Raw genomic sequence first — 57,671 nt, 5'->3', positions numbered from 1 at the left:
TATCTAATAAATAGCATTGATTTGAGAAATGGTTGGACACTGTGAAAAATGTAATAAGTAGAAAAAGTGAGGGATAATTGGTAATATTGTTCTTATAAAATAATATTTTTATCTATAACAAAATTCAGGAAATATATATAGCGTTAATTAAACATGAAAATAAATAGTAACGAAGTTGAACAACAGTATGAGTTAGAACTTTAATGGAGGAATGTATATGATTTATGCAAGTATATTAGCGGGTGGCATTGGTTCAAGAATGGGCAATGTACCACTACCAAAACAATTTTTAGATTTAGATGGAAAACCTATCTTAGTACATACGGTTGAGAAGTTTTTATTAACAAGTGAATTCGATAAGATATTTATCGCGACACCTCAAAAATGGATTTCTCACACAAAGGATACATTACGTAAGCATCACATTACAGATGACAGAATTGAAGTTGTTCAAGGTGGTTCTGATCGTAATGAAACAATTATGAATATTATTAGTGCAGCAGAAAAAGAAAATGGTATTTCTGATGATGATGTTATTATAACGCATGATGCGGTACGACCATTTTTAACACGCAGAATAATTAAAGAAAATATTGAAAGTGTTCTGAAATATGGCGCAGTAGACACTGTTATTACAGCAACTGATACGATTATCACATCGGCAGATGGTGATTCAATTCAATCGATACCGGTGAGAAGTGAGATGTATCAAGGACAAACGCCGCAATCTTTCAATGTAAATCTATTGAGAAATAGCTACAATGATTTATCTGATGAAGATAAACAAATCATGACAGATGCATGTAAGATTTTAGTTGTAGCAGGTAAACAAGTGAAATTGGTAATGGGAGAATTATATAACATTAAAATAACGACACCTTATGATCTTAAAGTGGCAAACTCAATCATAAAAGGTGGGATGTTGAGTGATTAATCAAGTTTATCAACTCGTTGCGCCAAGACAATTTGAAGTAACCTATAATAATGAAGATATTAAAAGTAACAAAGTGATTGTCAGACCGTTGTATTTGTCTATCTGTGCTGCTGATCAAAGATATTATACAGGTAGTAGAAATGAAAAAGTTTTGAAAAAGAAATTACCTATGTCATTAATTCATGAAGGTGTTGGCGAAGTCGTCTATGACAGTAAAGGTGAATATGAAATTGGTACAAGGGTCATTATGGTTCCTAATACACCAGTTGAAAAAGATGATGTTATAGCAGAAAACTATTTACCTAGTAGTAAATTTAGATCTAGTGGCTTCGATGGATTTATGCAAGATTACGTTTTTATGGATCACGATCGCGTCGTTGAAATAGACGACAGTATTGAAGATTTAAGTACGATTGCTTATTCAGAGTTAGTGAGTGTAAGTTGGCACGCATTACAAAGATTTGAACGTAAATCAATTTCCAATAAAAATAGTTTTGGTGTATGGGGAGATGGGAATTTAGGTTATATTACAGCTATTTTGTTAAGTAAATTGTATCCTCAAGCTAAAATTTATGTGTTTGGTAAAACAGATTATAAATTAAGTCATTTTTCGTTTGTGGAGCACATCTATCATATTGACGAAGTACCTGCAGATGTCACGTTTGATCATGCTTTTGAGTGCGTGGGTGGCAAAGGTAGCCAATCCGCAGTTAACCAGATTATTGACTTAGTATCACCTGAAGGAACGATTAGTTTACTTGGTGTCAGTGAATATCCAATTGAAGTCAATACACGTTTAGTACTTGAAAAAGGTTTGACGATGTTTGGTAGTAGTAGAAGTGGCGCACAAGACTTTAGAGAAATTGCTGAATTTTATAAAAATAATCCAGATGTTGTAGAAAAATTAGCGCTCCTTAAAGGTAATGAGTTTGATGTCAAAACAATCAACGATGCGGTCAATGCATTTGAAACAGATTTATCCACTTCATGGGGTAAAACGGTTATCAAATGGACAATGTAAATTTGTAAGGCATTTTCGCTTTTTTAATTAGTAATAAAAACCTATCAACTTGAATGAAGAGAGGATTTTTTAAAATTGAGTAAATCTAAAATAATAATTGATAATATATATTGGGAAAGAATTCAATTATTTATTGAAGGTCATGTTGAAGATATAAAGCTTAATAAGAAAAACTTTGTATTGAGAAATTTGACTGAAACCAAAGAACTAAAAGCAAACGATGTGAAAGTAGAAGGCAACCAATTTAAGGCACGTTTTAATGTTGCCATATTAGATGACGGTAATTATCTACCATCAGGTGAGTACTTAATTGTTTATAAAGGCGATTTTGATTATATTGCCAATATAAATGAAACATTGTTAGATCCCAATAATTATGAATTAGAAGAAACAGCACTCGAACAGTATAGCGATGAAATGACTCAAAATGGCAAAAATAATTTATTATTAGACCACTTTACATTTACCTTTAAAAAGGGAGGTAAATCATCTAAAACAGAATATACTGTAAAGCCTATGATTTCGAGTGAAGTGAACGAATTTGTATTGAATATTATATTTAAAGCACCTATGCCTAAAATGAATCCAGTTAAGAAAAGGATTACAGACCTTAAACTAAAATATAATAAATATTCATTTAATGTCCGTAACTTCATCTTTCAGTCTATTTTCAAGATTACTAAATTTTTCCATCTGAAAAAGGGGAATACAGTACTTTTCACTTCTGATTCTAGAGCGGAAATGTCAGGTAATTTTGAGTATGTTTACAATGAAATGTTACGTCAAAATTTAGATGAAAAATATAAAATACATGCATTGTTTAAATCTAATATATCTGTACGACGTAATTTTATTGATAAATTTAAATTTCCGTATTTATTAGGTAAAGCAGACTACATATTTGTAGATGATTTCCATCCATTACTTTATACTGTGAAATTTAGAAAGAGTCAGGAAATTATTCAAGTATGGCATGCAGTAGGCGCATTTAAAACAGTAGGCTATAGCCGTACTGGTAAAAAAGGCGGACCATTTTTTAACTCAGTAAACCATAGGAATTACACCAAAGCATTTGTATCATCAGAAACGGATATTCCATTTTATGGTGAGGCGTTTGGTATAAAAGAACAAAATATTATTCCAACTGGCGTACCAAGAACGGATATATTATTTGATCAAGACTATGAAAAAGCCATTGTTGCAGATATGGAAGAAGCACTTCCAATTGTTAAAGGAAAGCAAGTGATATTATTTGCACCGACATTTAGAGGGAGTGGCCATCATACTGCGCATTATCCGTTTTTCAAAATTGATTTTGCAAGATTTGCACGTTATTGCCGTGAGAATAATGCAATTGTGCTATTCAAGATGCATCCGTTTGTTAAAAATAAATTGAATATTCCTAGAGAATATCAAGAATACTTTGTAGATGTATCTGATTTTAGAGAAGTGAATGATATTTTGTTTATTACGGATATCTTAATTAGTGATTATTCATCACTTGTATATGAATTTGCTGTATTTAAACGACCAATGTTATTTTATGCATTTGATTTAGAAGATTACATCACATCACGTGATTTTTATGAACCATATGAAACATTTGTACCTGGTAAAATCGTTGAATCGTTTAACGATTTAATTGTAGCATTGGATCAAAAAGATTTTGACGTTGAAAAAGTTGAGCCATTTTTAGATAAACATTTTAAATATCAAGATGGACGTTCAAGTGAACGTTTAGTAAGAAATGTTTTTGGCAGCTAAATTAAGTGAATAGAAATACCAATTAAAACATAATGAGTTAACTACAAAAATATATATTCAGCGTTAGATATAGAACGGGATCCTGTAATTGAGATTGCCGAACGGCTGATATTGATTTGTACTTAACTCATTTTTACAAGGTGGAGTATAATGAAATTTTCAATTATAGTACCAAGTTACAATTCAGAAAAATATATAGCAGAACTTTTAAACAGTTTACAAAATCAAAGTTATGATAAAAAAGATTTTGAAGTTATTTTGGTAGATGATTGTTCATCAGATAATACTTTAAATGTGGTAGAAGCTTATAAAAATAAATTAAATTTGATAATAAAACAACTTGATACAAATTCAGGCGGACCAGGTAAACCTAGAAATACGGCTTTACAATTAGCGCAAGGTGAATATGTATTTTTCGTAGATTCAGATGATTACATTAATAAAGATACATTAAAAGATGTGTCGAAATTTGTTGATCAAAATCATGCAGATGTGGTCTTGGTGAAAATGGAAGGCGTGAATGGTCGTGGTGTACCGAAATCCATGTTTAAAGAAACGAGTGATGCAGTCACATTAGCCAATTCTAGAATTATTTATACACTTAGCCCAACTAAGTTCTATAGAACCTCATTATTACGTGATCACGCAATCGAATTTCCAGAGGACTTAAGAAGTGCAGAAGATCAATTATTTACAATGAAGGCATATGTCAATGCGAAACGAATCGCTGTACTTGCAGATAAGCCTTACTATTATGCAACTAAACGTGAGGGAGAACATATGAGTTCTGCGTATGTCTCACCCGAAGATTTTTATAAAGTGATGTCATTAATTACTGAAGAAATATTAAACAGCCCATTAGAAAATAAAAATGAAGTGCTAGGATATTTTATAGATAGACATTTCTCATTCTCTAGAACAAATAACTTTTCTCTTAAAATTGCAGATGATAAAAAAGAAGCGTGGATGGATGCGTTAGGAGATTTTATTCAAAAAGTACCAACAGCTGTAGATGAATTAGTGAATGATTCATTCAAACCGTTATTACATTACGCTCGTCTAAAAGACATGAAGCATTACCAAATGGTAGAAGAAAGTTATAAAAATGGGAAGTTTCATAGCTACAGTGCTCAAGAAGGAACGTTAAAAATACAATTTGATGAAGGTGAACCGTATTTTGTCTTCAAAAAATTAGTGAAGCCTGATGTTAGAATGTCACATTTCGAATTTAACGATCAAGGTTTTGAACTGGAGTTAGAATTTATTAGTTCTATTATTAATCCCAACCATGTTGCTTCAATGATTCAACTCAAATTATTATCACGTAATAAAAAAGAATTTATTTATATACCTTTAACTATGAATGATCAGACTAGATTTAAGTTTAAGGCAGATTTAAATGATTTGATGCCTTATCTCATAAAAGAAAAAGTCTGGGATGCACATCTAGAGATGCGTGTGGATAATATGACCATTGAGAAACGTATTGGCAATAAACGTGTTAAGTACCCGTATAGTAAGGAAACGAGCACAATTACCCAATACAACAATCAGTATTATCGATTTACACCATATTTTACGAAAGACTTCGATAATTTATCATTTTATATAACGAGCAACAAATTAAATGAAATGTTAGCTGTTGAAATTAAGGACAAACAGACAATACAACTACGCAGCTTAGAATTTAACTATATTCTATCTGAAGGGATGACAGCTGTCATCTTACCTCATATGTTTACGTATGGTTATTTAACGTCTGTGACTACAAAAGACACACTTACTTATCATCTGTCTGTTGGAGAAAAAGTGAAAGATAAAGATCTGAAAAAGAACTTCAAAATTGAAACGCCCCATTTAGTTTTAAAATACTAGTTGGTATATAATAGTAAGTGAGTTAAAGAAATATTAGCTGACTTACTATTTTTTTAATCGAATGTTATTGATAATGATTTTCAATTATAGTATGTTTGAAATGAATGATTTTTATATCTTAATTTAATAATAATTAATTTATATATAGATTGTCTTTTAGATTCATGTGAAGAGGGAGTTATCGATGACAAAAAGTAAAATAGATGTTAAAGATTTAATTAATATAGGACTCTTTACGGCAGTATACTTCATTTTTATAGCACCACCGGGTATTTTAGGTATTATACCTATCTTTATGTTGTTACTTCCTGCAATGATAGGGCTAGTAGGTGGCATACCTGTGATGTTACTTATTACCAAAACGCAGAAATTTGGTGCATTAACGATTTGTGGTGTTGTCGTAAGTTTATTATTAGCAATCATGGGGCATCCTTGGATGGCTTTGATTTTAAGCGTGCCAGTGATTGTGATTGCAGATATGGTTATGGCGATGGGCCAATATAAAAGTTGGAAATTAAATAGTATAGGTTATATTATTTTTTCATTTTGGCCAATAGGTAATTTACTACCGTTTTATTTTATGAGAAATTCATATTTAGCTTTTATTCAAGACAAATATGGTACAGATTATGAAGCGACAGTAGAAGGATTGTTTTCTATTGGTATGATTCCCATTATTCTTATCACTACAATTATTGGTGCTTGGATAGGTGCATACATTGCTAAAGGCATTTTGAAAAAGCATTTTAAGCGGGCAGGTATTATATAAAATGTATAATCAAGTATTAAGTCAAAATCATATATTTAACTTTGATCCAAGGATAAAAATTGGACTCATGCTAATTATTTCACTCATTTCACTAACAGGTGGCGTAACGGGTCAGGGCATATTTATCAGATTGATTATAATGGTGATTCCCGTCTTATTATTGATTGTGATAGGGAAATATAAGATTGGCATTGCCTGTATTGTGCTAACCGTAGCTGCTTGGTATGGTGAAGCATTTGTGTCTATTGAACAAAGCCAAGTTGCAACATTACTCGTGTTTGTACCTTCTGGAATTATTACAAGATTTTTGCCTTCTTTAGCCATGGGTTACTATATATTTAAGACAACACAAGTAGAAGTGCTTATTTTAGGTTTAGAACGCATGAAGTTATCTAGAAAAATAACTATCCCAATTGCTGTTATGTTTAGATTTATACCCACAATAAGAATGGAATCAGCATCTATTAAGGATGCAATGAAAATGAGAGGGATTTCTTTACGGTTTGCGTCTAAAAAACCAATGCAATATATCGAGTATCGTATTGTACCTTTATTAAATAGTGTGATTAAAATAGGGAATGAATTGACTATCGCATCCATTACTCGTGGATTGAATTTGACACATAAAAGAAGTTCTATTGTGACGTTGAAAATACGTTGGCTTGATTGGTTATTCATAGTTGGCACACTGCTTTTATGTATAACTTACTATATAGTGTGAGGTTAAAATATGATTCAATTTGAAAATGTATCATTTAATTATGACAATAGCGAAAAAATCTTAAACGATATAAACCTTACTATTAATGATGGTGAGGTTATTTGTTTAACTGGTGCATCAGGTTGCGGTAAAACCACCATAACACGATTATTGAATGGGACGATACCACACTTCTTTCATGGAGAGATAGATGGTCGTATCATTGTGAATGGTAAAGACATTACTAAACAATCTATTTATGAGGTTTCACAAGTAAGTGGCTCAGTCTTTCAAAATCCACGCTCACAATTTTTCTGCTTAAATACAACAAGTGAACTTGCTTTTGAGCCTGAGAATTTTGGTGTGGAGCCAAACGAAATTAATACACAAATTGCTAACAGCGCCTATGAATTTAATATTGAACATTTATTGGATAGAGGTATATTTAATCTTTCTGGTGGAGAAAAACAGTTAATAGCATGTACGACGATTCAAGTTAGTGGTCACGATATCATTATTTTAGATGAACCTTCATCAAATTTAGATTTCAAAACAATCAGCAAACTGCGAAAAATGTTAAATATATGGAAGCAAGAAGGTAAAACCATTATTATAGCTGAACACCGTTTACATTATTTAATGGATGTTGTTGATCGCTTTATCATATTGGCACAAGGTACAATGCGTAAACAATATGACAAGGATACATTTAATAAACTGAGTCATGAAACATTGGCAGAGTTAGGATTGAGAACAACACATTTAGATAAAATGAAACCTAAAGTTCATCACAATGTCGCATGTGGTACGTTAACGTTGAAAGATTTTAATTTTAAATATAAACCTAGATTACCTTTATCAATTAATATACCTAAAGTTGAACTAAATAAAGGTAAAGTGACAGCAGTTATAGGGCAAAACGGTTCGGGAAAATCTACATTTGCACGATGCTTAACAGGTGTGGAACGTAAATTCAAAGGGAAAGTTGATAATGATGAAGTTACTTTGAAGCGGGGACATAGATTAAACAATGTCTATTTGGTGTTTCAAGATGTAAATAATCAACTTTTTGCAGAAAGTGTTGGTGAAGAATTACGTTTAAGTCATGCTGATTTAGATGACGAAACAATTCAAAAACAGTTACAATATTATGGTATTTCTCAGCACATTGAACGGCATCCTTTATCATTATCAGGAGGAGAAAAACAACGTTTGGCTATTGCAAGTGCAGTAGAAACAAGCCGTGATATACTTATTTTTGATGAATCATCAAGTGGTTTAGATGGTCAGCGTATGCGAGAAATTAGTGGAATCATCGACGATTTAGCAACTAATGGGCATACCATTATAGTGATTACTCATGACTATGAACTATTACTATCATGTGCCGATGAAATCTTACATTTAGAAAATGGGCACGTTAAAGATCAATATACAATGAATGATGCAAATTTAGGGAAATTACAATCATTTTTTGAAATATAAAGTTATTGAGTGTATGGATAAAGTAGCGCATATGAACGACTAGGATATAAAGTGAATATTAGGGCTAGTGCGCATGCAAAAGAACCTGAGGCATAAATGGATGTCTCAGGTTCTTTTTTGAGTTAATTGATAGAAATCATAATGTTAAGTAAAGCAGATTTTGTTAGCTTGAAAATCAAAGGATCTTTAAAATAATGCATTGTTAATTTTAAACGTGGATAATTCGTTCTGTTTATTTGTTTTAATAGTGATTTATCTATATAGGTTTGGTTTATATTTTGAGGTATTAAATTGTTAATCAGACCATATTCACTATTGATTAAACTAGAAAATATTGGAAATGACTTAATGAAATGATGATTGATATTAACTGAAATCGTTGATTCGCTAAGATTATTAAAAAGTAATATATGATAGTGTGTTTTGGTTTTTGTGACGATAGCATAAGGCAGTGTTGTAATTGGTTGCTTATAATAAGGTGATAACAAACCGTAAATATGAACCACTGGCATAGCACTTTGATATTGATTGAACAACATGATGCGATCATAATCATCAGAATAGTAAGGATAACCAAATCCTCCAATAAGTTGATTAAATTCAATAAGAAATTGAGTTATTGCGACATGTGTTTCTTGTTTAGAGTAGTGATAGCAACTTTTTATTGCACTATGGGTAAGGTGATTGAATATCAATTTTTTAGCATGCTTAGAACCTAAACTGTGAATAAACAATACGATACGTGCTTTTAAATCAAGGTCCTGTTGTATAGGTGAGATTTTTTGTGTGATTAACTCTGCTAAAGATATTAAATCTAAGTTAATAAAATATAAATCAGTTTCTAACAATGACATAAAGCGACGAATTTGTAGTATATTAGCACTGTTTTCAATAATCTTATCAATTATCACACCAATTTTTATTTGTGGGTAAGACTGTTTGATATTGTTAATCGTTTCAGTCATCGACTTAGCTTCATTAAAAGTTAAATCTAACTGTAATGTAATATGATTTAAGTTATTTTTTAATTCAAGCAATAATTTACGCAAAAAAGTACTAGATTGATTTGTTAAAAATTTAGACGTAATTTTAAGCGTAATGTGATAATTTCTATCAATGAGTTGGTGTATAGATGTTAATACTTGTTGTAATTTAAAGGCATTTAAATGAATGATTTGCGTATCTAATATAGATATATTTACTTTTGGAAATACAAGGATATCATTTTGTTCTGAAATCATAGCATCAAAGTGTACTAAGTCATCAAGTCTTTCTAATTGTATGAATGTATGAGGTTCATTAAAAGTATCGCTAAAAGATAATGTTGATAAGTTGAGTGTCTTTGCAATGTGGTCTACACGTTTAGCTGACTTTTGAATTTGTGCAAAATAGTGAATCGTTTTAGCTTGATCTATATCAATTTGTTTGGGCTCGTTATAGTATTCTTGCCTAAAATTATAAATATATTTTTTGGGTGGCATCTGAATGTAATGTTTGAAATGTTTTGAATACGTACTTACATTTGTAAATTGATATTTGATAGCCACATCATAAATACTTTGATCATTTTGTATTAAATCAAATAATGATAAAGCAATTCTTAATGAAGTAGTGTAATGCTTAAAGTTCATATTTAGAATACTGGAAAATAATATTGAGATATATGATTGTGAAATATAAAATGCTTTAGATACATTCTTCGTACTTATTTTATGATAGATATTGTGATGTATATATTCAGTTATTTGCTGCAATAGCGGATGTTTGGTATTAAGTGGTGGAATATAGACTGTATTTAAGGTTACTTTAGCTTCTTTAATTAAAAAGTCAATGATATTTGAAATATAAAGACTTGCAGTGTTTTCATCTTGTAAGGGTAAGTGCAAATTCTCTAGTATTAAATTTCTAAACTGTTCTACAAGTTTGATGTGATTGAAATCAAAGTAAGAGGTTGAAAGACAGGTATCTTTTTCAAAAAATAATGGTAAAGGCAAACTTAGTTCTACTAAATCTTGTACATCGAACATTTGAAATAGATCAGCGTTGTTAATGATGATCCCGTCTTCAATGGTAATCGTTGATCCATTTAAATTGATTTTACAAGGTTTATTTAAGGGGAGTAGTATAATAACTTTGTTTATACATCTTTTTAATTCAGTTGTGTAATGATTTCTAATTGATAAGGAACTAATCACAAATATCACCTTTGCCTAGATAAATAACGATTGATTTAGATAATAATATTATTATTGTACAACTTCATTGTTTGAAAATGTTGAATATCTAAATTTATTAATATAAAGACTATTTGAAATAATTAATGAGGGGTGAATTTATTTATATTTTAGATTTTGTACAGATGGTATTAAAAAGTTGGGGTGTTGGATTAATAAAAAGATGTCTAAGAAAACTTGAAGCGAGGAAATTCAAAATTTGTTTGGTAGCGTTTGCAAAAACAAAGATTAGTTCTTATAATGTATATATTGACTTGTAAAAGTCTACAGTATAACTTAAACGTTTAAGGTGAGAGAGATGAAAAATAATAAACCTACTTTGCATGACGTAGCTCGTGTGGCCGGTGTATCCATTGCCACAGTATCAAACGTGTTGAACAATAAAAGTTCTGAATTAAGTGATAAAACCAAAGATAAGGTGCTAAATGCCATAGAAACATTGAACTATGAACCTAATCAATTTGCTAGGGGATTAAAGACAGGACGTTCCAATATTATTGCATTTATTGTCCCAGACCAAAATCCATTTTTTACAGAAGTGTTAACTGAGATAAGCCACGAGTGTCAAAAACATCATCTACATGTTGCCGTTGCATCTTCAGAAGAAAATGAAGACAAACAACAAGATTTAATAGAAACATTTGTATCACAAAATGTAAGCGCTATTATAATTGTGCCAGTGAAATCAAAATTTCATATGAAGCGTGAGTGGTTGAAAATACCGATAATGACGTTGGATAGAGAGCTTGAATCTACAAGCCTACCGTCTATAACCGTTGATAATGAAGAAGCGGGTTATATTGCAACAAAACGTGTTTTAGAAAGTACATGTAAAGAAGTGGGCTTACTACTTGCGAATCCTAATATTAGCACTACAATTGGCAGGAAAAATGGCTATAATAAGGCTATTTCCGAGTTTGATTTAAATGTTAATCCGTCATTAATTCATTATAGTGATCAACAATTAGGGACAAATGCTCAAATCTATAGTGGTTACGAAGCTACGAAGACTTTGCTAAGTAAAGGGATTAAAGGAATTGTTGCTACGAATCATTTATTACTGTTAGGCGCGTTACAAGCCATAAAAGAAAGTGAAAAAGAAATTAAAAAAGATGTTATTATCGTGGGTTTTGATGATAGTTATTGGAATGAAATTTATACACCTAAACTTACAGTAATATCTCAACCAGTTAAAGACATGGGTCAGGTTGCAGCAAAAATGATTTATAAATTGATTAAAGGTAAGGATGTAACGTCAATCAAACTATCGACAAAATTGATTATCCGTGAATCGTGTTCATTTAATAAAACTTAAAAAATCCATGACTATATGGGTTTTTATTGAATTTAACTTAAACGTTTAAGTTAAAAGATGGTTAATCATAAAGGGGGGAATTAATTTGGATACTTCAAGTAATAGCGTGAGAGAAAAGACTTGGATGGGAGTACCGAGAATCATATTTGCAGCGCTCATTGCAATATTCATTTTCATGACAGGTGATGGCATCGAACAAGCATTTTTATCAAAAAACATTGTTGATTTAGGTTTTTCAAGCGGACAAGCATCACTTGTATTCACGTTATATGGTGTCATGGTAGTCGTCGGTTCATGGTTAGCGGCAGTTTTATCAGATGTCTATGGTCCGAGAAAAGTGATGGTTCTAGGAACAGTTATTTGGTTAGTATTTCACATATTATTTTTAGTTTTTGGGCTTGGTTTAGAAAATTACAGTATGATGTTGCTCATGTACGGTATTAGAGGATTAGGTTATCCTTTATTCTTATATGGATTTTTAGTGTGGGTAACATATATTACGAATAAAGCGCGGTTGGCAACTGCTATAGGTTGGTTCTGGGCAATGTTCTCAGTAGGTATGGGTGTGATTGGTACATATTTACCAAGCTTTACTATCCCTCATATAGGATTTATGGGCACACTTTGGATGTCTGTCATCTGGATTGGGGTAGGTGGATTAATTGCATTCTATGTCGTTGGCAAGAGAAATATTAAACCTAATGTGGATAAGCCTATTAAAGAAAGATATGTAAAAGTACTTAAAGAAGTGGGGATTGTCTATAAAAATCCAGATATTATTAAAGTGTTTGTAGTTAGGATTATTAATCAGCTTTCTCTATTTGGATTAGTCGTTATTTTCCCTGTTTTATTTACAGATACGATTGGTTTTACAATGCAACAATGGCTATGGACATGGGGAACGATGCATATTACTTGTATTGTAGGAGATGTCGTATGGGGTATTGTAGCGGATAAGATTGGATGGAAACGCCAAGTCATGTTATTTGGTTGTATAGGATGTGGCATTACAACGTTACTTTTCTATTATTTACCAATATTGAGTGGAGATATATTTGCTATTGCTATTTTATGTGCAGTGTTATTTGGTATTACGCAGTCAGCATTTGTTCCAATTTTTGCAATTTTTACTGCATTAGAACCTGAACATATTGGTGCAACGTTATCATCACATAATTTAGCTGCAGGTTTGAGTAATTTTGCTGCACCAGCCATTGCAACACTGTTCTTACCAATATTTAATGAAGTTGGTGTCGTATGGGCATTTGCAATTTGTTATTTCGTGGGTGCAGTGATTACTTACTTTATAAAAGTACATCAACCGGGTATAGATGATCGTAAAGTAACTGAAATGAATAAACAAACACGAACTAATTAGTAAAGGAATGATTTTAGTGGAAGAGGTCGTTCTAGGTATCGATTTAGGTACAAGTGCAGTTAAAACAATCGCAGTTAATAGAGATGGGCAAGTAGTTGGTCAAATGAGTGAACCATTGACATTAATTCAAACTGAACCTGGTTATAATGAACAAAATCCAGATTCGTGGGTTGAAGCGGTTATGAAAAGCATTAAAGAACTGCTTAAGTTAGATGAGTTGAAAAATAAAAAAATATCTGGCGCATCGTTCTCCGGACAGATGCATGGATTAGTAGCACTGAATCACCAAGGAGAACCAATTAGAAATGCAATCTTATGGAATGACACAAGAACGACACAACAATGCCAATCAATCAAAAATCAGTTTGGAGAAACATTGCTGAAAAATCCAATACTAGAAGGATTTACTTTACCTAAATTATTGTGGCTACAAGAGAATGAACCAACACATTGGCAAGCATTAGATGTGTTTTTACTACCTAAAGATTATGTTAGATACAAAATGACTGGTGATATTTCAATGGAATATAGTGATGCTGCAGGTACGTTATTATTGAATACAGATACAAAGCAATGGGATACACGAGTAGGTGAACAATTAGCAATAGGTGATATATATCCTAAGTTAATTAATTCGCATGATTTTGTTGGTAATTTAACAGAAGATGTAAAAGCAGCATTAGGGCTTGATAATGATGTCGCTGTATTTGCTGGCGGAGCTGATAACGCTTGTGGCGCCTTAGGAGCAGGGGTTATAAATGAAGCACAGGCTTTATGCAGTATAGGAACGTCTGGTGTTGTATTAACTTGCTCACAAGAAAATGAAAAATCATTAGGAAACAATATACATTATTTTAATCATGCATTGCCTCAAATGACATATACAATGGGGGTGACTTTGAGTGCAGGAGATAGCTTGAATTGGTTAAAACGTACAATGTTTGATGATGAATCCTTTGATGATATTGTGCAACAGGCTGCCGAATCTCAAATTGGTGCCAATGGTTTACTATTTGCCCCATATTTACAAGGTGAACGTACACCTCATGGTGATGCATATATAAGAGGCAGCTTTATTGGTTTAAGTATTAATACAGTTAAGGCTGATTTTGCACGAGCAACAATTGAAGGGATCACATACTCGCTTTATGAATCGTATCGATACATGATGCAAGCGAACAGTAACAGTAATCGTGTTATTTCGATTGGTGGAGGATCTAAAAGTAATTTTTGGTTACAGCTTCAAGCTGACGTCTTTAACGCAGAGGTCACACCTTTGAAATATGAAGAGGGACCAGGTATGGGTGCAGCAATGCTGGCAGCTTATGGATTGGGTTGGTTTAAATCTATGGAAGACTGTGTAGATGCTTTTATTGAATATGATAAAACGTATTATCCAAACTTGGAAAACCATAAAAAATATGAACAGTATTATAACGTTTATAGACAAATTTATGAACAAACACAGACATTAACGCAACAATTATTAACTATTAAATAATATAGGAGGAGTACAATTATGGAAAAAAATATACCAGAAACAATGAATATCTCATTATTAAATAAGCCATTTGATATGGAAATGAAAGAAGTTAAAGTGCCGAAGATAGGCGCAACAGATGTCTTGGTAAAAGTTATGGCTGTAGGGGTATGTGGCTCAGACGTACATTATTATGAGCACGGACGTGTAGGTGAATTTGTAGTTGAAAAACCTCTCATTCTAGGGCATGAGTGTTCAGGTGTAGTGACCGATGTAGGTAGTAATGTAACAAGATTTAAAGTCGGGGATAGAGTAGCGATTGAACCTGGTGTGCCTTGTGGTGAATGCGAGTATTGTAAATCAGGGAAATACAATCTATGTCCGGATGTAGAATTTCTTGCAACACCGCCAGTTGACGGTGCATTTAGTCAATATATCAGCCATCCTGAGGGCTTTTTATTCCATATACCAGAAGCATTATCATACGAAGAGGCAACCCTTAATGAACCATTTTCTGTAGGTGTGCAAGCTTGTAAAAGAGCCAATGTTCAACCAGGCTCAACAGTGGTTATTATGGGAATGGGACCAGTAGGGCTCATGGCAGTTGTGGCAGCCAAGGCATTTGGTGCTACAAAAATTATTGTATCTGATCTTGAAAAAATACGTCTAGACGAAGCATTAAAATTAGGTGCAACACATGCAATTAATATTAAAGAAGAAGATGTGGCTACACGAATTAATGAAATTACAAAAGGTAAAGGTGTTAATTATGCATTTGAGACAGCGGGTAACCCAATTGCTCTACAAAATGCTTTAGCTGCTTTAAACAATGGTGGTACATTAGCTATTGTTGGTTTACCTCAACAAGAAAATATTGAGTTAAACATTCCTTTTATAGCAAATCATGAAATCAATATTGTAGGTATTTTTAGATACGCAAATACGTATGATATGGGTCTAGAAATGTTGGCGTCCACATCAGCAGATTTAAACACGATGTTCACGGATGCTTATGATTTAAATGAGGCAAAAGAAGCGATGGAACAGGCGAGAACGAATAAGAGTGGATCATTAAAAGTAATGGTTTATCCTAATGGTAAACCTGAATAAATTGATTATAAATAGAAGAACTAAAGTCACAGCCTGAATGTGACTTTAGTTCTCTTTTTAATGCACACACAATTAAGCGCACATTTTAAGAATGTAGTTTTATATCATAGATTAAAATGGGTGCATAAAGTTTAATTCTGGGAATGGAATATAACTATGATAATTAACGGCACATCACAAGCCTCGATATAAACACACACATTCTATATGGATATTATATAACTTATAATGTATCTTTACAATATTAAATCAAAAACATTTTAAAGATAAAACGATTTTAATTGCGATAAATACTAATTACTGCTATAAAGTCATTCATGATGACGTCGCATTATCATTAAGTGCACGTTTATTTGCTTTATATATATAAATCGATTGATTTATATATGAAGATTAGAGAAGAAATGATTAAAAATAAAGTGAATAATCCATTGAATACTGAATTACTAAAAATATTAACAAAAGTAATCTGACTCAGGGCGATTAGAAAAACAGAACCGGTTGTTTTAATTTCAAGTAAGTCGAATGAAAATAGTAGGATTGCAATGATTATTAAATAACCCAGTGCTATGAAGAACAAGTTTAATAAATCTACCAGAAAAAGTTTTTTCATATCAACCAGCCTCCTTTTTACTATGCTATAACCGTTTTAAGATTATATAATCTACATAAGTGTAATTTTACAAATTATTAATATTTAGCATGATAACTATAATTAAAGTGTTTATATGAATCGAATGATTGAAGACATTAAAAAATTTAATTAATTAGGTTTAGTAAGCTATATATAGAATTTGAGTAAAAACGGTTTTGATTGATTAAATTGGTGATAAATAGTAAGTGAGTTTGATTTTTGGATGAAGGGGAGGTTAATGATGTATAAAGCGATTATTTTTGATGTGTATGGCACTATTTTTGATATATCTTCACTTGAAAAGCATATGGACCAATTTGATGAAGCGCAAGCATCTTCTATCTCACAATTATGGAGAAAAACACAATTACAACATATGTTTTTAAAACAAATTATGCAACGTTATATCACTTTTGATGATTTAACTAAAGATGCTTTGCGATATACGTTAGATGAACACAAAGTACAATATAATAGAGAAGATATTAATCAATTGTTTGATGCTTTTTTAGATCTAGACTATTTTAAAGAAATACCAAGAGTATTTTCGGATTTAAAAGCTAAAAATATAGATATAGGTGTGCTATCGAATGGTAATGATAGCATGTTAATGCCTTTAGTTGATAATTCGAAAATCAGTGAATATATTGACACTGTCATGAGTGTGGACGAAATTAAACAGTATAAACCAAGTCCTGCGAGCTATGCTTTAATATTAAATTATTATCATTTGACTAGAGAAGAGATTTTATTTGTTTCCTCAAATTCATGGGATATTACAGGTGCTGCAAACTTTGGCTTTGATACCGTTTGGATAAATCGTGACAAAGTACAATTCGATTATAATGGCCAATCTCCTACGATGACTGTGAGCAATCTTAATAAGTTAGTTAAATGGTTAGAAATGAATAAATAATAAAATAACATTTTGAAGTTTAGTGAAAATTTTGGATTACTTTATGTTGATAGTTGTTATAAGTGAATTTAATATTGACTGAAGAAGAAATAAACTCTATACCCATTGCCAAATAGAAAAAGAGCTTGAGCCACTTATTTGTGTCCCAAGCTCTTTTAGTACATCTTGTATTAAAAACAATATATTAGATTATTTAAAGTCATTCAAATATTGTGGAAGCATTTGTGTGTAAAGATCAATGAATGTTAAGTACGTATCTTTATATACATATTCGTCAACTTGATGCGCTTGTCCTGTTTCACCTGGACCATACATAACAAATGAGAAATCTTCACCTTTATCTTTCATTAAATAAGACGCATCAGTAGTTGCTGTAGAAGACGTAACATCTAAATCTCTGTTGAAATATTCATCGCCTAAAGATTTTGCTAATTTTAAGAATTCATTGTCACCAGTCGTATATACTGGATCACGATTAACATAAGGATTAACAGTAATATCGGCGTTATCTTCTTTTTCTACTTTTTCTTTTATACTGTTGAATAAGCTTTCGAATTTTTTATTATCATATGCAGGAATGGTACGCATATTAAATAATGATTCTGCGTATTCAGGAATGGAATTCACTTGATCGCCACCATTGATAATCGTTGAATTCATTGTAGGTGTACCTAAAAGTTTACTACGAACATCTACTTTATTATATTCAACATTTAAATAGTGAATAAAATCAACGAGTGGATTAATAGCATTAAATCCAAGTTCTGGCATTGAACTATGTGCGGATTTCCCTTTTGAAATCACTTGGATATCCATCGTACCTTTGTGAGTATAAACAATACCATCTTGCGAAGGCTCAGCAATTAATAATGCTTCAACGTCATCCATATAACCTTTTTCATGCAATAAAGCAGCTTCATTACTCGTTACTTCTTCACCAGCAGTTGCCATAAAGCGAATGGTACCTTGATTTAATGTACCTGCTTTTTTAATTTCTACTAAACTAATAGCGAGTGCTGCCAACCCTGATTTCATATCAGCAGAACCACGCCCGTGTAATCTACCCTGATCATCTTCTGTTAATTTAAATGGATCATAGTTCCATTGCTCTGTATCACCTGTTTTAACGACATCCATATGTCCTGAAACTCCAACCACAGGTTTGCCACTTCCAATTTCAGCCACCAAGTTTGCACGTGAAGATTCATCTTCTAATTCTAATATTTCGGAATTAATATCATATTGTTTAAATAGTTTTTGTAAATAATGTGCAACATCTAACTCTTTTTCATTTACGGATTGAATTTCAATGATATCTGATAATATTTTCACGCGTTCTTCATTAGATAATACTGACATTACAGTACTATACACCACTAACATGCATTTTTAAAACGCATAGGAGAAGTGAGTTGATGTCGTAATGACGTGTTTTATTTGCTTAAGTCAAGTTGATAAAATGCAAGATCTAACCATTTATCGAACTTATAACCAACATTTTGTATCGTACCTGAGTGTTGGAAATCGAATTTTTTATGCAAATAAATACTATTATCGTTTGTAGCATCAATACCTGCAACGAGTGTCTTATAACCTTCAACCTGAGCATGATTTATAAGTTGTTTGAGTAGTTGTGAAGCGATGCCTTTACCTCTATGATGTTCATTTACGTATATAGAATGTTCAATTGAGTATTGGTATGCAGGCCAATCACGGAAAGACCCATAAGTAGCAAATGCAACAGCTTCACCTTGTTCTTCGAAAACAAAAATGGGTTCATTATTTTGAGATTTATTTTCAAACCAAATTTCACGTGATGCTAAGGTCTGTGGCTTATACGAGTATACTGCAGTTGTATTTAAAATTGCATCATTATATATATCTAAAATATTTGTCAAATCACTTTTAGTAGCATGTCTTATCATTATATGACCATCCTTTGTTTTTACTATGTTTCAAATTAAATAATAAAATCATTAAACACCTCAGCGCAAAATTTAGCAAATGTATGTTATAAAAGTTAACATTTAGTAGCATTATACTTCTTTTGGTATAGTTAGATTAAGGTACATCATACATTATAAGTTGTGCTATACTTATTTATAATATTTGAAGAAAAGATGATTTGGAAAAGGAGTTACACGTGTATGAAAAAATGGGGGAATCGACTCATTACCTTAATTGGTGTGCTATTCATATTAGCAGCGATTTATTTATTCGCTAAACCGCATATTGACCAGTATTTATATGAAAAAGAAAGCGAAGAAAAAATAGAAACGTATGATAAAGATGCTGCAAATAAAAAAGAAAACAAACAGGAAATTCCAAAAGATAAATCTGAGATGGTGGGATACTTAACAGTCCCAGATGCAGAAATAAAGACGCCTGTTTATCCAGGACCGGCAACGCCTGAGCTGTTAGATAGAGGTGTTAGCTTTGCAGAAGCGGATGAGTCGCTAGATGATCAGAATATTGCCATTGCTGGTCATACTAATATCGGATCGTCTGATTATCAATTTTCTAATTTAAAAGAAGCGAAAAAAGGCAGTGAAGTGCGCTTTAAAGTAGGCAATAAGAACAATGTCTATAAAATCACAAAAATATTTGATGTCAAACCTGAAGATGTGCAAGTTTTAGATGAACACAAGTCTAGTAAAAAACAATTAACGTTAATTACTTGTGACAACTATAATGAACAAACAAATACTTGGGAAGATCGTAAAATATTTATAGCTGAAGCGGTATAAGTTTAAATAAAAGACCTTATCATAGAAATGATGACACGATACAGATCATTCTTAAGATAAGGTCTTTTTTATTGTATTATTTATCAAAAGCATTGATAAAACGTTTTGTGATTTCTTTCGGTCTTGTTATCGCGCCACCTACAACAGTATAATGAACACCTAAATCTGTTACATCTTTAAACATTTTAGGTGTAATTACATTACCCTCAGCAATGACTTTAGCATTTACATGAGCCAAGACATCTTTTAAAAACTGATAGTTGTTTTCATATAAAATATGACCTTTTGTATATGACGTATACCCACGTAACGTAGTGCCGACATAGTCGAAACCAAGTTCATCTGAATTTTTAGCTTCTTCAAGTGTAGAAATATCCGCCATAATTTCAACGTTTGGTGCTTTATTTCTTATATAGGATACAAGCTCTGATAATGATTCTTTAGGACGAGTTTGTTTGTTTGCATCTAATGCGATGACTTCGCAGTTACTTTCAATTAATTCATCGATCTCTTTACTTGTAGCCGTGATGAAAACGTCAGAATGCGCATAATCACGTTTTACTATTCCAATTACTGGTAAGTCGACTTCTTTTTTGATTTCAATAATGTCTGCTTTAGAATTCGCTCTGATACCAACGGCTCCACCTTCATATGCTGCTAAGGCCATTTTAGACATAATAAAAGATGAATGTAATGGTTCATCTGGTAATGCTTGGCACGATACGATTAATCCCTGTGGTAACATAATTGCACTCTCCATAACTTTAGTAGATTTAATTGAATATTTATATTGTATTAGATTTGTATTTTCAATATAACACTAAGAAAATATTAATCAATACATTTCGTTGTTATGAAAAATGTTTTCATTTATAATATAATGAAATCAAAATTTGGAAGCAGGGGATTATATGAAATTTGAGAATCGCATTCAACGCTATCATCATTTATTTACAAAGACAGACAAACAAATTGTTGAATATATTCAAAGTAATCATTTTGATGATTCATTTTCAACAATCAATTCATTGGCGCATGCGATTGGAACATCGCCAGCAACGATTACGCGCTTTAGTAATAAATTAGACTATGATAATTTCCAAGATTTAAAATTTAATTTACAGCAAGAAATGACGGATAAAGTGATAGAAAATAGTCCGTTGATTCAGCGTATTCATAAATATCATCAAGATATTATCCAACAAACTGGTGAATTTATATCTGATGAAAAAATTCAAAGTTTTGTAAATCAAATCATGAGAAGTAGACAAATTATTTATGCGGGTTTAGGTAGTTCTGGTTTATCTGCGACAGAGTTTTATTACAGAATGATGCGCATGGGATTAAAAGGTAGTGTATCGACAGATGCGCATCAAATGAAAATATTTGGATCATTATTAACAACTTCTGATACATTTGTTGCCATTTCAAATAGTGGGGAAACTGCTGAGTTAATTGCAGCAGCTGAAGTGGCACACGCGCGTGGGGCCTATGTGGTTGCTATAACAAATTACGAAGGTAGTACATTGACGGAATGTGCAGACTTGGTATTAATTACTACGGATCAATCAAGAATCAATGATTCAAGATTTATCAATACACAAATAGCGACACTTTTTTTAATAGATATTGTAAGTTATTTACTGTTAGATGACGATTATATGCATAATGTCTATCAACATACGAAAAAGACAGTGCTGAATGAATAGTATTTTATATGTAGGATGTTGTTACTTAAAAGCGCACTTTATCAAACCATATTTGGTTTTGATAAAGTGCGTTTTTTTAAATTATTAAAATTGTGAAACTGCACCAAATAGTGAAGCATGATTCTTAGTGTGTGTCGTTTTAATTTCGGCATGACCATATTCAGGTGGAAGGAAATTCTGAATTTTAGGAACGATATATTTAAGTAAAGTTTGATCTTGAGCAGAAATCCCTCCACCAATCAGAATTAAACCAGGATCATATATGATTTGTATTTGTGCTAGGCCTTCTGCAACATTAAAGCTCCATTCATTTAGAATATCTAAGGCGAGTTCATTGTCTTGATCCGCCAATTTAAATAGCATTGGCACATCATCGCTATAAGGAAATGATTTGGATTTCATTAAAGATTTAAGTGCTGTTGTAGAAGCGCGTTGTTCAAATGTTAATTGATCTTCAGAGCGATATAATAGGTAGCCAATCTCATTCGCACGATGACGTGTGCCATTGTATAAACCTAAAGTTTGATTATAAAAAGCACCACCAATACCAGTTCCCAAAGTAAGACAAAAAATGTTATCTACATCATATTGATGAAAATAAAGTTCTCCTAATAAAGCCGCATTAACATCATTGTAAATTTTGACATCCGCATTGAGTGATGCTAACAGTTTGGGGAAATTTGTGCCCCTAAAATTCGGAATGGTAGGGCCAGTATAATCAACCACGCCATTGGTTTCATCTATTACACCTGCGCTGGAAATGCCTACATGCAGTGGTGAAAGTTTATAGGTCATTTGAAAATGTTTAACAATGTCATAAACTTTGTCAACGATGTATTCATTTATATTATTCGGTGTGGGTATTTTTTGATAATCTACAAAATTTAAGCCGTTATCTAAAACAGCAGCTTTGATATCAGTGCCTCCGATATCAATTGCGACTTTATAATCCGTCATTTATATTGCCTCCTGTAAGGTATTCAAATATATATGTATCATTTTTAAATTTAAAAGTGTAGCTATAATAACTTTGAAAAATATTTTCATTGAAATTTAGTATAAATGATGAATTTTTTCAAAATACTATTGATACACTCTATGGTAGCGTTTACAATTCGAACTGTAAATAGTATTAAACAAACATTTTTCAACTTGGATAAAGGAACACAGGGTTTTTAACAGAAGAATACTCATAAAAGCAAACGGAGGTTTATTTCATGGAAGATAAATTTAAAGGATTATATGCAGCATTATTAGTACCATTTGATGAAAATGGATAAGTGAAAGAAGAAGGGTTAGCACAAATTGCCAAAAATGCGATTGAGACAGAAAAATTAGATGGCTTATATGTTAATGGTAGTTTAGGTGAGAATTTCTTGCTCAGTAAAGAACAAAAGAAACAAGTCTTCAAAGTCGCAAAAGAAGCGGTCAATGACGATGTGAAAATGATTGCGCAAGTTGGCTCATTAGACTTAAATGAAGCGATTGAACTTGGTAAGTATGCTACAGAACTTGGGTATGATGCGATATCTGCAGTCACACCATTCTATTATCCATTTTCATTTGAAGAAATTAAAGACTATTATTTTGAACTTATTGAAGCTACACAAAATAACTTAATTATTTATGCAATTCCAGATTTAACGGGTGTAAATATTTCGATTGAACAATTTGGTGAACTTTTCAACCATGAAAAAATCATTGGTGTGAAATATACAGCGCCAAACTTCTTCTTATTAGAAAGAATTCGTAAAGCTTTTCCAGATAAATTAATCTTATCAGGATTTGATGAAATGTTAGTTCAAGCAGCAGTATCAGGCGTAGATGGTGCAATTGGTTCAACCTATAATGTCAATGGTGTGCGTGCAAGACAAATATTTGAAAAAGCGCAAAATGGCAATATTGCGGAAGCTTATGAAATTCAACACGAAACCAATAATATTATCGAAAATGTATTATCTATGGGGATTTATTCTACGTTAAAAGAGATTTTAGCATCACGTGGTATTGACGGCGGCGTACCTAAACGTCCATTTAAACCATTTAACGAAGCAAACAGAAGTAAATTAGACAAACTGATTAAAGACTATAATTTATAAGACATCGCGTAAGGGGATGAAGTAAATGCAACAAGTAGGTTTTGGGACGTGGAACTGGGTAGCTGTAATAGTTTATCTCGTATTAATGTTATTGGTGGGTGAGTATTTTACAAAACGAGCAAGTCAAAACACAGATAGTTTCTTTACAGCTAGTGGCCGTTTGCCTTCGTGGGCAGTTGGGTTCTCTATCTATGCAACGACATTAAGTGCGATTACATTTATGTCGACACCAGAAAAAGCATTTTTAACAGATTGGTCTTACATAGCTGGCAATGTCGCTATTGTAGCTATTATTCCATTGTTAATTTATTTTTATGTACCATTCTTTAAAAAATTAAAGGTGACATCAGCTTATGAATATTTAGAAGCACGATTTGGGCCGAGTGTCCGTGTGATTGGGTCGTTGCTATTTGTATTGTTCCATTTAGGAAGGGTAGCTATTGTGATTTATTTACCGACGCTAGCGATTACTGCGGTTTCTGATTTAAATCCTTATGTCGTAGCGAGTCTAGTAGGGATATTGTGTATTCTTTATACATTCCTTGGTGGTTTTGAAGGTGTGGTATGGAGTGACTTCATTCAAGGGGTCATCCTATTAGGTGGTGCTGCAGCAATCATTATCTTGGGCATTGTACATATCAAAGGTGGTATGGGAACTGTAGTGACGGACGCGCTAGATCATAAAAAATTAATCAGTGCAAATAATTGGAAGTTTAATACTGCCGCGGCAGCAATTCCTATTATTTTCTTAGGGAATATATTTAATAATTTGCATCAATATACTGCAAGTCAAGATGTTGTACAACGTTATCAAGCATCTGAATCCATGTCTGAAACGAAGAAATCATTATGGATGAATGGTGTTTTGGCATTGATTTCAGCCCCATTATTTTATGATATGGGGACAATGCTTTATTCCTTCTACACACATGAAAGTGCTTTGCCAGAAGGTTTTAATACATCATCGATTGTACCTTATTTCATACTGACAGAAATGCCATCATTTATTGCCGGATTACTTATTGCAACAATATTTGCAGCTGCACAATCTACAATTTCATCAAGCTTAAATTCAATTTCAGCTTGTTTATCTGTCGATATCAAACATAGATTTTTCGGTAAAGGTAAAGAGAAAGACGAAGTTACTTTTGCTAGATGGATGATTATACTTTCTGGTTTATTTGGATTTGGTATGTCTATCTACTTAATTGCTTCAGATTCTAATGACTTATGGGATTTATTCCTATTAATTACGAGCCTTGTAGGTGTGCCATTCGCGGGTGTATTTGCTGTAGGTATCTTTACGAAACGAACAAATACCCTAGGCGTTATATGCGGTTTGGCGTTAGGTATTATCTTCGCTTATATCTTCAATGGTGTTGGCGGTGGCAATTCGCCATTCTTTGTATCCATTATTTCATTCCTAGTTGCATTTATCTTCTCTTATCTAATCAGTATTGTAATACCTGGTAAGAAAAAAGATATTGTTGGCTTAACTATTTTTGATATTAAAGAAAAATCAAATTACGTTTCTAAAATACATGTGAAGAAATAGATAAGTAAAGCTTATCAGTGTAGTACACACTGGTAAGCTTTTTATTGTAATTTATTTTTTAATTAGCAATTAAATATGCGAAGAATCTCAAGATAGAAAATGTAAAATAAATTTGACATTTTCTAGTAGGATAGTTATATTAAAAATGTAAAAAACCTTTGACATTTAGGATAGTTATATTAAAAATGTAAAAAACCTTTGACATTTAGGATTGTTAAATATGAATATTCTACTATTTGGACTTGGTTTACCAATAAATTTTTACCAAAAGAAACTTTAAACCAACACAAAGGTAGATCGAAATATGATGAAAGACAAAGTAAAATGTTTGTAGAAATACTAGCTAAAAGTTTTATTTGGCTCGTGTACTGTTTGTTGTTTATATTTATACTAAGAACCTTTGGTTGGTTTGATATGGATGGAGCATTAATATCGACATATCCTGAAATTATATTCTTGGTTATTGGTCTATTTCTACTACTATTTAATTATTTAACTATGCGTTCAAAGTACACTTTTAAGGATTGATTAAATGAAAAATAAAATTAAAATATATAGAAAACGTACTGGCGTTTCTCAAGAAAATTTGAGTGAAAAATTGGGAGTATCAAGGCAAACAATCAATGCTATAGAAAATGATAAATATGACCCTTCATTGTCATTAGCATTTAAACTCGCGAAGTTATTTGATGTGACAGTAGATGAACTTTTTTCTTGAAATAAATATGAAAAAATAAATAATTTTAAAAAGATTTAGTTAAATTAGGCAAAAAATTTTCAATTTGAGTCATATGCGATTAATATATACTTATTAAATTTAAAAAAGTGAGGTACTGACCAAATGTCTACATTAGTCATTATTGCACATCCAGATATTAGCAATTCAACTGTGAATAAGCATTGGAGAGATGCACTTTCTAAGATAGGTGAGTCTGTCACAGTACATGAAATCTATCCAGAATATCCACATGGCAAAATTGATATCGAAAAAGAACAAAAACTGATAGAAGCGCATGATCATATTATTTTTCAATATCCATTATATTGGTATAGTTCTCCACCATTAATGAAACAGTACTTAGATGAAGTCTTTACACATGGTTGGGCATATGGGTCTAAAGGAGACGCCTTAAAAGGAAAGAATATAGGATTGGCGATTTCTATTGGGTCAATAGCAGAAGCCTATACACCAGAAGGTAATGTGAAATTTACAATTGATGAATTAGTGAGTCCGATGATTGCAACGACACGATTTGTATCTGCAAACTATGTTGGTGCGCATAAGCTATACAGTGCATTTACTATTGCGCCTAGTCAATTAGAAGAGAATACGCAAGATTATTTGAACTTTATTCAATCATTAAACAAGTAATTAAAGATAATCTAAGACAAATTTTTTCGTTTATGGTTATATTTAACATGATTGAATTGAAGCGGTAAAGTATAGGTATTTATAATATGGTTTCATACCTACAGGGTGGAACAAGCGAAATCTTATTAAAAGAGATTGCTGTTTGACTCTGTTTTTTTATGAATTCAGCTATTATGTAAGGGATTTACTTTGAATCAAACTACAATATCGATATAATAATAGATAAACATATAAATTGAAAGATTTGAGGGGACACTATGATAAAAGCAATTGCAGTTGATATGGATGGTACATTTTTAAATACGCAAAAAACATACGATGAAGAACGATTTGAACGTATATTTCAGCAATTAAAAACGCAGCAGATTAAGTTTATAGCTGCTAGTGGTAACCAATATGCGAAATTGAAATCAATTTTCGGAGAACGAGCGATGTACTTTGTGGCAGAAAATGGTGCGGTTATTTATGAAGGGGATAAATTATATGATTATCAAACATTCGATAGAGACTTTTATCAGCAAGTGGTAGATTATTTAAATATTGAAAGAGGTATCAATAACTTAATTGTATGCGGATTAAGTAGTGCCTATATTTTAAAGGAAAATCCTGAGTCGTTTAAAAAAGATGCACATTTTTATTATCGTCAATTAGAAGAAATTCATTCTTTACAACACTTACCCGAAGATGAGTATGTGAAGATAGCATTTAACATAAACCGTGTGACGCATCCTACACTTGATGAGGATCTTAAAGCGCGTTTTAATGGTAAGTTAGAATTTGTATCTAGTGGACATGATAGTATTGATATCATTATCCCTGGTGTAACAAAAGGGAACGCATTAAAACGTTTATTGAACACATGGCAACTCGACGCGTCAGAATTAATGGCGTTTGGTGATGCAAATAATGATTTAGATATGTTGCTATTAGCCGAGCATAGTTATGTGATGGAGAATAGTGAAGATCATTCGTTGTTTGAAGCAGCAAAACATGTGGCACCCTCGAATGATAAGCAAGGTGTGTTAAGCGTGATTGAATCCGAAGTATTAAACAAACCGATTTGATTGTGTTATAAAACATATTGTTTTAATACGAATTTCAAAATTGCTACACTACATATATAAATGATTAATTTGAAAGGTAGGTTTCAAAAAGTGATAACTCAAATGCAACAAACGATTTTAGATGCTTTTAATTTTAGACATGCAACAAAACGCTTTGATGCAAACAAAAAAATTTCAGAGAGTGATTTTAATACAATTTTAGAAACGGGGAGACTTTCGCCCAGTTCACTAGGCTTAGAGCCTTGGAGATTTGTAGTTATTTAAAATCGTGAAATTAGAGATAAACTTAAAGCAATCAGTTGGGGTGCACAAGGGCAACTTGATACAGCAAGTCATTTTGTATTAATTTTAGCACGCAAAAATGTAACTTCACAATCAGATTACGTACAACATATGATAAGAAATGTAAAAAAATATAGTGAAGCGAGCATTCCAGCTACAGAAAAGAAATTTGATGATTTTCAAACTAACTTTCACATTAATGACAATGACCAATCTTTATTAGATTGGGCGAGAAAACAGACTTATATTGCACTGGGTAACATGATGACAAGTGCAGCATTATTAAATATCGATTCATGTCCAATAGAAGGCTTTGATTTAGATGCGGTCACACAATTTTTAACTGATGAAGGCATTATAGACGAAGCGCATTTTGCGCCATCTGTTATGGTGGCTTTTGGTTATAGAGAAACGGAACCGAAAGATAAAGTACGCCAAACACAAGATGATATCGTAGAATGGTTAGAATAAATGAAGAAAAGCTTGGTGCAGTTGCACCAAGCTTTTTATATTATAAATCACGTGCATTCGATTGAATTAAAGCTTTATACCAGTCAAAAGAATCTTTTTTAATACGTTTTTTAGTACCTTGACCGTAATCATCTTGATCTACATAAATGAAGCCATAGCGTTTAGTCATTTCACTCGTTGACATTGATACTAAATCAATAGGCCCCCATGCAAGGTAACCCATTAAATCAACGCCATCTTCAACGGCTCTTTTTGCTTCAGCAATATGTTTTTGTAAATAATCAATGCGATAATTATCATGAATTTGGCCATCTTCAATAGTGTCTTTTGCACCTAACCCATTTTCAACAATGAATAACGGTTTATTATAACGGTCCCACAATTCATTTAAGACGATTCTGAGTCCGATTGGATCGATTTGCCAGCCCCAATGGGATGCTTCTAAGTAAGGATATTTTATCTACACATGCATCGGATTTCACATGTTTTTGTTGCAATACTTGTAGCAATGATTCATCAGTCACTTCGTTTAGTGACTCATGGTTAATTAACCTTTGGCTGAAAAATTTGAGGTGAGTCATAAATCTGGAGTAGCTTAGGGCATCTTCATTAATGTGTAAATTAAAGTGATAGCGCACAATATCTAAAATACTTTTGGTAATCTTTGTGATTTCATATATATTTGCGATATTTTCATCCATACTTGCGTTGACAATATGCATAGCAATAAATCCAGCCTCATCTTTAGGTAACTGAATATCAAAGCGGCGGTTAATGGTCTCAACTGCGTTTATTGATAAATCATATTCTTTAGGATAGAGTCTGTTGATTTCGTATAATAATGGATTTTTAATAATGTGACCTTCTCTGGTTCTTTTAATAGCGTAATCTATGTGGTCCGTTAGTGATAGGTAAATAGATTCTGACATAGGTTTTTCATAAAGCTGATTGGCTTTGATAATAATATCTTGAGTCGTTAATAAGACATTTTGATCGATTTCATTAAGTAACGTAAGCATACGTTCTTGTTCTTCGCTTGTGAGTCTAAAAACTTTATCAATTTTGTCTTTTTCTAGCTCTTGACCATTTTGTTTGCCACAGGGAATCCCTTTTCCCATGACGATACGTTCTTCATTGTTAATCTTTGAAATAACCACATTGTTATTCAGTATTTTAGTAATTTTCATAATAAATATAACATCCCTTATTTATTAACTTAGTAATAAAAATGATTATATATTTAATATAGAGTAGATGTTTATCATAAGTCAAAAAGAAACGCCGATATCGTTTCTGAAAACAATAAAAAGCAGTGCGCATTCAACTTGAATGAACACTGCTTTTGCAATCAATGTCATAACATCTTCCTAGCATCAATTAGTCTTTATCAGCAACGAGTTGTGTATTGCTATGAACTAAAATTTCGAAACCTTCTGGTCCAATAAATTGTGTTTCTTGTGCATTTGGTTTATATATTTCTATATGTGTTAAGCCTAAACTTTGGCTATTGTTTTGGCGTAATATATTGGATTGCCAAGTATTAAAAGCAATGTGGTGGTGGTAATGATTAGTTGACATAAATACAGCCTGTGGTAAATCAGAAACGTGGTCTAAGCCGAGTTCGTCGAGATAATAATGACGGGATTGACCTATATCAGCAGCTTTTAAGTGTAGGTGACCAATTTTTGCATCATCTGGCATACCTTGCCATCCATTTTCACTTCTTTGTTCAACTAAGTCATTCGCATCGACTTCGAGCGTGTCCATCTTCACTTTATTGTCATTCCAAATCCAACCTGCTTTAGGTCTATCATAATAAATTTCAATCCCATTACCTTCAGGGTCTGCAAAATAAAGCGCCTCACTGACAAGGTGATCGCCACCGCCAACTTGAACACCTGTACTTGCAGCATGATATAAGAAATTACCGAGATCTTGACGCGTAGGTAATAAGAGCGCCATGTGAAATAGTCCTGATTCTCTCATAGAGGGACGACGTCCGTTTTCTATTTCATTTAGTGTTAGCGTATGTCCATGTGCGCCGACATTAAAGGTAACGGCATGATTTGTTTCGTGTTTAATAGTTAACCCTAAAATTTGTGTGTAGAATTTAATCATATTTTTCAAATCTGAGACGTTTAATGTGATATTTGTTACTTGCGTTGCATTTTTATCGTGGAAAGTCATAATTTAGCTCCTTATTCATTGCATGTATTTATAATTATTACAAGTTGAATTCTAGTATAAAAAATATACTGAGTCAATACACAAAGCTTGGAAAGTATAAAAAATATATTTGGTGGCATTAAAATATTCATTTTTGTAAAATGGGTATAACACAATGTTTTAAATCCAAAAGAATAGGATGTTATAGATGACACACTATTATTTTAAAGAAAACTTTTTCAATGCTTCTAGATCAGCGATAGAAATTTATAATGATAAAGAAGATGTAGTGTTTACCATCGAACTGTTTTATACGTCGGCTGTACAACTAACAATGGCATATTTAGGTAATAACAAGCAGAACTTTGAGATTACAGATGGTCAAGATACCTATCGTGTGTTGCAAGAGGGTGCTATTAAAACACCTTTTAAGACAGTCTGGACAGTTGAAAAGAATAATCAACCCATAGGCCTATTTCGTTCAAAAATGGGGCTCAAACCAACTATGTATTTTGAAGGGACTCAAGGAGGTATAATAAAATTTCAGTCAGGATTTTTTTCGAGAAGTGTAAAGGTGACAAAGCGTAATCAAGAAATTACGCAAACAAAATCAGAGCGATTTAAATTTGCTTCCAGGCACGATGTGTATATAGAAACGGAAACATATCATCCGGCTATGTTAATACTATTGTTCCAAGTGTTTTATGAATTTCAGGAAAAACAACGTAAAAATGCAAACTAGGTTAACAATAGCATAATACAAAGCTAGAACTTGAGATATGGCAAATGTCTCAAGTTCATTTTTTAAATTCAATGGAAATCTGTGGATAGTTAGTGTGTAATATATCCATTCTATTTACAGATGTTAAGTTGTGGTAAAATATGAGACACGTATTGTATGGACTGATATAAAGCATGGATGTCCATAATAGTTGATAGATTTGTTATTAAATCATGATTTTATGGAGGTGGCGTGATGAAAGTATTCTTGAAATTAGGTTGGTTTTTTAAACAACAAAAAACGAGTTATCTCATAGGCTTAGGCACCTTATTGTTAATCGCATTAATTGAAATTGTACCGCCTCAAATCATTGGTCGTACAATTGATGAGATGACTTCTAATAGATTAACGCCTCGATTATTAGCCATTTATTTATTCATACTTGTTATTACTGCAATATTAACTTATGTTCTCAGATATGTATGGAGATTATCTATATTTGGAACAAGTCAAAAATTAGGTAAGATATTAAGGACCTATCTATATAAAAAATATACAGAAATGAGTGCTATCTTTTTCCAAAATAGAAGAACGGGTGATCTGATGGCACATGCTACGAATGATATCAGAGCTGTTCAAAATGCTGCAGGTGCAGGTATTTTAATGATTGCAGATTCGTTGATAACTGGTGGCACAGTCATTATCACGATGGCAACAACAGTCAGTTGGAAATTAACGTTAATTGCCATGATTCCACTTCCATTTATGGTATTGCTTACCAGCATTTATGGTTCGCTACTAAGTAAAGGATTTAAAAAAGCACAAGCTGCGTTTAGTAAACTAAATGATAAGACACAAGAGAGTGTGGCAGGTATTAAAGTAACTAAAACATTTGGCTATGAACCAAGTGATCAGGCGGATTTTAAGCATTTAAGTGATGATGTTGTTGCGAAAAATTTGAAAGTATCAAAAATAGATGCACTTTTTGATCCGACGATTACTTTAGTCATAGGTATGAGTTATTTCTTATCAATTGCATTCGGTGCGCAGATGGTTTTTCATAATGATATCAGCTTGGGGCAGTTAATCACATTTAATACATATCTTGGCATGCTGGTATGGCCTTTACTAGCGCTAGGCCTGTTTTTTAATATTGTCCAAAGAGCTAAAGCATCATATGAACGTATTGAGGAAATTGGCGAACTACCTAATGATATCGATACTTCATATGTCATTGATGAACGTCCTCAAGGGGATATAAGGTTTAATATAAATCAGTTTCATTTCCCGGGTAATGAGGATCAAGGTATTTATGATATTCATTTTACAATTAAAGAAGGTTCTACAGTTGGTATTGTTGGTCGTACAGGTTCAGGTAAGAGTGCATTAATTAGGTTATTATTACGAGAATTTGATACACAACACGCTCAAGATATTGAATTTGGTGGACATCCCATTCGTGATTACAATGTTGAGTCATTAAGAGCTCAATTTGGTTATGTGCCACAAGAACATTTTTTATTTTCAACAACCATACGTAATAATATTGCATTTAGTAATGAAACGATTGACGATGAGAAAATATTTGAAGCTAGCAAGCTTAGTCACATTCACGATGATATCATGCAATTTTCTAAAGATTACCAAACCGTAGTAGGCGAACGTGGTGTATCGTTATCAGGTGGTCAAAAGCAACGTGTTTCTATTGCACGTGCGCTACTCGTTAATCCAGAAATACTCATTTTAGATGATTCATTATCAGCAGTAGATGCACAAACAGAAGAAGCCATATTAGAAAATTTGGAACATCTGAGAAGCGGTAAGACCAATATTATAACGGCACATAGAATGAGTGCTGTAAAACACGCCGATTTAATTATAGTAATGAATGAAGGCCGTATCATCGAGCGTGGTAATCACGCAACACTGATGAGTAAAAAAGGTTGGTATTATGATACTTACCAGGCTCAAGCATTACAAGAGCAACTGTCTCGCAACTTGGATAGTCTAACGAAAGGGGATGGTGAAAATGACTGAAAATGCTAATCTAACAGCAAAAGATCAAGGTAGCGCACTCATTAGGTTATTTAAATACACCTTACCCTATAAATGGATTATTGTTTTGGCCTTTATTACGCTCATATTATCAACGATTGCTAGTATGATGACACCTTATATGGTGAAAATTTTCATCGATGATTATTTAACACCACGCCATTTTCCTAAAGAGACAATGGTATGGTTGATTGTTATTTTTATTAGCATACAGTTGATTGGCGCTATCACCCTTTACTTTAGCCAATATTTATTTCAATATTTAGCATTTAAAGTAATTCAACAATTAAGGATTGATGCATTTAATAAGCTGGGTAAATTAGGTATGAGATACTTTGATAAAGTACCTGGTGGTAGCATTGTTTCTCGACTTACAAATGATACAGAAACGATTGTTGATATGATTGTAGGTGTTTTTTCCACATTTATAATGGCATTCTTTATGATGATTTCAAGTTACATCATGATGTTTGTGTTAGATGTCAAATTAGCTTTAATTGCGCTCATTTTTTTACCTATCATAATGATAATATTAGCAAGTTATAGAAAGTATTCTGCTTTTTTATTTTCAAAGTCAAGACAACGGTTATCTGATTTAAATTCGAAGTTAGCGGAATCTATAGAAGGCATGAAAATTATCCAAGCCTTTAATCAAGAACGCCGATTAAATAAAGAATTTAATAAGATTAATGATGAACATTATCAATATATGTTAAAAACTGTTAAATTAGATAGTCTTTTACTTCGCCCTGCAATCAGTTCTATTTCAATTTTTGCGGTTGTAATGATTCTTGGATACTTTGGAGTAATCAGCTTTACTACTGGCATCACTGCAGGTGTGGTGTTTGCTTTTGTACAATATATGGAACGTTTTTTTGAACCTATCAATCAAGTAAGTCAAAATTTAAATATACTGCAACAAGCGCTGGTTTCAGCAAGTAGAGTGTTTGCACTCATCGATGATGATACGTATGAACCACAACAAGAAGCAAACAATGACAATGCTATTGAGACCGGTGAAATCGAGTTCGACAATGTGAGCTTTAGTTATGACGGAGAAACAGACGTGTTAAAAAACATTAGTTTGACCGCGAAACCAGGAGAAATGATTGCACTTGTCGGTCATACAGGTTCTGGTAAAAGTTCTATCATCAATCTCTTCATGCGTTTCTATGAATTCAATCGCGGTGATATTAAAATAGACGGCAATTCAATTAAAAAGATACCAAAAACAGAATTGAAAGAAAAAATTGGCTTGGTTTTACAAGATGCCTTTATGTTCTATGGCACGATAGCTTCAAATATTAAACTTTATCATCCTTCAATGACATTTGAACAAGTGAAAGCAGCAGCAGAGTTTGTTCATGCAAATCATTTTATTGAAAAACTGCCAAATCAATATCAACATAAAGTGATTGAGAAAGGTAGCGCATTTTCAAGTGGTGAAAGACAGTTGATTGCTTTTGCAAGAACAATTGCAACAAATCCTAAAATCCTAATTTTAGATGAAGCCACAGCGAATATAGATTCAGAAACAGAGGAACAAATCCAACAATCTTTGAATAAAATGAGAAAAGGCCGTACGACATTAGCGATTGCCCACCGATTATCTACAATTCAAGATGCTGATCAAATATTTGTATTAAATAAAGGGGAAATTGTTGAACGTGGTACGCATGCACAATTGATAGCACAAAAAGGTATTTATCATAATATGTATTTATTACAGAATGGATAAAACTGTTATCATAATTAATTTAAATATAAGTATAGGCATAGGATGACGAGTGTGAAACTCGATGTCCTATGCCTATATTAATAGGTCCAATGTTTGATTAACCGACATACACATCTTGATATTCATCATGTTTTTCAATAACGCTTTTAGCAAATGGACATGTAGCAGATACTTTTAAATTATTGTCACGTGCGTAATCAACAACAGCTTTAACTAACTGAGAACCAATACCTTGGCCACCCATTTCTTCTGGTACACCAGTGTGGTCAATATCGATTTGATTATCATTTTGTTGGTTAAAAGTAATTTGAGCTTGTGGATTATTTTCGTCATCACCAATGTAAAATTTGTTTGTACCTTGTTTAATTTCAGCCATAATATCGCTCCTTAATTTTTGTCTATAGTTATTAAATATCACATTTTAGCGACTATTAAACAATTTGTGATTGAATGAAATGAGAAGAAATGTAATAGATTGAGTTAAAAGCATTGAAATATTGCAAAAATAAGTTTATAGTTTTAACGAAATAATTTCGATTTGGAGGGGCGTTTTTTGAAGAAAAGTATAATAATCATGCTGACATGTGTAATGATGATTACATTAAGTGCGTGTGGTAACATCAATAAAAGTGAGAAAAAAGACGTCAGTACAAATAATAAACTTAAAATATATACAACAGCTTTTGCTTTTCAAAGTTTTACGGAGCAAATTGGTGGCAAATATGTAGATGTTGAATCAATTTATCCGCCTGGCGCAGATATGCATTCTTTTGAGCCAACACAAAAAGAAATGGTGAATATTGCTAAGAGCGATTTATTTATTTATTCTAATCAAGATATGGATCCTGTCGCTAAAAAAATTGCGGGCTCAATCAATAATGAGCATCTAAAATTACCTGTAGCAGCGAATTTAAAGCAAGCTGATTTATTATCAAATCATGAACATGACCATGAGCACGAAGGACACGAAGCGCATGAAGAACACGATGAACATGAAGGGCATGATCACGAAGAGGGTAGCAAAGATCCACATATTTGGCTAGACCCAGTTCTAAACAAAAAGATGGTGAAAGCGATTAAGGATGACTTAGTGAAAAAAGATTCACGCCATAAAGCATATTATGAAAAACGTTATAAACAACTTATTGCTGATTTGGATGATATTAATCATGAAATGAAAGATATTACTTCAAATCCTAAACGAGATACAGTAGTGATTTCGCATGATTCTATTGGTTATTTAGCCAATCGTTATGGATTTAAGCAAGAAGGTGTCAGTGGTATGAATAATGAAGAACCTAGTCAAAGGGATTTAATGGCTATTGTTAAGCGCATTGATGATACAAAACAACCATATGTGCTTTATGAACAAAACATCTCTTCTAAAGTAACAGATGTTATTCAGAAAGAATCTAACACAACACCGCTTAGCTTGCACAATATGGCTACACTATCTAAAAAAGAAATGAATGATAAAGATATAACCTATCAATCACTTATGAAAGAAAATATTAAATCATTGGATAAAGCATTAAATCATTAATTAGAAAAAGGCGCGCATAACCATTTATGAACTGTCATAAATAAGCTATGTGCACCTTTTTTATTTTGAGCACTTTTCCGTCAGTATCAATCTAATGAACTTATATTATAAAAATAATAGTCGGTATTAACAAAAGGCATGGTCTAAGTTAGTTAATCATATCTAATATAAGAAACAGTTGTATTATAATACTCTTCTAAGCCATGAATACCATCAGCGCCACCTAAGCCAGATTCTCTCCAACCAGCATGAAAACCATTAACTACTTCTTCGGCTTCACAATTGGCAGAAACTTCAACAAATTTAAGTTTTTCAGTAGCTAACATAATTTCTTTTAAGTTTTCAGAAAAGATATATGATGATAAGCCTGCATTCGTATCATTGGCTTGGTTAAGCGCATGTTCAAATTCAGAATATGTCACAATTGGTAAAACAGGACCGAATATTTCTTCTTTGAACGCACTGTCTTCGGGATTGATATGATCTAAAATAGTAGGAGCATAAAAGAAACCAGAACGCTTAATTTTATGAACACCAGTGATTTATTGAGCACCATTTTATACAGCATTTTGTACTTTGTCATCTATACTGTCAAGTTGTTGTTGATTAATAATGGCACCATAATCTGTAGATTCATCAAACGGATCGCCGACTGTTAATTGTTCCATTTGAGCTTTCAATTTGTCGATAAATGTATCGTGAACATCTTGGTGGACAAAAATACGCTCAGGACAAGTGCAAACTTGACCAGCATTATTTATTCTTGCTGTAACAATATAATTAACGGCTTTATCTAAGTCAGAATTTGGTGTAACGATAACTGGCGCGTTACCTCCAAGCTCTAAGTTCACTTTTTTGACTGTAGAGGCACTTTCAGCATAGACAGACTTGCCAGCGCGCATACTACCGGTTAATGAAATGAGTTGGATATCAGGATGTTGTGCTAGTTGCGTTCCTACAGTTTCACCTGTACCTGGTAATATTTGTACTAGGCCAGCAGGTATCGTTGAGGCACGTAGTAATTCTGCGATTTTTAATGTAATTAAAGAAGTTGCTTCACTTGGTTTAATGACAACAGAGCAACCAGTAATAACAGCAGGAATCACTTTTCTCATCAAGACCATAATTGGCGCATTCCAAGGTACAATGCCTGCAGTTACTCCAATCGGTTTTTCGTTAGTAAAATGGTTTCATTTTCACGACTATTTTGTAAAACTTCTCCTTTATTATTCATACTCAATCCAGTCATATAGTCAATGAATTGAATAGCTCTATCAATTTCACCTTTTGCTGAAGCTAAGGTTTTACCTTGCTCTTTAACATAAAGTTCAGCTAATGTATCTTTGTTTTGTTCTAATAATGGAATGAGCAATTTAACATGATCAGCGCGTGTAGGCTCTGGTGTTTTTTCCCATTCTAATTGAGCTTGTTTGGATTTTTCTACAGCATCATTGACTTCGGCTTCCGTTGCAAATGTAATCGTATCTATTTTTTTCTCTTGTTGCAGGGTTGATAACATCCATTGTGTCAGTAGATTTACTTGCTATAAATTCATTGTTTATAAATAATTGATTCAATTGTGACACCTCCACAATATATACATAACACTTAAGTAATGTTGAAAAACCGAACGCTTGATTTTCATTGAAACGTACATTCAATATATTATTTTATATGTCCAACTGAAAGTGCTTAAAACGGACTAATGCTAAATTTGGAGCGGGTGATATATTTTTTATACTTATATGTTGACAGAAAGTGAATAGCCCATTATAATTTATCTCGAATTCGAAATAAATTTAGGGAGTAGGTGAATAAAGTGGATCGTACACAAATATCTTTAAATACATTTGTTGGTTTAAATCGAACCTTAGATCATCTAATGAAAATCGTTAAAACAGATGTGCAACGTTATGGATTAAATGTAACAGAATTTGCTGTAATGGAGCTGCTTTACAATAAAGGTGACCAACCCATTCAACGCATCGGTAATCGTGTATTAATAGCAAGTAGTAGTATTACGTATGTCGTAGATAAATTAGAAGAAAAAGGCTGTGTAGTTAGACAACGTAATGAGAAAGATAAGCGTGTGACGAATGCATCTTTAACCGATAAGGGACGTAGTATGATGGATGAAATATTCCCAGATCATGCATCAACATTAGAATCTACTTTTTCAGTACTAACAGATGAAGAAATAACGGTATTACAAACAGCTTTAAAAAAATTAAGTGCTCAACCGATTGAATAAAAGGGCACTTAAAATTTTTATCAAAAATTACTTCGAAATCGAGATAATTATAAGAGAGAGGCGTTTATTATGACAAATAACCAATTATTAGGTATTCATCATGTCACAGCAATGACAGATGATGCGGAAAGAAACTATCAATTTTTCACAGAAGTATTAGGTATGAGACTCGTTAAGAAAACAGTAAATCAAGATGATATTTATACGTATCATACATTTTTTGCGGATGACGAAGGCTCGCCTGGAACGGATATGACATTCTTTGATTTTCCTAATATTCCTAAAGGGGCAGCAGGTACAAATTCAATTACACGTCCTTCATTTAGAGTGCCAAACGATGAAGCGTTGGAATATTATGAGCAACGATTTGACGAATTTAATATTAAACATGAGGGTATACAATCACTCTTTGGTACAAAGGTATTACCGTTTGAAGAGGTAGATGGTCAAAGTTACCAACTGGTGTCTGATGAGCATAATAAAGGTGTGGCACCAGGTAAACCATGGAAAAATGGTCCAGTACCAATGGATAAAGCAATCTATGGTCTAGGTCCTATCGAAATTACCGTGAGTTATTTTGAAGATTTTATGAAAATACTTGAAGATGTATTTGGCATGACAGTCTTAACTAAAGAAGACGGAGTAGCCATTTTAGAAGTCGGTGAAGGGGGTAATGGGGGTCAAGTTATCTTAAGGAAAGATACAGATGGACCTGAAGCAAGACAAGGTTATGGTGAGGTGCATCATGTATCATTTAGACTAAAAGATCATGCAACAATCGTACAATGGTTAGAAAAATATCAAACATTAGGTATCGGTAATTCTGGTTTAGTAGATCGATTTTATTTTGAAGCGTTATATGCACGAATAGGACATATATTAATTGAAGTTTCTACAGATGGACCTGGATTTATGGGTGATGAGCCTTATGAAACATTGGGTGAAAGTCTAGCTTTACCACCATTTCTAGAACCACAAAGAGCCTATATTGAATCAGAAATACGTCCGTTTGATACAAGCAGATAAAAGGACTTTTGGTTAGAGTAAACCACCATAGCATAAGATATAAAGGGAAATTTAAATTCAAATATTTAAGGAGGTAATTTTATGGAAGCAATTCAACATATTCATCATATTTCAGCAATTGTAGGTAATCCAGAAGAAAATATTCGATTTTACAGAGATGTATTAAATCTAAAATTAATTAAAAAAACGGTTAATTATGATGATCCATCCACTTATCATCTTTACTTCTCAAATGGAAATATTGAAAATGGTACGATTTTAACGTTTTTCAATTGGCCAAATGCACATAAAGGTCGTAAAGGAAATGGGCAAGTCGAACGCATTGCTTTTAGAATACCTAAAAACTCAAGGGATATTTGGAAAGCACATTTACAAGCACATCAAATTGAAGTAGTAGAAACTAGATTGTTTGATCGTGAAACATTAGAATTTAACGATACACATGACTTACCTTTAGCATTAGTTGAAGCAGATGACGATAACGACCAAACTGACACACAGAGTATCATTGGATTTCATGGGGTGACTTTATTATCTAGTCATCCTAAGGCAACGTTGAATACACTAGTAAACGATATGGGTCTTCATAAAGTGAACGAAGATGACAATGTGGTACATGTTGAAACAAAAGGCCATTGGCAACATCATGTGATTATCAAAAAAGAAAGCGCTCAAATGAATGTTCGTTGGGGTGTTGGTGTTGTTCATCACATTGCTTGGTCAGTTCCAACTGATAAAGTACAACGAGAATGGTTAGTTAAAATGACTGGTAAAGGTTATCATGTGACTGACGTTAAAGATCGCAACTATTTCAAAGCTATTTATATGAAAGAGCAGGGTGGCATTATCTTTGAATTTGCGACAGAAGGCCCTGGTTTTACAGTTGATGAACGATTTGAAACATTAGGTACGCATTTAGTATTACCACCTCAATTTGAAGACAGAAGAGAAACGATACTTCAATTGCTACCACCTATTCGTATATAGAAAATAGATATAAGAGGAGGCACACTTGATATGGAACATATTTTTAGAGAAGGTGAAGCAAATGCACCTACATTGATTTTACTACACGGGACAGGTGGAGATGAAAGTGATTTATTACCATTAAGTCAGCTACTTAACCCTAAGTATAATGTGTTAAGTATAAGAGGTGAAGTATCTGAGAATGGAATGAACCGTTTCTTCAAACGTCACGGTGAAGGACAATACGATATAGAGGATTTAAACTTTCGAACAGATAGACTCATTGCATTTTTAAAAGAAGCTGCTGAACGCTATGGTTTTGATTTATCGCTAGCAATTCCTGTAGGTTTTTCAAACGGTTCTAATATTGCAATCAGCATGATTTTACATCAGGACATTTCATTTCAAACAGCACTGTTATATGCACCACTTTATCCGGTGAATGATGCGAATGATAAAGATTTAAGTGGTATGCATGTATTACTTTCAATGGGTGAACATGACCCAATTGTTACAAGCAAAGATAGTCAAAATGTCATTGATTTATTCGAAAACCGTGGTGCAAATGTCACGCAAGTTTGGGTGAATAGTCACGAAATGACTCAAGCAGGTGTGGTAGCGGGTCGAGACTTATTAAATAATATTTTTAAATAATTTCCCAATATAAGTCACCATTTGTTATACATGATACAAAGTGTAGATGGCTTGTGGCGATTTCAATTTTAGAAAATGAAGTCAATCTAGACTATAATATATGGATAATAGAAAAGGTGGCGATCATAATGAATCATCAAGCGTTGATAGTGATGGATATGCAAAATGGTATTGTAAATGGTTTGCAGCAAAAAGAAAATATAATAGCTAATAATCAAAAAGTAATTGAGACTGCACGTCGTAATAGTATGCCAGTCATTTTTGTACGTGTTGCGTTTACAGGGGAATATATGGAAGTTTCACCAAATAATAAAATGTTTTCGCAAATGAAAGCAAAAGGCGTGCCTATGAATAAACAAGATGAATCAACTCAAATTGTTGAAGCGTTGAATCGCCAAGCAAAGGAACCCCTTGTAACGAAGCATCGATTAAGTGCGTTTACTGGTAGTAATTTAGAGGTGTTATTACGCGGTTTGCAAGTTGATCATCTTGTACTTACAGGTGTGAGTACAAGCGGTGTCGTATTATCTACAGCAGTTGAAGCGGCAGACAAAGATTATAAGCTAACGCTATTATCAGATGCAATGGCCGATCAAGATGTAGAAAAACATCAATTTTTAATCGACAAAATATTAACGCGTTATGCAGATGTGACAACAGCAGAAGCATGGTGTAACAGTTAAAATAAAAATAAAGGCCCTATGTTATATTTCAAACATTTACATGACTTTAGCATTAATCATGTCGTTGAAATCATAACATAGGGCTTTATAGTTACATAAGGCCGATGAGTTTCATCCATAAAGAGCCGATACCTAACCATACAATAAAGTAAAATATCGCAAGTACGGCATTCATCGTCCACCATCGATTTTGAGAAACATAGCCTGCTGAATATAAAATAGGTGCAGGACCACTACTATAATGTGTAGTAGATGCCATTAAATTACCGAAGAAACCTAACATTAACGCACTGAAAAGTGGTGGTGCACCAGTAGCGATAGCGACGCCTAATAATGCTGAGTACATAGCACTTACATGCGCGGTTGAACTAGCAAATAAATAATGAGAATAGAAGTAGAATAAGATTAATAGTACTAACACGATTGGCCAACTAAGACCTCCTAAACTACCTGAGATAGACTTACTTAGCCAAGGAATAAAGCCCAGTTCATTAAGTTGATTAGCCATCATTACTAATATTGAGAACCATACTAATGTATTCCAAGCACCAGTTTCTTTGAGTACGTCACTCCAAGCAAGGACACCGGTAATGAGTAATAAGGATAGTGCGATAAAAGCGGTTAATGTCGCATTGATATTTAACGTGCTACCTAATACCCAAAGTGCAAGTGCAACGAGAAAGATGCTAACCATAAATTTTTCACTGGTCGCCATTTTACCCATATCTTTAAGCTCGTTTTGAGCCCAAGATTTCGCATTAGCAGTTTCTTTAATTTCTGGAGGATACATTTTATAAATAATTAATGGCACAAGGATTAACGATATGATACCAGGGATGAGTGCTGCAATAAACCATTGCATCCAGGTAATATCTACGCCTTGATGTTTCGCTAAAGATTGAGCCAAAGGGTTGCCTGCCATAGCAGTAAGAAACATGGCAGCTGTAATAAGGTTGCCGTGGAATTCTGTAAAGATAAGGAATCCACCCATTTTACGTTGGGTACCATCTTCAGGTTTTGATCCAAATGAACGGGAAAGTGCATTAATGATTGGAAACATAATACCACCAGCACGTGCTGTATTACTTGGTGTGGCAGGTGCTAAGATTAAATCTACACCAATCAATGAATAGCCCAAGCCTAAAGTTTTCTTACCAAATAATTTAACAAATTGTAAGGCGATGCGTCGGCCTAGACCTGTTTTTACAAATCCTCTTGAAATAAAAAATGCCATTGCTATAAGCCAAATACTACTATTTCCAAATCCAGAAACTGCCGTGTCTATCTTAACGGTTTGCGTTAATACCGCGAGTGTAAAACCAATCATTGCAACGGCGCCTATTGGAAGTGGTTGTGTAATACAACCAATAATTGTTGCTACAAAAATTGCAAACATATGCCATGCGCCAACATCTAAGCCTTCTGGTCTAATTGGGGTAAGTAGCCAGATAATGATACCAATCAATATGGGAAAGATAAATTTTCTGTAGTGGATGTCACTATTCATATTATGATGCACCTTTCTTGTCCTTTTATTTGATAAAAAACTAAATATAGTACAAGTATATGATATTAAAATCGTATTTAAGAAAACTAGCGTAGAAGACGCAACTAAAGCGCTTACCACACTAAATTTAACATCATATTAATTTATTATAAGATTTTTCATAATAATTATAGTTCTGTCAAAACCTTATGTAAAGCTAGCTTTTAGAAAAATAATGGCAACATCATTAACTTATAGCGTATAAGTTAATGATGTTGCCATTTACAGAGATATTTTATTGTAATAAGCAATAGTTTAGCATTTTTAAATGGGGGTTATTTACGTGAAATACCTTTTATCAAAATTGGAAATAATAATATAAAACCAAAGATCCCCATAACAGGAAATACTTTTCCTATTAAATCAATAAACCCAATGAAGGTCGTAGCAAAGGTAAGGATTGCCATACAAATAATCATAATATAATAATGTTTGCTATAAGGTCTTGTAAATCTAGAAGCAAATGCATACATAAGACCCACGACAGTATTATAAATAACTAATATCATAACGATAGACATAAATAAACCAATCATAGGAGAAATTTCTTTTGCTAATAATAGTGATGGCAGTGCGACATCTTTTATGTGAGAGAATTGCGATACCATGCCTAAGTTTAACATAAGCAATAAGAAAGTAATGATTAAGCCACCTATCATGCCTCCGTAAACAGAGGAAGATTTAAATTTTAAACGACCTCCCATTACAGATAAAAAGCTGAACGCTGCTGCAATTTGTAAGCTCCCATAGTTAATTGCATCGAACCACCACCATTGATCAGAACGAGTCCCGGTATTCGCGTATTGATTGGGATCACTAAAGCTGAGTGAACCGGTCATTAAATAATACATAGCAATAATAGTAACGATAATAACTAAAAAAGGTGTGACCATACCTAGAATTGCGATGAGGCGTTCAAATTTTAAGAATAATGTTATTAAAATAATTGAAATTAAAAGTACAGAACTCAATGCATATGGTATATTAAAACTTTCATGAATCGTTGAAACCCCACCTGCCGTCATAATCATAGCGAGTGCAAGTAGAAATAAAGTTAAGATGATATCAAATAAAGTGGCAATACGCTTGGGTAAATAATACTTTATAGGTCCAGTGTGGTTATGTGCATTTAAATTATAGCCAGTTTGGAGTACAAAAATGCCACCTAGAGTGACAATACAACCCGTTATAATCACGCCCCAGATACTGTAATTGCCATTACTGGTAAAGAATTGGAATATTTCTTGACCTGTAGCAAATCCAGCGCCTACAACCACACCAACAAAAGCAAATGCCACAATAATAATTTCTTTTAAACTTGTCATAGTCATATAAATCCTTTCAATGGTGTAGATAATATAAATGTCATTCATATATATAAACTCACAATTTATTATTTTAGCTTAAAATAAAATAAATTGAAAAGAAAAAGTATTTTTGATAAGAACAATTGTATTTTTAGAGAGAACTTAAAAGTGCGCACATAAACGTATTTAGATTAATGGTTTATCAAAGTGGGTAAATGATGAAGGTTCTTTGGATGCGTTAAATTTAAAAATTTGATAGTATGTTTTTTTATTATGTGATAAATGTTTAAAGTGATTTGGAAGATAACGAAATTTAATCTGTATAAGAGAGAGGGAACAAAGTGACTTTATTAAACTTACCACTAACATTACTCATTGTTATCTTTTTAGCGTTGGGTATTTTTAGCCAATGGTTCGCCGATAAAATAAAATGGCCATCCATCGTTGTTATGGCTATTGTAGGGTTGCTTGTGGGCCCTATTTTTGGATTGATTAACCCTCAAGAAAGTTTGGGTCAAGAGGTGTTTAGCCCACTCGTTTCGTTGGCAGTTGCAATCATCTTGTTTGAAGGTAGCAGTAACTTAGATTTTCGTGAGTTAAAAGGTATCTCTAAAGCAGTTATAAGAATCATTACTATGGGGGCAGTGATTGCTTGGATTTTAGGATCCATGGCTTTACATTTTGTATTAGGTTTCTCAGTAACGATATCACTTGTATTAGGTGGCTTATTTTTAATTACGGGTCCTACCGTGATTCAACCATTATTAAAACAAGCGAAAGTTAGGAAAAGTGTAGATTCCATCTTAAGGTGGGAAAGTATTATTCTTGATCCTATTGGACCAATGTTAGCGTTAGGTGCATTTTATGTTTTTCAAATCGTAGAGCAAGGTTTTGAGATTCAAATTATTTTAAGTTTTGCTTTACGTTTTGTTATTGCTATTGTTATAGGTTTTGGCGCATCTTATTTATTTATGTTGCTCATTAAAAGAGATCTCATTCCACAAAATTTAATGCCACCCATCCAATTGGTTTTTATTTTACTTATTTTTGCAATATGTGATGAAATATTGCATGAATCAGGGCTACTTGCGGTAACCATATTTGGGTTAATGATGGCACGTATGAAGCGTCATGATTTGATCTTTAAAGAATCAGATCATTTTATTGAAAATGCATCTTCTATTATGGTTTCTACCGTCTTTATATTAATTACGTCTTCGTTAACTTTAAATGTGTTAGAAAGTATTATATCGTGGAAACTATTTATATTCTGTGCAGTCATGATTATATTAGTCAGACCTATTTCTATATTGTTATCTACGATGAATACTGAGATTTCTAAACGGGAAAGAGCTATGGTTTCAATGATGGCACCACGAGGTATTGTCGTACTTACTGTTGCACAGTTCTTTGGAGGCTTATTTGTAGAAAAAGGAACACCCATGGCAGAATACATCACACCTGTTACATTTGGATTAGTATTTATAACTGTGGTCATTTATGGCTTTAGTTTTCTACCGTTAAGCAAAATGATGCACCTTTCAAGTACCGAACCACCGGGCGTCATTATTGTTGGAGAAAGTGAATTTTCATTTCATTTAGGTGCGAAATTGAGGGAACATCACATTCCAGTTATGACTTTTAATTTATTTAATAACACATCAAAACGAGCACAGGAATTAGATTTTGAAGTATTTGAAGGCAATTTATTATCTAGTAATGATCGTATATATGCCGATATGACACGTTACAATAAATGTTTATTAATGACTCAATCTTTTGTGTTCAATAGTTTGGCGTTTAATGAATTAGTGCCTGAGTTTGGTTTGAAAAATGTCAACATGATGCCAGTTTCTTTTAGTGATGAACATGCGCGAAGTAACTTAGATGGACCAATTAGAAATCACATACTATTTGATTCTGATTTTACGTCGCATTGGTTTAATCGCTATATCGTCGAACATAATATTTTAGAAATGCCAGTTTCGAGTAAGGATAATTTAACGGCTTATGACATGGTCCTCTATCATATTGATGATAATAACGAAGTCACATTTAAACGTGATAATCAAAATATTACAAATTCAGAAGAAGGTATGATTGGCTATTTAAAAGATGCTTATTTACATTCGAATATATAAAAAATCCCCGTCCATACAGATTGAAAATCATGTGTGAACGGGGTTTTTTATGAATACTGTTTAGTTAACATAACGATCATGCATAAGTTCTTTTAAAATATCGATTTTTTCTTGAATATCTTGTCCGGTGTTTGTATGTCTTATTTTTTGTCGTTGTAATTCCTTATCGACGACACGACGTATAGAAAGTTCATCAGCGCCATTCAGTAAAACATGTTTTTTGGAATTAAAATGTTGGTGTGCGACTAGTTGCATACCAAATGAATTATAAAGTAATGTATAACCTGCGATACCTGTTGTTGACTGATAAGCTTTCGAAAAGCCACCATCAATCACAATCATTTTTCCTTCAGCTTTAATTGGATCTTCACCATCAATTTCTTTGACAGGTGTATGCCCATTGATAATGTGCCCTTGTTCAGGGTCTAAGCCAAAATCTTTGAGCATTTTTTTACACATATTAACATCCTCACGCAAATGGTAATAAGGGTTTTTAGTTTCTTTATGCGCTGTTTTGTCTTTAATAAAGTAACGCTCGAAAGTCGTCATAGCGCGTTTGCCAAATAGTGAAGAGTATTTACCAGTCCAAAGATACCATACTAAATCTGTGGCTAAATCGTCTTGAATATCTTTGTGATCAAAAGCTTCTCGGACGTAATCTTCAAAATGATCTAATAAATCTCTGCCATAGCATTTCACATCGTTGATAACCATTGATTCCATTTCACCATTTTCATCTACTGGAATACAGCCGTGAATCAATAAATTACCGTTATAAGGCAGGTAAAGCGTGCCTTTTTGCATAAGGAAGGTCATATGTCGTTTCAATTTTTCTGATTGTTGGACAGATAATAATAGTTTATCCATCACTTCTGACTCTTCGTCTGTGAGTTTGTTTGGATCATTTGGGTCAATCGTTTGGAAACAAGTATTTTCTAATGGATATGTTTTTCCATAGAGTGTTGCTTCATTTTTTTCATAGTTAATACTTTCTAATACCAATCGTTCTTCCATTTCAAAAGTAGGGCGACGTTTAATGATTGGTGCCTCTAATTTAAATTGTATGATGGTGATGGCTTGATGAATTTTTGTGATTTGCTCAAGTTCTAATTCAGTTAAGCCTTCAGCATTTTTAGGTCTGAATGCTTTGTTTTTTCCATCATAATGTTTTTCTGCAAGGGTTAATAAGGGTCTTAAATTGATACCATAAGCATCCTCAATAATGTCTAAGTTATCATAACGTGCACAAATGCGAAGTAGGTTTGCAAGGCAAACTTTGGAACCTGCATAGGCACCAATCCAAAGGACATCATGATTTCCCCATTGAATATCTACTGAAGGATAATCAATCAGTGTTTCCATAATTTTATCAGGTTCTGGTCCTCTGTCGTAGATATCGCCAACAACATGAAGGTGATCCACTACAAGGTGCTGAACTGTGAAAGATAAGCCAATGATCAAATCATCTGATTGTTCTAGCTCTATGATTTGATTAATTAATGTTTCATAATAAGAATGTTTATTATTATATTTATTACTTTTATATAACAGTTCTTCTATAATAAAGACGTAATTTTTTGGTAAAGATTTGCGTAACTTTGTGCGCGTGTATTTGGATGAAGCATAGGTGATTAGTTTTATCAGACGATTAATCGTTGTAATGTACCACTCATTGAGCTCGGATTTTGAGCTAAAGCTGTTTTTAATTAATTTAAGTTTTTCTTCAGGATAGTATACAAGCGCAGAAAATTCATTAATTTCTTTGCGTGTCAAAGTATCTTGGAAGATATCATTAATTTTTGAACGAACGTTGCCTGAACCATTACGCAATACGTGTTGAAAGGCATGAAATTCACCGTGTAAATCACTCACAAAATGTTCAGTACCTTTAGGGAGTTCCAAAATAGACTCTAAATTAATAATTTCTGTTGCAAGTTCTTCTTTAGTATTAAATTGTTGTGAAAGTAAATCTAAATATCTATCTTTTAGGCTCTTATCTGCTGATTTCTGCATGGTTATGTCACTCCAGTTGTAAAAATATCGTAATTATGAAATGCATTTTATAAAACGCTCCCAATTTATGTTTCTTATTGTAGCATTAATTGGCACGCCTTTGTCTATTTCTTATTATATTATGAAGTTAAATTAAATTCTAAAAAATGGATTGAGTGTATATTACTATCTGAAAAATTTAAGGTTTATTAGTAAGCGCATATGTTAGAAAAGTAGAAAAAGGAAATGATGCTACTCAAATATAATAAAATGGGGATTTATATAAAAGTTGTAGGAAACATACATTTTAATGAATGTTATTTATTGTATAATTAACATTGTGTAGTAATTTTACCATTATAATTTTGGAGCTTGAAAATACTGTTAAATCAATGATTAATCGCTATAAAGCTGTATTTTATTGGTTTTATTTGAAAAAAATTATTGATTTACTGTTTAATTTATAATTTATTTTTGTATAATATATGCATGTAACAAAATTATAAGGGGGGCGTTTTGTTTCATGTTTACATTGGGGACATCATTATCTAGTCAAGTCGATCCAAACTGGCAAACATATATCATGCTTGTCGTTTATTTTGTGGTATTGCTAGTGATTGGGTACTATGGCTTTAAACAATCTACCGGTAACGTCAGTGAATATATGCTGGGCGGTAGAAACATTGGTCCATATGTAACTGCATTATCTGCAGGCGCATCTGACATGAGTGGTTGGATGATTATGGGATTACCTGGTGAAGTATATACTACCGGTTTATCAGCAGCCTGGTTAGCGATTGGATTAACACTTGGCGCATACATAAACTATATTGTTGTTGCACCTCGACTTCGTATATATACAGAGAAAGCCGGAGATGCAATTACACTACCTGATTTCTTTAAAAATAGATTAGATGATAAATCTAATTCGATTAAAATTATTTCAGGTGCCATTATCGTTGTATTTTTCACACTTTATACGCATTCTGGAATGGTATCAGGCGGTGTATTATTGGAAAGTGCGTTTGGCGTTAACTATCACATTGGTATGTTACTTGTCGCTGTGATTGTCATTGCTTATACATTTTTCGGAGGTTATTTAGCAGTATCATTAACAGACTTTTTCCAAGGTGTAGTGATGATTATTGCTATGGTTATGGTACCAATAGTTGCTATGTTGCAATTAAGCGGACTTGATACTTTTACGCAAACAGCAGAATTAAAACCGACAAACTTAGACTTGTTTAAAGGAACGACGTTTATAGGTATTATTTCATTCTTTGCGTGGGGATTAGGTTACTTTGGTCAACCACATATTATTGTACGTTTTATGTCAATTAAATCTGTCAAACAATTACCAATGGCAAGACGTTTTGGTATCGGTTGGATGGCAATCAGCTTATTAGGCGCAGTGGGTGTCGGATTGACAGGTATTACGTTTATTAATCAAAGTGGTACAGATATAGAAAATCCTGAAACACTATTCATTTTAATGGGACAAATTTTATTCCATCCGTTAGTTGGTGGATTCTTACTTGCTGCTATTTTAGCTGCGATTATGAGTACAATTTCTTCACAATTGTTAGTAACGTCAAGTTCATTAACAGAAGACTTTTACAAATTAATTCGTGGTGAGGAAGCTGCAAAGGAACATGAAAAAGAATTTGTTTTAGTAGGTCGATTATCAGTCATCATCGTAGCGATTGTTTCGATTTGGATTGCTTGGTCACCTAACGATACCATTTTGGGTCTAGTAGGTAATGCATGGGCTGGTTTCGGTGCCGCATTCGGACCGCTTGTACTCTTATCCTTATATTGGAAGGGGTTAAGTAGAACAGGTGCTGTAAGTGGTATGTTATCAGGTGCCATTGTAGTCATAATATGGATTGCATTTGTTAAGCCATTAGGCGATGTGAATGATTTCTTTAATTTATATGAAATTATACCTGGATTCTTAACTAGTTTAATCGTTACGGTTGTAGTAAGTAAATTCACGAAGAAACCACAAATTGATGTTAAAGCAGATTTAACAGATGTTCGCCGTCTGGTTAAAACTGGTGAAGATCAAAAAGAATCATAATTTAAAAAGGGGTTTAAATTATGATTTAATGTAGAAAATGATAATTGGCTATGTCTGTTATCAAAAAGGAGAAATTTTTAAATAGAGAAAAGGCTAACTTCAAGGGGGAGTTAGTCTTTTTATATTATTATAAAACAGGGTCTGACACTTATTGATGTCAGACCCTGTTTGTTTGGAATTGAATGTATTTATTGAGCGCGATTCTTTTTGAATAATCTATATACGATGAAAATCACTGCAAGAATGATGATGACATACATAATATATGAATATGTATGGAGACCATTCATTAGCATATCCCAACTGCCGCTCAACATTTTACCCAGGTAGATCAGTGCAAAATTCCATATCGTAGTCCCGATTAAAGACAAGATCGCGAATAGCATCACATTCATGCGATTAATACCCGCTGGAATCGTAATCAGTACACGTAAGACAGGTATAAAGCGACAAATAAAAACAGCAATTGCGCCATATTTTTTAAACCAATCGTTTGCACGTGCAACATCTTTACCTTTAAGTTTAATCCATTTGCCATATTTATCTACAAAACGATACAAACGTTCTTCAGAAACAAGCCTACTAATATAGTAAAGCACAAGTAAACCAATTAATGAGGCAATGGTTGAAATTGTAAAGAGTACGGGAATGGATAAGTCAGATTTGACGGACATCAGTCCGGCAAAGGTTAATATAATTTCTGAAGGGATAAAAGGTAATATATTTTCAAGTAATATTAATATAGTGATTGCGGCGTAGCCCGATGTACTAATAAAATCAGTGAGTATCTGTTCCATAATTCTGCAATGTGCTCCTTTTAAAATGTAACTTAGTAGTTAATTAAAACATGTCTTTTTATTATAGTCCAAAAACAATAAATATGCATTGTTATGTTATAGGTCTACAGGATGATTTTTGTGTAAATCAAATTATAGGAAGTATATTACATTTTAAATAAGTAAATTTTGAAAAAAGTCGTTGTAAGCGGTTTCATATTGTGATACTATCTATAAACAATAGGTCATATGATGACTATAAAAGATTGGGAGAAAGTTGGAGAAAACATGGATCAAAAAAGAACAAATATTAGATGGTATTTTGCCATAGCGTTTTTCATTATAGGGGTTATTGCATATATGGACCGCTCGAACATATCAATTATAGCCGGTCCGATGATGGAAGATTTACATTTGAATAAGACACAATTTGGGTTATTAGCGTCATTCTTCTCACTGGGGTATGCACTGATGCAAGTGCCTTCTGGATTTTTAGCTGAGAAATTTGGTTCTAAAAAAATGTTAACCATTGCACTTGTATGGTGGAGTGCCTTTACAATATTGACAGGTGTTGTGAAGAATCACGGGATGTTATATGCGGTGCGTTTCTTATTTGGTATTGGTGAAGCGCCAATGTATCCTTCTAACGCAGTTTTTAATACGAACTGGTTTGCGAAAGGTGAGAAAGGACGCGCATCTAGTGCGTTATTAGCTGGGTCCTATTTTGGCCCAGTCATCGCCCCAGTAGTAACCATTGCAATCGTAAATATGTTTGGTTGGCAAGCCGTTTTCTATATTTTTGGTGCTATTGGTTTTATTATTGCTATATTATGGATGGTTATTGCCAAAGACTTGCCAGAACAACATAAAATGGTTAATGAAGCAGAAAAAAGCTATATTATGGAAAATCGAGACATTATTAAAACTGAGAAATCTAATGCGCCATGGAATATATTTTTAAAACGCTTTAGTTTCTATGCATTAGCAGCTCAATATTTTGTAGTACAATTCGTCGTCTCATTATTCTTGATTTGGTTACCAACCTATCTAACGGAACAGTATAACGTTAAATTAACAGATCCAGACATGGCTTGGGCAGCCGGTGCACCATGGATTGCAATGTTCTTATTGATTTTATGTGGTGGTGCTATTTCAGATAAATTATTACAAAGTGGTATGTCACGTTTCATAGCACGTGCTTCTATCGCTATCACAGGATTTGTTGTATTCTGTATTTCACTCTTCATGTCTATACAAACGGATAATTTAGTAACAAATGTTATTTGGTTATCGCTTTGTTTAGGTGGTATTGGTATTGCGACTGGAATGAGCTGGGCAGCAGCAACAGATTTAGGACGTAACTTCTCAGGTTCTGTATCAGGTTGGATGAATTTATGGGGGAACATTGGTGCGTTATTAAGTCCACTATTAGCTGGTATGATGGTTGATATTGTAGGTTGGACAGTAACGTTAGAACTTGTGATTATCCCAGTTGTTTTCGCAATTATTATGTGGTTCTTTGTAAAACCAGACCAACCACTTATCGTAGAAAAAGAAGACTTGTAATGTTTAATTTATTAACTTTTAGGTAATTATTAAACATCATGCTTATAAAGGAGGAAATGATATGATTACTATCAATGCGATTATGAAAGTGGATGCTGCACAACGTGATAATTACTTAGCTTTAATAGACCCATTAAAGCGCGCTTCAAATCAAGAAGCAGGTGCATTATACTATGAACATTTTGAAAATACAGATGAACCGAATACGTTTGCTTTTATTGAACGATATAAAGATGAACAAGCTTTGGAAGCGCATAATCAGTCAGAACACTTTCAACAATTCTTTAGCGAAGTTAAACAATACTTAGTTGAAGAACCTGAAATTAAAGTGCTAAGTTCAAATTAATATATTAAACCCTGATCTTACAAATAACTGTGAGTTCAGGGTTTTTTTGAATAGTGTGATAAGAGAGAAAAAAATGGGCTTGTTATTGTGTAAATATAATGTCATTACATAACGTATTAGATGGATAAATAGCTAAATTTGAATATTTAGTCATGAACTCTGTCTATATAGCACTTGCCATGATTTACACAGCGATTTGAGAAGAATTAAATGAGCACGTATGTATGTGAATATAAAGACAATGATATGGAGGTAAATTTATTTTAAAGACATCGCCACTAGAAGAATTTAAAAAAAGTGTTAAAATAGTAAGGTATTGTTACGAATTTATGCGCGGATATTTTAGAATGAAGATATAGATTTTATAAAATGAAAAGTAAATTGATGTTTACTTTACCTATATGTTTTTCTGAAAAATACGTTATTTATGAGTAACGTATTTTTAAATGTCATTTGATATGGTGACAATAAATGAAATAAAATACGAAATATTAAAAATTAAAGGAGATGCATGACAACATTGATTAAATATTTAAAGTCATTAATACGTTTCAATTCGATGAAAATCGATGTTGCTAAAGGTATAAGACAATGTATTCTCATGCTCATTCCGTTACTTGTTGGCTATTTGACAGGTCACTTTTCTAAGGGATTACTCATTTCAACAGGGACGCTAGCGCATATTTATGTATTTGGTGGTCCTAAGAGATCTAAGTTACGCATTGTCTTATTTTCATCTCTAGGTTTATCCATTGCGATGATTTTAGGGACACTCACAGTTAATCAACCACTTATATTTGGTGTGTTACTACTATTAGTAACTGTTATTCCATATTACATCTTTAGTTCGTTAAATATCCCAGGGCCATCTTCAACCTTCTTTATCGTTGCCTTCAGTTTGCCAATTAATTTACCAGTAGCGCCAGAAGAAGCATTAACTAGAGGTCTAGCAATGTTTGTAGGTGGATTATTAGCAACACTGATTGTAATCGCTGTAATCCTACTATCTAAAGAATCTACAGAAATCAAAGCCATTAAAAATGATTATAATATTATTAAACAATTGGTCTATAACTTTGATGATCCCAAAGCGTTTGCGAAAGCATCACAATTTGCAGTAACAGCTTTCAGAAATTCGGATAATCAATTGATTACGTCAAGTACACCAAAATCGAAAACCTCACCTGAATTTCAACGCTTATTATTATTGCATAATACAGCGCAAGGTATTCATTCCGAACTATTGGAACTAAATGAATGTAATGCACGTCCGTTACCAACGGAAATAAAAGAAATGACGGATTTTGTCATTAAACGTGTTTATTCACTCGGTAAGTCAACCCAACAGTGGACTAAAAAAGTAGATTTCGATAAAGAGTATCAAAGTTTAGTAGATAGTATCATTAAAGTTGACGCAATTATGAATGCAAATAATGATAGAGTCGAACATGAAATAGATATTCGTGTACCAATCTATGGACATCGCATGTTGAAAAACTTGACGTTAGATTCTTTTATATTTAGAAATACAATACGCTACACAGTCATTATGGCAATTTCTATTTTTATTGCTTTAATGTTTGATTTTGAAAAAGCCTACTGGATACCTTTGAGTACACATACAGTCTTACTAGGCTCTACAACACTGCATAGCTTTGAAAGAGCTGGGGCAAGGGGCGTTGGCACGATCTTCGGGGTGTTGGTGTTATCACTCATCTTATTAACAACACCGCCTGTACCAGTAGCCATTGTTTTATTGGCTTTAGCTGCCGGTGTGACAGAAATGTTTGTAGGTGCAAATTACTCATTTGCAGTTATATTTATCACGATACAAGTTATCTTGTTAAATGGATTAGCGTCAAATCATCTAACCATACTCATTGCATTACCAAGAATTATTGATGTAATTGTAGGAATTATCATAGCAGTGATTTGCTTGCTAGTGATCGGTAGAAAAACAGCATCTTCTATGTTGCCAGGTACATTAGCAGCCGTAGCGAGAGACGAATCCATATTATTTCATTACTTATTCTCAAGTAACAAATATGCATCTAGAGAACAAGATAAAAAAGAAATGTTAAAACTAAGTGTGAAATTGAATAATATGACCCAAGTGTATAACAGTGCAAACGGTGAACTATTCAGTAATAAAATGGTTATACAGTATTATTATCCAAGCATTTACGCATTAGAAGAAATCAGCTTTATGTTAACAAGAGCACTAAGTAATGAAAAACGATATCATATTGATGATGAAACGATGGGACAGTATTTACTTGTCTTTGAAAATATAGCCAAACATTTTGAAAGAGGCACGAATATTCAAGTTCAAGAAATGGCCACATTACCGCAATATACACATATAAAAACAGCTTTAATGAGTATACAAAACAACTGTGTCAATGCTCGAAAAGAAGTTAAATTATCTCTTAATTAAATATGGTTATTTGAAAAAAGGCCAAGACATTTATTAATGTCTTGGCCTTTTTATTAAAAATATTTGAGTATATTGAGATAGGTAGTGTGCGGGTTGTCTTAGGTCAGATTGCCGCCACTTGAAAGTGTCAATCGTCGCTTCGTTCTTGTCTAGCCTTTGCTTCACTTTCTTGTTTTTTCTTTTCAATGGCAGCTTGCGCGTGTTGTTCTTTTTCTGCTTCATTTTGTTTATCTTCATTCATTTTTTGATAACGTTGTTTTTGGCGATAACCGTATGTACTTTCTAGTATTTGTGATTCATTATTCAACCCAGCACCAATTGCACCTGCAACAGTAGAAATGGATGTTGCAAACCAAGCGAGATTAATATAGGTCATAAAGTTAGCCGAGCCCTGCAACTGGAGTGCTTGCCCTAAATATCCTGGTGGCAATACAACGAGTGTGGCTAACAAGAAAAGACAAAACAATATGACATAATAAAAAGCAATGGATACAGTTAACGTTAAAGTTGTAGTTAAATTGTATAATATTGTTATTTGTCTATCATTACTTTCAGAAGTAGATTCCCATAAACCATGTGCAACAATAATCCATAACATCATGCCTAAAATAGCGACCAGCATAATTAATAACATGCGCCATCCAGAATAAACAAAACTTAAATTCCACATTGTTGTAAAGACAATGCCAAAGGCACCAGTTGTAAAGGCAATAGTAACTACATTACTGAGGCTTTTGAGCATATTAAAAGGATTGTTAGCAAA

45 protein-coding genes and 4 pseudogenes (1 of these 49 only partly in view) are annotated in these 57,671 nt (G+C 33.0%); 34 read left to right on the top strand and 15 right to left on the bottom strand.

Annotation, left to right across the window (positions count from 1 at the left end):
* Positions 1 to 217 precede the first annotated feature (217 nt).
* The 7 genes from KA893_RS05890 to KA893_RS05860 all read left to right on the top strand — a co-directional run bounded on the left by KA893_RS05890 (position 218) and on the right by KA893_RS05860 (position 8,548).
* Positions 218 to 934 (top strand): D-ribitol-5-phosphate cytidylyltransferase, encoded by a 717-nt coding sequence (locus KA893_RS05890; protein ID WP_210125628.1) that lies wholly within the window; start codon positions 218 to 220, stop codon positions 932 to 934.
* Positions 927 to 1,955: an alcohol dehydrogenase catalytic domain-containing protein gene (locus KA893_RS05885; RefSeq protein ID WP_002482313.1), complete on the top strand. Its 1,029-nt coding sequence runs from the start codon at positions 927 to 929 to the stop codon at positions 1,953 to 1,955. Before KA893_RS05890 ends, KA893_RS05885 begins: the two co-directional genes overlap by 8 nt.
* Positions 1,956 to 2,030: 75 nt before the next feature.
* Positions 2,031 to 3,719, top strand: a complete 1,689-nt coding sequence (tarL, locus tag KA893_RS05880) for a teichoic acid ribitol-phosphate polymerase TarL (RefSeq protein WP_069821604.1) — start codon at positions 2,031 to 2,033, stop codon at positions 3,717 to 3,719.
* A gap of 150 nt (positions 3,720 to 3,869) precedes the next feature.
* Positions 3,870 to 5,594: a glycosyltransferase family 2 protein gene (locus KA893_RS05875; RefSeq protein WP_115338376.1), complete on the top strand. Its 1,725-nt coding sequence runs from the start codon at positions 3,870 to 3,872 to the stop codon at positions 5,592 to 5,594.
* 184 nt (positions 5,595 to 5,778) lie between these two features.
* Positions 5,779 to 6,363, top strand: a complete 585-nt coding sequence (locus KA893_RS05870; protein ID WP_002482316.1) for an MptD family putative ECF transporter S component — start codon at positions 5,779 to 5,781, stop codon at positions 6,361 to 6,363.
* Position 6,364: 1 nt separating this feature from the next.
* Complete coding sequence (locus KA893_RS05865; protein ID WP_002482317.1) at positions 6,365 to 7,084, top strand: energy-coupling factor transporter transmembrane component T; 720 nt, start codon at positions 6,365 to 6,367, stop codon at positions 7,082 to 7,084.
* Positions 7,085 to 7,093: 9 nt separating this feature from the next.
* Positions 7,094 to 8,548, top strand: a complete 1,455-nt coding sequence (locus KA893_RS05860) for an ABC transporter ATP-binding protein (protein ID WP_210125626.1) — start codon at positions 7,094 to 7,096, stop codon at positions 8,546 to 8,548.
* A gap of 122 nt (positions 8,549 to 8,670) precedes the next feature.
* On the opposite strand, the gene KA893_RS05855 is transcribed toward KA893_RS05860, so the two are convergent.
* Positions 8,671 to 10,743, bottom strand: coding sequence for a helix-turn-helix domain-containing protein (locus KA893_RS05855; protein WP_041079329.1), 2,073 nt, complete (start codon positions 10,741 to 10,743; stop codon positions 8,671 to 8,673).
* A 337-nt stretch (positions 10,744 to 11,080) separates the two neighbouring features.
* Here KA893_RS05855 and KA893_RS05850 point away from each other — a divergent pair, with 337 nt between their 5' ends.
* From KA893_RS05850 to KA893_RS05830, 5 genes are all read left to right on the top strand, one after another.
* Positions 11,081 to 12,097 carry a LacI family DNA-binding transcriptional regulator gene (locus KA893_RS05850; protein ID WP_210125624.1) on the top strand — a complete coding sequence of 339 codons (1,017 nt, stop codon included), beginning with the start codon at positions 11,081 to 11,083 and terminating at the stop codon, positions 12,095 to 12,097.
* Between the two features lie 85 nt (positions 12,098 to 12,182).
* On the top strand, positions 12,183 to 13,475 hold the full coding sequence (locus tag KA893_RS05845; protein ID WP_245336124.1) for an MFS transporter: 1,293 nt from the start codon (positions 12,183 to 12,185) through the stop codon (positions 13,473 to 13,475).
* A gap of 7 nt (positions 13,476 to 13,482) precedes the next feature.
* Positions 13,483 to 14,976 carry a xylulokinase gene (gene xylB / locus KA893_RS05840; RefSeq protein WP_210125623.1) on the top strand — a complete coding sequence of 498 codons (1,494 nt, stop codon included), beginning with the start codon at positions 13,483 to 13,485 and terminating at the stop codon, positions 14,974 to 14,976.
* 18 nt (positions 14,977 to 14,994) lie between these two features.
* A complete protein-coding gene (locus KA893_RS05835) occupies positions 14,995 to 16,065 on the top strand; it encodes an NAD(P)-dependent alcohol dehydrogenase (protein ID WP_041079326.1) in 1,071 nt (356 codons plus the stop codon).
* An 875-nt stretch (positions 16,066 to 16,940) separates the two neighbouring features.
* Entirely contained in the window at positions 16,941 to 17,615 is a 675-nt protein-coding gene (locus KA893_RS05830) for a haloacid dehalogenase type II (RefSeq protein ID WP_037537657.1), read from the top strand.
* A gap of 189 nt (positions 17,616 to 17,804) precedes the next feature.
* Here KA893_RS05830 and KA893_RS05825 read toward each other — a convergent pair whose 3' ends face one another.
* Positions 17,805 to 18,974 carry an ArgE/DapE family deacylase gene (locus tag KA893_RS05825; RefSeq protein WP_069826142.1) on the bottom strand — a complete coding sequence of 390 codons (1,170 nt, stop codon included), beginning with the start codon at positions 18,972 to 18,974 and terminating at the stop codon, positions 17,805 to 17,807.
* Between the two features lie 74 nt (positions 18,975 to 19,048).
* A complete protein-coding gene (locus tag KA893_RS05820; RefSeq protein ID WP_210125620.1) occupies positions 19,049 to 19,540 on the bottom strand; it encodes a GNAT family N-acetyltransferase in 492 nt (163 codons plus the stop codon).
* A 222-nt stretch (positions 19,541 to 19,762) separates the two neighbouring features.
* Between KA893_RS05820 and srtA the strand changes: the two genes are divergently transcribed.
* Positions 19,763 to 20,362, top strand: a complete 600-nt coding sequence (gene srtA / locus KA893_RS05815) for a class A sortase SrtA (protein ID WP_069826143.1) — start codon at positions 19,763 to 19,765, stop codon at positions 20,360 to 20,362.
* 76 nt (positions 20,363 to 20,438) lie between these two features.
* Here the strand turns inward: srtA and KA893_RS05810 are convergent, their stop codons facing one another.
* A complete protein-coding gene (locus tag KA893_RS05810; RefSeq protein ID WP_069826144.1) occupies positions 20,439 to 21,107 on the bottom strand; it encodes an N-acetylmannosamine-6-phosphate 2-epimerase in 669 nt (222 codons plus the stop codon).
* Positions 21,108 to 21,273: 166 nt separating this feature from the next.
* Between KA893_RS05810 and KA893_RS05805 the strand changes: the two genes are divergently transcribed.
* Positions 21,274 to 22,071 carry a MurR/RpiR family transcriptional regulator gene (locus tag KA893_RS05805; RefSeq protein WP_037537659.1) on the top strand — a complete coding sequence of 266 codons (798 nt, stop codon included), beginning with the start codon at positions 21,274 to 21,276 and terminating at the stop codon, positions 22,069 to 22,071.
* A gap of 84 nt (positions 22,072 to 22,155) precedes the next feature.
* Here the strand turns inward: KA893_RS05805 and KA893_RS05800 are convergent, their stop codons facing one another.
* Positions 22,156 to 23,028, bottom strand: coding sequence for an ROK family protein (locus KA893_RS05800; protein WP_041079322.1), 873 nt, complete (start codon positions 23,026 to 23,028; stop codon positions 22,156 to 22,158).
* A gap of 260 nt (positions 23,029 to 23,288) precedes the next feature.
* On the opposite strand from KA893_RS05800, the pseudogene KA893_RS05795 reads away from it, so the two are divergent.
* The 6 genes and pseudogenes from KA893_RS05795 to KA893_RS05770 all read left to right on the top strand — a co-directional run bounded on the left by KA893_RS05795 (position 23,289) and on the right by KA893_RS05770 (position 28,914).
* A pseudogene (locus KA893_RS05795) lies at positions 23,289 to 24,170 on the top strand (N-acetylneuraminate lyase).
* A 25-nt stretch (positions 24,171 to 24,195) separates the two neighbouring features.
* Positions 24,196 to 25,725 carry a sodium:solute symporter family protein gene (locus KA893_RS05790; protein ID WP_075339887.1) on the top strand — a complete coding sequence of 510 codons (1,530 nt, stop codon included), beginning with the start codon at positions 24,196 to 24,198 and terminating at the stop codon, positions 25,723 to 25,725.
* Positions 25,726 to 26,257: 532 nt separating this feature from the next.
* Complete coding sequence (locus KA893_RS05785) at positions 26,258 to 26,443, top strand: helix-turn-helix transcriptional regulator (protein WP_069826146.1); 186 nt, start codon at positions 26,258 to 26,260, stop codon at positions 26,441 to 26,443.
* Positions 26,444 to 26,566: 123 nt separating this feature from the next.
* Complete coding sequence (locus KA893_RS05780; protein WP_011302353.1) at positions 26,567 to 27,097, top strand: NAD(P)H-dependent oxidoreductase; 531 nt, start codon at positions 26,567 to 26,569, stop codon at positions 27,095 to 27,097.
* A 257-nt stretch (positions 27,098 to 27,354) separates the two neighbouring features.
* Entirely contained in the window at positions 27,355 to 28,161 is an 807-nt protein-coding gene (locus tag KA893_RS05775; RefSeq protein WP_069826147.1) for a Cof-type HAD-IIB family hydrolase, read from the top strand.
* Between the two features lie 93 nt (positions 28,162 to 28,254).
* Positions 28,255 to 28,914: pseudogene (locus KA893_RS05770) on the top strand (NAD(P)H-dependent oxidoreductase).
* A 40-nt stretch (positions 28,915 to 28,954) separates the two neighbouring features.
* On the opposite strand, the pseudogene KA893_RS05765 reads toward KA893_RS05770, so the two are convergent.
* The 3 genes and pseudogenes from KA893_RS05765 to KA893_RS05755 form a co-directional block, all read right to left on the bottom strand.
* Positions 28,955 to 29,374 (bottom strand): annotated as a pseudogene (locus KA893_RS05765) (family 1 glycosylhydrolase); the annotation flags it as partial.
* Positions 29,298 to 30,101, bottom strand: coding sequence for a PRD domain-containing protein (locus KA893_RS05760; protein WP_081327054.1), 804 nt, complete (start codon positions 30,099 to 30,101; stop codon positions 29,298 to 29,300). The pseudogene KA893_RS05765 and the gene KA893_RS05760, both read right to left, overlap by 77 nt.
* 190 nt (positions 30,102 to 30,291) lie before the next feature.
* Positions 30,292 to 31,101, bottom strand: coding sequence for a VOC family protein (locus KA893_RS05755; RefSeq protein WP_002482342.1), 810 nt, complete (start codon positions 31,099 to 31,101; stop codon positions 30,292 to 30,294).
* Positions 31,102 to 31,288: 187 nt separating this feature from the next.
* On the opposite strand from KA893_RS05755, the gene KA893_RS05750 reads away from it, so the two are divergent.
* From KA893_RS05750 to KA893_RS05740, 3 genes are all read left to right on the top strand, one after another.
* Positions 31,289 to 31,822, top strand: a complete 534-nt coding sequence (locus tag KA893_RS05750; RefSeq protein ID WP_075339883.1) for a tubby C-terminal domain-like protein — start codon at positions 31,289 to 31,291, stop codon at positions 31,820 to 31,822.
* A 234-nt stretch (positions 31,823 to 32,056) separates the two neighbouring features.
* Positions 32,057 to 33,838 (top strand): ABC transporter ATP-binding protein, encoded by a 1,782-nt coding sequence (locus KA893_RS05745; RefSeq protein WP_037537670.1) that lies wholly within the window; start codon positions 32,057 to 32,059, stop codon positions 33,836 to 33,838.
* Complete coding sequence (locus KA893_RS05740) at positions 33,831 to 35,594, top strand: ABC transporter ATP-binding protein (RefSeq protein ID WP_041079312.1); 1,764 nt, start codon at positions 33,831 to 33,833, stop codon at positions 35,592 to 35,594. The genes KA893_RS05745 and KA893_RS05740 overlap by 8 nt, the downstream gene beginning before the upstream one ends.
* Positions 35,595 to 35,691: 97 nt before the next feature.
* Here KA893_RS05740 and KA893_RS05735 read toward each other — a convergent pair whose 3' ends face one another.
* On the bottom strand, positions 35,692 to 35,973 hold the full coding sequence (locus KA893_RS05735; RefSeq protein ID WP_172439371.1) for a GNAT family N-acetyltransferase: 282 nt from the start codon (positions 35,971 to 35,973) through the stop codon (positions 35,692 to 35,694).
* A gap of 174 nt (positions 35,974 to 36,147) precedes the next feature.
* Between KA893_RS05735 and KA893_RS05730 the strand changes: the two genes are divergently transcribed.
* A complete protein-coding gene (locus KA893_RS05730; protein WP_075339882.1) occupies positions 36,148 to 37,137 on the top strand; it encodes a metal ABC transporter solute-binding protein, Zn/Mn family in 990 nt (329 codons plus the stop codon).
* Between the two features lie 152 nt (positions 37,138 to 37,289).
* Here KA893_RS05730 and KA893_RS05725 read toward each other — a convergent pair.
* Positions 37,290 to 38,660: pseudogene (locus KA893_RS05725) on the bottom strand (aldehyde dehydrogenase family protein).
* A 296-nt stretch (positions 38,661 to 38,956) separates the two neighbouring features.
* On the opposite strand from KA893_RS05725, the gene KA893_RS05720 reads away from it, so the two are divergent.
* From KA893_RS05720 to KA893_RS05700, 5 genes are all read left to right on the top strand, one after another.
* Positions 38,957 to 39,388, top strand: a complete 432-nt coding sequence (locus tag KA893_RS05720; RefSeq protein WP_037537676.1) for a MarR family winged helix-turn-helix transcriptional regulator — start codon at positions 38,957 to 38,959, stop codon at positions 39,386 to 39,388.
* Positions 39,389 to 39,457: 69 nt separating this feature from the next.
* Positions 39,458 to 40,414 carry a ring-cleaving dioxygenase MhqE gene (mhqE, locus tag KA893_RS05715; RefSeq protein WP_041079308.1) on the top strand — a complete coding sequence of 319 codons (957 nt, stop codon included), beginning with the start codon at positions 39,458 to 39,460 and terminating at the stop codon, positions 40,412 to 40,414.
* A gap of 81 nt (positions 40,415 to 40,495) precedes the next feature.
* A complete protein-coding gene (locus KA893_RS05710) occupies positions 40,496 to 41,401 on the top strand; it encodes a VOC family protein (RefSeq protein ID WP_075339881.1) in 906 nt (301 codons plus the stop codon).
* A gap of 30 nt (positions 41,402 to 41,431) precedes the next feature.
* The gene (mhqD, locus tag KA893_RS05705) at positions 41,432 to 42,034 is read left to right on the top strand and encodes a methylhydroquinone degradation carboxylesterase MhqD (RefSeq protein WP_069826151.1); all 603 of its coding nucleotides are present in this window, start codon (positions 41,432 to 41,434) and stop codon (positions 42,032 to 42,034) included.
* Between the two features lie 128 nt (positions 42,035 to 42,162).
* Positions 42,163 to 42,717, top strand: coding sequence for a cysteine hydrolase family protein (locus KA893_RS05700; protein WP_129531105.1), 555 nt, complete (start codon positions 42,163 to 42,165; stop codon positions 42,715 to 42,717).
* 91 nt (positions 42,718 to 42,808) lie between these two features.
* On the opposite strand, the gene KA893_RS05695 is transcribed toward KA893_RS05700, so the two are convergent.
* Positions 42,809 to 44,224: an anion permease gene (locus KA893_RS05695; RefSeq protein WP_075339879.1), complete on the bottom strand. Its 1,416-nt coding sequence runs from the start codon at positions 44,222 to 44,224 to the stop codon at positions 42,809 to 42,811.
* Between the two features lie 314 nt (positions 44,225 to 44,538).
* Entirely contained in the window at positions 44,539 to 45,588 is a 1,050-nt protein-coding gene (locus KA893_RS05690) for a YkvI family membrane protein (protein ID WP_115343723.1), read from the bottom strand.
* A gap of 323 nt (positions 45,589 to 45,911) precedes the next feature.
* Between KA893_RS05690 and KA893_RS05685 the strand changes: the two genes are divergently transcribed.
* Positions 45,912 to 47,711, top strand: a complete 1,800-nt coding sequence (locus tag KA893_RS05685; protein WP_069821596.1) for a cation:proton antiporter — start codon at positions 45,912 to 45,914, stop codon at positions 47,709 to 47,711.
* 60 nt (positions 47,712 to 47,771) lie between these two features.
* On the opposite strand, the gene KA893_RS05680 is transcribed toward KA893_RS05685, so the two are convergent.
* Positions 47,772 to 49,724: a fructose-1,6-bisphosphatase gene (locus KA893_RS05680; protein ID WP_210125618.1), complete on the bottom strand. Its 1,953-nt coding sequence runs from the start codon at positions 49,722 to 49,724 to the stop codon at positions 47,772 to 47,774.
* A 502-nt stretch (positions 49,725 to 50,226) separates the two neighbouring features.
* On the opposite strand from KA893_RS05680, the gene putP reads away from it, so the two are divergent.
* The gene (gene putP / locus KA893_RS05675; protein ID WP_210125616.1) at positions 50,227 to 51,783 is read left to right on the top strand and encodes a sodium/proline symporter PutP; all 1,557 of its coding nucleotides are present in this window, start codon (positions 50,227 to 50,229) and stop codon (positions 51,781 to 51,783) included.
* A 188-nt stretch (positions 51,784 to 51,971) separates the two neighbouring features.
* Here putP and uptA read toward each other — a convergent pair whose 3' ends face one another.
* Complete coding sequence (uptA, locus tag KA893_RS05670) at positions 51,972 to 52,580, bottom strand: undecaprenyl phosphate transporter UptA (RefSeq protein WP_075339877.1); 609 nt, start codon at positions 52,578 to 52,580, stop codon at positions 51,972 to 51,974.
* A gap of 267 nt (positions 52,581 to 52,847) precedes the next feature.
* Here uptA and KA893_RS05665 point away from each other — a divergent pair, with 267 nt between their 5' ends.
* The 3 genes from KA893_RS05665 (at position 52,848) to KA893_RS05655 (ending at position 56,908) form a co-directional block, all read left to right on the top strand.
* On the top strand, positions 52,848 to 54,125 hold the full coding sequence (locus tag KA893_RS05665) for a pyruvate MFS transporter (RefSeq protein WP_011302373.1): 1,278 nt from the start codon (positions 52,848 to 52,850) through the stop codon (positions 54,123 to 54,125).
* A gap of 61 nt (positions 54,126 to 54,186) precedes the next feature.
* Positions 54,187 to 54,471, top strand: a complete 285-nt coding sequence (locus KA893_RS05660) for a putative quinol monooxygenase (protein ID WP_002482362.1) — start codon at positions 54,187 to 54,189, stop codon at positions 54,469 to 54,471.
* A gap of 511 nt (positions 54,472 to 54,982) precedes the next feature.
* Positions 54,983 to 56,908, top strand: a complete 1,926-nt coding sequence (locus tag KA893_RS05655) for an FUSC family protein (RefSeq protein WP_069821593.1) — start codon at positions 54,983 to 54,985, stop codon at positions 56,906 to 56,908.
* Between the two features lie 127 nt (positions 56,909 to 57,035).
* Here KA893_RS05655 and KA893_RS05650 read toward each other — a convergent pair whose 3' ends face one another.
* Positions 57,036 to 57,671: the 3' portion of a cell envelope integrity TolA family protein gene (locus tag KA893_RS05650; protein ID WP_041079294.1), read on the bottom strand. It continues 576 nt past the right edge of the window; 636 of the gene's 1,212 nt are visible here — the last part of the coding sequence; the start codon falls outside the window, past its right edge; it ends in the stop codon at positions 57,036 to 57,038.

Origin of the sequence: Staphylococcus sp. GDY8P126P (genome assembly GCF_017891965.1) — a bacterium.
Lineage (GTDB): Bacteria > Bacillota > Bacilli > Staphylococcales > Staphylococcaceae > Staphylococcus > Staphylococcus saprophyticus.
The sequence above is the reverse complement of the archived record's forward strand: the minus strand, read 5'-3'. Positions and strand labels throughout refer to the sequence as shown.

Excerpts from the sequence above, each read along its gene's own strand:
- KA893_RS05890 (WP_210125628.1), top strand. The coding sequence starts at position 218 with ATGATTTATGCAAGTATATTAGCGGGTGGCATTGGTTCAAGAATGGGC.
- KA893_RS05875 (WP_115338376.1), top strand. The coding sequence starts at position 3,870 with ATGAAATTTTCAATTATAGTACCAAGTTACAATTCAGAAAAATATATA.
- KA893_RS05870 (WP_002482316.1), top strand. The coding sequence starts at position 5,779 with ATGACAAAAAGTAAAATAGATGTTAAAGATTTAATTAATATAGGACTC.
- KA893_RS05865 (WP_002482317.1), top strand. The coding sequence starts at position 6,365 with ATGTATAATCAAGTATTAAGTCAAAATCATATATTTAACTTTGATCCA.
- KA893_RS05860 (WP_210125626.1), top strand. The coding sequence starts at position 7,094 with ATGATTCAATTTGAAAATGTATCATTTAATTATGACAATAGCGAAAAA.
- KA893_RS05850 (WP_210125624.1), top strand. The coding sequence starts at position 11,081 with ATGAAAAATAATAAACCTACTTTGCATGACGTAGCTCGTGTGGCCGGT.
- xylB (WP_210125623.1), top strand. The coding sequence starts at position 13,483 with ATGATTTTAGTGGAAGAGGTCGTTCTAGGTATCGATTTAGGTACAAGT.
- KA893_RS05835 (WP_041079326.1), top strand. The coding sequence starts at position 14,995 with ATGGAAAAAAATATACCAGAAACAATGAATATCTCATTATTAAATAAG.
- KA893_RS05830 (WP_037537657.1), top strand. The coding sequence starts at position 16,941 with ATGTATAAAGCGATTATTTTTGATGTGTATGGCACTATTTTTGATATA.
- KA893_RS05825 (WP_069826142.1), bottom strand. The coding sequence starts at position 18,974 with ATGTCAGTATTATCTAATGAAGAACGCGTGAAAATATTATCAGATATC.
- KA893_RS05820 (WP_210125620.1), bottom strand. The coding sequence starts at position 19,540 with ATGATAAGACATGCTACTAAAAGTGATTTGACAAATATTTTAGATATA.
- srtA (WP_069826143.1), top strand. The coding sequence starts at position 19,763 with ATGAAAAAATGGGGGAATCGACTCATTACCTTAATTGGTGTGCTATTC.
- KA893_RS05810 (WP_069826144.1), bottom strand. The coding sequence starts at position 21,107 with ATGTTACCACAGGGATTAATCGTATCGTGCCAAGCATTACCAGATGAA.
- KA893_RS05805 (WP_037537659.1), top strand. The coding sequence starts at position 21,274 with ATGAAATTTGAGAATCGCATTCAACGCTATCATCATTTATTTACAAAG.
- KA893_RS05800 (WP_041079322.1), bottom strand. The coding sequence starts at position 23,028 with ATGACGGATTATAAAGTCGCAATTGATATCGGAGGCACTGATATCAAA.
- KA893_RS05790 (WP_075339887.1), top strand. The coding sequence starts at position 24,196 with ATGCAACAAGTAGGTTTTGGGACGTGGAACTGGGTAGCTGTAATAGTT.
- KA893_RS05785 (WP_069826146.1), top strand. The coding sequence starts at position 26,258 with ATGAAAAATAAAATTAAAATATATAGAAAACGTACTGGCGTTTCTCAA.
- KA893_RS05780 (WP_011302353.1), top strand. The coding sequence starts at position 26,567 with ATGTCTACATTAGTCATTATTGCACATCCAGATATTAGCAATTCAACT.
- KA893_RS05775 (WP_069826147.1), top strand. The coding sequence starts at position 27,355 with ATGATAAAAGCAATTGCAGTTGATATGGATGGTACATTTTTAAATACG.
- KA893_RS05760 (WP_081327054.1), bottom strand. The coding sequence starts at position 30,101 with ATGAAAATTACTAAAATACTGAATAACAATGTGGTTATTTCAAAGATT.
- KA893_RS05755 (WP_002482342.1), bottom strand. The coding sequence starts at position 31,101 with ATGACTTTCCACGATAAAAATGCAACGCAAGTAACAAATATCACATTA.
- KA893_RS05750 (WP_075339883.1), top strand. The coding sequence starts at position 31,289 with ATGACACACTATTATTTTAAAGAAAACTTTTTCAATGCTTCTAGATCA.
- KA893_RS05745 (WP_037537670.1), top strand. The coding sequence starts at position 32,057 with ATGAAAGTATTCTTGAAATTAGGTTGGTTTTTTAAACAACAAAAAACG.
- KA893_RS05740 (WP_041079312.1), top strand. The coding sequence starts at position 33,831 with ATGACTGAAAATGCTAATCTAACAGCAAAAGATCAAGGTAGCGCACTC.
- mhqE (WP_041079308.1), top strand. The coding sequence starts at position 39,458 with ATGACAAATAACCAATTATTAGGTATTCATCATGTCACAGCAATGACA.
- KA893_RS05710 (WP_075339881.1), top strand. The coding sequence starts at position 40,496 with ATGGAAGCAATTCAACATATTCATCATATTTCAGCAATTGTAGGTAAT.
- mhqD (WP_069826151.1), top strand. The coding sequence starts at position 41,432 with ATGGAACATATTTTTAGAGAAGGTGAAGCAAATGCACCTACATTGATT.
- KA893_RS05700 (WP_129531105.1), top strand. The coding sequence starts at position 42,163 with ATGAATCATCAAGCGTTGATAGTGATGGATATGCAAAATGGTATTGTA.
- KA893_RS05695 (WP_075339879.1), bottom strand. The coding sequence starts at position 44,224 with ATGAATAGTGACATCCACTACAGAAAATTTATCTTTCCCATATTGATT.
- KA893_RS05690 (WP_115343723.1), bottom strand. The coding sequence starts at position 45,588 with ATGACAAGTTTAAAAGAAATTATTATTGTGGCATTTGCTTTTGTTGGT.
- KA893_RS05680 (WP_210125618.1), bottom strand. The coding sequence starts at position 49,724 with ATGCAGAAATCAGCAGATAAGAGCCTAAAAGATAGATATTTAGATTTA.
- putP (WP_210125616.1), top strand. The coding sequence starts at position 50,227 with ATGTTTACATTGGGGACATCATTATCTAGTCAAGTCGATCCAAACTGG.
- uptA (WP_075339877.1), bottom strand. The coding sequence starts at position 52,580 with ATGGAACAGATACTCACTGATTTTATTAGTACATCGGGCTACGCCGCA.
- KA893_RS05665 (WP_011302373.1), top strand. The coding sequence starts at position 52,848 with ATGGATCAAAAAAGAACAAATATTAGATGGTATTTTGCCATAGCGTTT.
- KA893_RS05660 (WP_002482362.1), top strand. The coding sequence starts at position 54,187 with ATGATTACTATCAATGCGATTATGAAAGTGGATGCTGCACAACGTGAT.
- KA893_RS05655 (WP_069821593.1), top strand. The coding sequence starts at position 54,983 with ATGACAACATTGATTAAATATTTAAAGTCATTAATACGTTTCAATTCG.